Here is a 57,035-nt window from a genome sequence, read left to right as displayed (position 1 = left end):
GACAGCGTTTTCAGCTGGCCGCTGACCTGAGCGCCAACGTCAACCTTGCGCAATGCATCAAGCTTACCCGTCGCCAGGACGTTTTGCTGCAGTTCGCCGGGGCGAACGATCAGTGTCCGGTACTGCGGCACCGGTGCGTTAAGCACCTGCCATAACCAGAATCCACCGACTAAAATCACGACCGCCAGCAGCAGAAATAGCGTTCTGCGTTTTCCCTTGAGGTTCATAAATATTCCAAATAAATGTTCTGGCAATAATAAATGTTGATTCTATCTAAACGACTCCTTAACGAAACCCCTGTTCTCCGAAATCGTCCTAATTTGTTGACGAGATGTTGATATTCCTCTTGTTGAAATAGTGATATTCCAAAAGATTCAGGATTTATCATGTCTTCCATCGTCGATACGCCTTATTCCCCCCTGACGCAGCCTGCCTCCGGCTGGCAGCTTTTCAAAAACCTGGCTTTGGGTAAGCTTACCCCAGGACTGGCATGGCAGAATCCGGCTTATCGGCGCAAGTTCGTGTTACGGTCGCTTGCGGCTCCCGTCACCACCTCTCGCCTGTTGACGCGCCTGGCAAAACAGCCGCGTCTGATGCAGATATTACAAGCTCAGCCGGGGCTGCCCTGCCGGATGCACCGCCCGTGGCTGACGGTGAACATGGAACGTCAGCACGCGCTGGAGTCTCTTAACTGGCACTATCAGATCATGAGCCGCCAGCTTCCGGCGACGCTGCTGCAGGGCTATCTTTCGAAGCAGGGTGCCACGCTGCTGACCTTAACCGGTAAAGATGAACAGCACTTTACCGTTCGCCTGTGTGCTGATGCGTTTATGGATAAAGAGGGAGAAGCCACCCTCGTCTTCTGCGACGATCAAAATACAGTCCTGGCGGAGATAACCTTCACGCTCTGCCCTTTTGCCGGAAAATCGACGCTGTTCATTGGCGGTTTGCAGGGCGCAAAAGCGCATGTTCCCCATGAGCGGATCCAGAAAGCGACGAAGGCCTGCCATGGGCTGTTCCCGAAACGTCTGCTGGTTGAAACCGCCATGACGCTCGGCGCCGCTTTCCCGGTCGAACAGATTGTTGCCGTCAGTAACGACACCCATATTTATCGCAGCTGGCGCTACCGCAAGAAAAAAGAGGGAAAACTGCTGGCTGATTATGACAGCTTCTGGCTCTCCCTCGGCGGTGAAAAGCAGGATAGCGGTAACTTTATGCTGCCGCTTGTCATGCCGCGTAAACCGATGGAAGAGATCGCGAGCAAAAAACGTTCCGAATATCGCCGTCGCTACGAACTGCTGGACAGCCTGATTCAGCAGGTGAATCAGGCGACCCGAGGTTAATCCGCCCTCCCGCGTGCCAGCCACAGCACGCGGGAGAACATCTTCCTCAGCAGAGTGGGCACCGCCTCCACGCCCCGCCTTCCCGCTTCCGTCGCCACTTCAATGGCGAGATCCGGTTTTGACGAACGGTGTATCGCTTTGGCGATCACGCGGCGCATGTTCATCGGAACATCGACCGGCACCATCGCAATGCGGTGGAACACATCGTCAAACCCCTGACGATACATAAAGTGCTCCATGTCCATCGCGGGGAGCATGGTTAAATGGTCGCGCTCTTCTTCCCGTTCATTATTCAGCAGGCTACGCACGGTCGAGGCATACTTTTTACCCGCCTCGTCACCGTCCACCAGCACATGCCATTCAATACCCATCCGGCGGGCAAATTTTATCAGCGGTTTTAATCCCGACTGGGCAAATTCGATCACCTTAATGCCTTCCGCATCAAAATGGTGCCCACACTGACGCGCCAGTTCGTTGATGACCCAGGTCTCCGTTTCCCCTTCCACCAGCAGCCAACAGCGGGCAAAAAGTGACGACGCGCGATTAAAACGAATATGAAACGCGATGCGCCGCCCGTCTTCGGCATTTAAACCGCCAGGCCCGAGACGGTACGCGGAGACCCGCGAAGACTCGCGCACCAGACGGCAGATATGCTCAACCGGCGTCATGGATAATAGCTCACCAGAATTGGTGGTCGTAATACGCTGGAGCGGCAGCAAATTCAGCAGATGCCACGCCACCGAGAGCATGATGGGGTGAAGCCGCGTTTCAGGATCTTCCACCAGCAGCAACGGGCGGGCATCCCGGTCAAGACGCACGGTGCCTTTAGCCTGCAAAAGTGTTGAAAACAGCCCCAGAAGAATCACCCGATGGGTACGACCGCCGGGCCGGTCGATCATCCGGTTGATGATGTCGAGATAGCGCCAGCTGCGTTGTTCATCATGAGAGCGACGGCGCATCAGCCTGTGGCGCGACTCCGATGTCCCCTGCTCGGAAAAATAGTGCTCCAGCAGTTGTACCATCGCGGACAACCCCTGGCGAATCTGACCATCGGTCAGGTTTTGCGGACGCGACACCAGCTCACGCGCCAGAAAATCCAGCTCGCGGGCGGTGACTTCCACCTCCGGCATATTCGGTACCGTGCCGTTACGGATACGCCGCATAAAGCGCGCATCACGCAACCGCAATACCGGCGTCAGGCGGGTCAGGTGGCGAGCCAAATCGTCGATGTTGTCCAGTGGGATCGGGTTGGCTTTTTCATCAAGAAACTCGCGCAGGGTCAGGACCCCTTCGTTTTCCGCCATCTCGCCTTCCAGGCGATAGAAAATCCGGTGGAAATCATCGTCACAGGGCACCCAACAGGGTGACAGCGGGCGGAAGCGACGCACGCGGTGACGGCCTGGCTCGGATTCACGGAACGTCAGGATAATATGCAGGTGCTTCTCGCGTCCCGTCACGTCCCCGGGCGGGAACCAGAAATCGTCGTGGACAAAGTGATACAGATCGTCTTCGGGGGATAGCAGTAACGTCAGCGCATCGAGCAGGCTGGACTTACCCCACGCGTTCTCGCCGATCAGGACGTTGTTCTGCTCAAGCTGCAGCGACAGGCGGTTAATACCGCGAAACCCGACAATTTCCACACGTTCGAGAAGCATAAATCCCCCGCGAAATGAACACTTTTTCCTTTAAGTTATCAGCAGTATAGCGGGAGGAATCTTGTCACGACAGCATAACATTCACCCTGACAAGAATTGGTCTATGCTCTATTTACCGCTCATTTGAACAAGGAATGACATCACATTGCCTTAAATCAAATTTATCGAATTTATTTAAGTGGCGAAGGGATGTTGTTGGTTTCTAAAATACGGGCTCTTTGAGTCGTCATCCCTTTATGGCGATATATCCCGCCCGCGGGAAAGCGCGCGGAAATTATTTGAGGTGGTTATGTTTAGAAAATTGGCTGCAGAATGTTTTGGTACATTCTGGCTGGTATTTGGTGGCTGCGGTAGCGCCGTTCTGGCAGCAGCGTTCCCGGAATTAGGCATTGGTTTTGTCGGCGTCGCGCTGGCGTTTGGCTTAACCGTATTAACCATGGCCTTCGCCGTGGGGCATATTTCCGGTGGTCATTTTAACCCGGCTGTGACGTTAGGTTTATGGGCGGGCGGTCGTTTTCCTGCTAAAGACGTCATTGGCTACATCGTGGCGCAGGTGGTGGGCGGTATTATTGCGGCTGGCGTTCTGTACGTTATTGCCAGCGGTAAGGCCGGCTTTGACGCGGCCGCCAGCGGCTTCGCCTCAAACGGCTTTGGCGAGCACTCGCCGGGCGGTTACTCCATGCTGTCTGCCATCGTGATTGAAATTGTGCTGACCGCGGGCTTCCTGCTGGTGATCCACGGCGCCACCGACAAACACGCGCCTGCTGGCTTTGCCCCGATTGCTATTGGTCTGGCGCTGACGCTTATCCACCTGATTTCAATTCCGGTCACCAACACCTCCGTTAACCCGGCACGCAGTACCGCCGTCGCCATCTTCCAGGGCGGCTGGGCGCTTGAGCAGCTGTGGCTGTTCTGGGTGATGCCAATTATCGGCGGTATTCTGGGCGGCGTGCTGTATCGTACCCTGCTGGAAAAACGCGATTAATCTTTCCCTCCCTCTCCCCGTGGGAGAGGGCCGGGGTGAGGGCAACAGGCCGCACATACAAGCCGGGTAAGGCGTAGCCGCCACCCGGCTTTCTTTTGCCGCTTTACTGAATAGCCTTTATTGGGTAGTGTCTCTGGCGCTCAACAGACACTCAAAAGGACCGGCTGTTCATGTTTTCAGGACTCCTCATTATTCTGCTGCCCCTGATTGCGGGCTACCTTATTCCGCTGCGTCAGGAATCCGCATTACGGCTTATCAACCGTTTTCTCAGCGGGATTGTTTACCTCATTCTTTTCTTTATGGGGATCAGCCTGGCCTTCCTGGATAACCTGTCCGCGAATTTACTCTCCATTTTGCATTATTCAGCCGTCACGGTTACGGTTATTTTGCTGTGCAATATTGCCGCACTGCTGTGGCTGGAACGCACCATTCCCTGGAAAAACCATCACCTCCAGGAAAAGCTGCCCTCCCGTATTGCGATGGCACTTGAGTCATTAAAACTCTGCGGCGTCGTGGTGCTCGGTTTTCTTCTGGGTCTCACCGGATGGGCATTTTTACGGCACGCGACAGAAGCCAGTGAATATACCCTGATCTTCCTGCTGTTCCTGATTGGTATCCAGCTGCGAAATAACGGCATGACCCTGAAACAGATTGTCCTCAACCGTCGGGGAATGATTATTGCCGTAATGGTTGTCGCCAGCTCAATGGTGGCGGGTGTGATTAATGCTTTTATTCTCGATCTGCCGCTGAAAACCGGCCTGGCAATGGCCTCCGGATTTGGCTGGTACTCCCTTTCCGGTATTCTGCTGACTGAATCATTCGGTCCGGTGATCGGCAGCGCCGCCTTCTTTAACGATCTGGCGCGTGAGCTGATTGCCATTATGCTGATCCCGGGGCTGGTTCGCCGCAGTCGCTCTACCGCACTGGGTCTGTGCGGCGCGACCTCGATGGACTTTACCCTGCCGGTACTTCAGCGCTCAGGCGGGCTGGAAATGGTGCCCGCGGCCATCGTGCACGGCTTTATTTTGAGTTTACTGGTTCCCATTCTGATGGCGTTCTTCTCTGCCTGATACTTCTTTGGCGGTAGGGTGCCTGCCGCCAAAATTGCGCTAAATCAATCTCCCTCTATTTTGTAGCAGAAAGCGCTTTTCACCGTTCTGGCACAGGCATAACCTTAAACATGTATATCAAATATAACTTTAACAGGTGTGATTATGTTTTGTGTGCAATGTGAACAAACCATCCGTACCCCGGCAGGCAATGGCTGCTCTTACGCGCAGGGTATGTGCGGCAAAACCGCAGAAACATCAGACCTGCAGGACCTGCTGATTGCTGCCCTGCAAGGCCTTTCCGCATGGGCATTCAAAGCCCGCGAATACGGCATCGTCGACCACTACGTCGACAGCTTCGCGCCGCGCGCATTCTTTTCTACGCTGACCAACGTTAACTTTGATTCCCCTCGTATCGTCGGCTATGCCCGTGAAGCTATCGCCCTGCGTGAAGCGCTGAAAGCGCAGTGCCTGAACGCTGATGCTAACGCTCGCGTGGACAACCCGATGTCAGAACTCCAGCTGGCGAGTGATGACCTGGGCGACCTCCAGCGTCAGGCGGCAGACTTTACCCCGAATAAAGACAAAGCGGCGATTGGCGAGAACATTCTCGGCCTGCGCCTGCTGTGCCTGTACGGTCTGAAAGGCGCAGCGGCGTATATGGAGCACGCGCACGTTCTCGGTCAGTACGACAACGATATCTACGCGCAGTACCACAAAATCATGGCGTGGCTGGGTACCTGGCCTGCCGATATGAACGCCCTGCTTGAGTGCTCAATGGAAATCGGCCAGATGAACTTCCGCGTGATGAGCATTCTGGATGCCGGTGAAACCAGTACCTACGGCCACCCGACGCCAACGCAGGTCAACGTGAAGGCGACCGAGGGTAAATGTATCCTGATCTCCGGTCATGACCTGAAAGATCTCTACAACCTGCTGAAGCAGACTGAAGGCACTGGCGTCAACGTTTATACCCACGGCGAAATGCTGCCTGCGCACGGCTACCCGGAGCTGCGTAAATTCAAACATCTGATCGGTAACTACGGCAGCGGCTGGCAGAACCAGCAGGTGGAGTTCGCCCGCTTCCCTGGCCCTATCGTGATGACCTCTAACTGCATCATCGACCCTACCGTGGGCGCGTATGACGACCGCATCTGGACCCGCAGCATCGTCGGCTGGCCGGGCGTGAGCCACCTCGAAGGCGACGATTTCGGTCCGGTTATTGCCCAGGCGCAGCAGATGGCGGGCTTCCCGTACAGCGAAATTCCGCATCTGATCACCGTCGGCTTTGGCCGTGAAACCCTGCTCGGCGCCGCAGATTCGCTGATCGATCTCGTCAGCCGTGAAAAGCTGCGCCACATCTTCCTCGTCGGCGGCTGCGACGGCGCGCGCGGTGAGCGTAACTACTTCACCGATTTCGCCACCAGCGTACCGGACGATTGCCTGATCCTGACCCTGGCGTGCGGTAAATACCGTTTCAACAAGCTGGACTTCGGCAATATCGAAGGTCTGCCGCGCCTGATCGATGCGGGCCAGTGTAACGATGCTTACTCGGCCATTATTCTGGCGGTTACCCTGGCGGAGAAACTGGGCTGTGGCGTGAACGACCTGCCGCTGTCGCTGGTGCTTTCGTGGTTTGAGCAGAAAGCGATCGTCATCCTGCTGACCCTGCTCTCTCTGGGCGTGACCAACATCGTGACCGGCCCGACCGCGCCAGGCTTCCTGACGCCGGACCTGCTGGCCGTGCTGAACGAAAAATTCGGCCTGCGCTCCGTCACCAACGTTGAAGATGATATGAAGCAGCTGCTGAGCGCGTAAGGAGTTATTCATGACCATGCCAACCTCACAATGTCCGTGGAGGATGCAGGTTCATCACATCCACCAGGAGACGCCGGATGTGTGGACGCTCTCACTGATTTGCCACGATTACTATCCGTACCGTGCCGGTCAGTATGCGCTGGTCAGTGTCCGCCATTCGGCGGACACCCTGCGTGCCTACACGATCTCCTCAACGCCGGGCGTGAGCGAATACATCACGCTTACCATTCGCCGTATTGATGACGGTGCCGGCTCGCAGTGGCTGACCCGTGACGTGAAGCGCGGAGACTATATCTGGCTGTCAGACGCCCAGGGCGATTTCACCTGTGACGACAAGGCGGAAGATAAATTCCTGCTGCTGGCGGCGGGCTGTGGCGTCACGCCGATTATGTCCATGCGCCGCTGGCTGGCGAAAAACCGTCCGCAGGCCGACGTGCAGGTGATCTTTAGCGTTCGCTCTCCGGAAGATGTCATTTTTGCCGAGGAGTGGCGTAATTATCCGGTAACACTGGTGGCAGAACACAATGCGGTCCACGGTTTTGTGCCCGGCCGTCTGAGCCGCGAGCTGCTGCAAAGCGTGCCGGATATTGCGCACCGTACCGTGATGACCTGCGGCCCGGCGCCTTACATGGATATCGTCGAGAAAGAAGTGAAGGCGCTTGGCGTGACCCGCTTCTTCAAGGAGCAATTCTTCACGCCGGTAGCGGAGGCGGCAACCAGCGGGATTCAGTTTACTAAGCTACAGCCTGCGCAGACCTTCTTTGGCCGCGTGGGAACGACTTTGCTGGAGGCACTCGAAAGCAATAAGGTACCGGTAGTGGCCGCCTGCCGTGCGGGCGTATGCGGTTGCTGTAAGACGAAAGTGGTTTCAGGTGAGTACACTGTCACCAGTACCATGACGCTCTCCGACGCGGAAATTGCCGAAGGTTACGTGCTGGCGTGCTCATGCCATCCGCAGGGGGATCTGGTCCTCGCATAATCTGATGCGGTGCCCCCGTTTTTGCCGGGTGGCACTGCGTTTACCCGGCCTACCTTGTAGGGGCTGGATCGTCGTAGGCCCGGTAAGCGCTAGCGCCACCGGGCTTATAATCAGGCGGCACAGTGTTTGTGCCGAACTACATATGGTTGCTGCGTGTACGGCAGTGAACTATTGATAGATGGCGTCGTTGTATTCCGCGACTTTATAAGCTGCCTGTATTGCACTAAGCGCATCTGTGACAAGGTAAGGAGTTCAGATTGTTTTCTAAGCTGCCTGTACGGCAGTGAACGTACTGAACAGACGGAAACACAGTGTCGGACTTTTCTAAGCTGCCTGTACGGCAATGAAATCTGTTTTCGCGCCTCCGTGCAGGAGGTTTTCTTTCTAAGCTGCCTGTACGGCAGTGAACACAAACGATGTCCTTGAGGCTCGGATTAAAGATTTCTAAGCTGCCTGTACGGCAGTGAACTGAGAGTTTCGATACTCCGGACTATCGTGATTTTTCTAAGCTGCCTGTACGGCAGTGCACGATCGCGTTCATATTTGCAACATGCCTGAAGATTTCTAAGCTGCCTGTACGGCAGTGCACAGTTTTAACACCATCCCGTCCTCCGGGATTCTTTTCTAAGCTGCCTGTACGGCAGTGAACGTTTTTGTTGAGCCGGTGCAGCTCATAGCGACTTTCTAAGCTGCCTGTACGGCAGTGAACAGTTGAAATGGCTGATCGTAACCCGAAGTGTAGTTTCTAAGCTGCCTGTACGGCAGTGAACCCATTCGTTCTCATGGATCAGAAGGGTTTCCTTTTCTAAGCTGCCTGTACGGCAGTGAACTCACGTTTTGATATGGCCCCGTTGAAATGACTTTTCTAAGCTGCCTGTACGGCAGTGAACTACAACTACCCTCGCATCAATCAGTTAGTGCATTTCTAAGCTGCCTGTACGGCAGTGAACTCGTTCCCTTTTCTCGTGCATAACCAACCATCATTTCTAAGCTGCCTGTACGGCAGTGAACTCAGGCGTTGTGAGAGTGAACCCACTGCCAACTTTCTAAGCTGCCTGTACGGCAGTGAACGTCGAGTCTTGATTACGTGGCGGATTTTTGCATTTCTAAGCTGCCTGTACGGCAGTGAACGGCGCAGCTGACGGGTAACGCAGTGTCGGAACATTTCTAAGCTGCCTGTACGGCAGTGAACTGGAACAATCTACACCTATCACGTTGTCAGATAAAGAAATAACCTAAAAAATCGTCTCGATCCCTTTTTTCTTCACATACATTTCAGCACAATAAAATCAATAAGTTAAAAACAGCCAATAAAAAAGGGTCTATAGACCCCTTCCTTCATACCAGAGCACAAACCTCAACGCCACGCCGGTGCTTTCCCCAGCGCAAACCGCCCTGCCCCTAAAAATGCCACCGCCAGCGAGCCAATAAAGAAGTACACCAGGCTTTCAATCGCCCATGCCCCAACCTTATCGAGGGCGAGCGTTTCACCCATTCCTACCATAAGCCATGCCACAATCATCGTAAACGCCAGCATCAGCGCGGCCGGGCGCGTAAAGAGCCCGACAATAATCAACATCGGTGCCACCACTTCGCCAATCAACACGCCATAAGCGATAAACCCCGGCAACCCTTTTTCCACCAGCATGCCGCTGATAAAGCCCACGCCGCCGAATAACTTGTGCAAACCGTGAAAGAGCATCAACCCACCGACGGCAAGTCGTAACAAGAGTTTGCCAAGATCGTCGCACGATAGCTTTTCATTAACAGCAATTAACAATGATTTAACCATTTGAAATGATTCCTGTTTTCACCTGAGTCAGCACCAGATTATGCCGAATTATCGCGCAAGGAAACCCTGTTAATTGAGGGGTATTGAGCAGGCAATACAGCGACTTTCTTCTAAGCTTGTAAGCGATATCACAAAAAGGAGAAGGACACCCATGAAACAAACCGTGGCTGCATATATAGCGAAAACCCTGGAACAGGCTGGCGTGAAACGTATCTGGGGCGTAACCGGCGATTCCCTGAACGGACTGAGCGACAGCCTTAACAAAATGAAAACCATTGAATGGATGCCGACCCGCCATGAAGAGGTCGCCGCATTTGCCGCGGGAGCCGAAGCGCAGCTCACCGGTGAACTGGCCGTGTGTGCAGGCTCGTGCGGGCCAGGTAACCTGCATCTGATCAACGGTCTGTTTGACTGCCACCGTAACCACGTGCCGGTGCTGGCGATTGCCGCCCATATCCCCTCTTCCGAAATCGGTAGCGGCTATTTTCAGGAGACGCATCCGCAGGAGCTGTTCCGTGAATGCAGCCACTATTGCGAACTGGTTTCATCCCCGGAGCAGATCCCGCAGGTTCTGGCTATCGCCATGCGCAAGGCGGTGCTGAACCGCGGCGTGTCGGTGGTCGTTATCCCGGGTGATGTGGCCCTCAAGTCCGCACCAGAAGGGGCCAGCACCCACTGGTATCACGCCCCGCAGCCTGTGGTGACGCCTGCGGAAGAAGAGCTGAAAAAGCTGGCGCAGCTGCTGCGTTACTCCAGCAATATTGCCCTGATGTGCGGTAGCGGCTGCGCGGGCGCGCACAAGGAGCTACTTGAATTCGCGGGTAAGCTAAAAGCCCCCATTGTTCACGCCCTGCGCGGCAAAGAGCACGTCGAGTACGACAACCCCTACGATGTGGGAATGACCGGGCTGATCGGTTTCTCCAGCGGGTTCCACACCATGATGAACGCCGACACGCTGATTTTACTCGGTACCCAGTTCCCTTACCGCGCGTTTTACCCGACGGATGCCAAAATCATTCAGATCGATATCAATCCGGCCAGCATCGGCGCGCACAGCAAGGTGGATATGGCGCTGGTGGGCGATATCAAATCCACGCTGGCCGCCCTGCTGCCGCTGCTCGAGGAGAAAACGGATCGCGCGTTTCTTGATAAAGCCCTCAGTGACTACCGCGATGCCCGTAAGGGGCTGGACGATCTCGCCAAACCAAGCGACAAAGCCATCCACCCGCAGTACCTGGCACAGCAGATCAGTCATTTCGCTGACGACGACGCCATTTTTACCTGCGACGTCGGCACGCCAACCGTCTGGGCAGCACGCTACCTGAAGATGAACGGCAAACGCCGCCTGCTGGGTTCGTTCAACCACGGCTCGATGGCCAACGCCATGCCGCAGGCGCTGGGCGCAAAAGCGACGGCACCGGAACGTCAGGTGGTGGCCATGTGCGGCGACGGCGGGTTTAGCATGCTCATGGGCGATTTCCTCTCCGTGGTACAGATGAAGCTGCCGCTCAAAATCGTGGTCTTCAACAACAGCGTACTGGGCTTTGTGGCGATGGAGATGAAGGCCGGTGGTTATCTGACGGACGGTACCGAACTGCATGACACCAACTTCGCGCGCATTGCCGAGGCGTGCGGCATCACCGGTATTCGCGTGGAAAAAGCGTCTGACGTGGATGAAGCCCTGCAGCGCGCCTTCTCTATCGACGGGCCGGTGCTGGTGGATGTAGTAGTCGCCAAAGAAGAGCTGGCTATTCCACCGCAAATCAAGCTGGAACAGGCGAAAGGTTTTAGCCTCTATATGCTGCGCGCCATCATCAGCGGCCGCGGTGATGAAGTGATCGAACTGGCAAAAACCAACTGGCTCAGGTAAAACATTTCACGTGACCTCTTAAAATAAAGGGATGTGAAATGATTGATTTGCGTAGTGATACCGTTACCCGCCCGAGCCGTGCCATGCTCGAAGAGATGATGGCCGCCCCGGTCGGGGACGACGTCTACGGCGATGACCCGACGGTCAACGCGTTACAGCGCTATGCGGCAGAGCTGAGTGGCAAGGAGGCCGCGCTGTTCCTGCCGACCGGCACGCAGGCGAACCTCGTGGCGCTGCTCAGCCACTGCGAGCGCGGCGAAGAGTATATTGTCGGCCAGGGCGCGCATAACTATCTCTACGAAGCCGGCGGTGCGGCGGTGCTCGGCAGCATCCAGCCGCAGCCGATTGACGCCGCGCCGGACGGTACACTCCCACTCGATAAGGTCGCGGCAAAAATCAAAGCCGACGATATTCATTTCGCCCGCACGAAACTGCTCAGTCTGGAAAATACCCACAACGGAAAAGTGCTGCCGCGCGAGTACCTGAAAGCGGCGTGGGACTTCACCCGCGAGCGCAAGCTCGGCCTGCACGTTGACGGTGCGCGCATTTTTAACGCCGTAGTGGCGTACGGCTGCGAGCTGAAAGAGATTACGCAATATTGCGACTCGTTCACCATTTGCCTCTCCAAAGGGCTGGGTACGCCGGTGGGTTCCCTGCTGGTCGGCAATGCGGATTACATCAAGCGCGCCAACCGCTGGCGTAAGATGACCGGCGGCGGCATGCGCCAGGCCGGTATTCTGGCGGCAGCAGGTCTGTATGCTCTCAAAAATAACGTGGCGCGCCTGAAAGACGATCACGATAACGCCGCATGGATGGCCACACAGCTGCGCGAGATCGGTGCGGACGTGATGCGCCACGACACCAACATGCTGTTCATTCGCGTGGGCGACGAACATGCCGCTGCGCTGGGCGAATTTATGAAAGCGCGCGGCGTGCTGATCAACGCCTCTCCGGTGGTGCGTCTGGTCATGCACCTCGACGTGAACCGCGAACAGCTGGCAGAGGTGGTGAAACACTGGCAGGCGTTTTTACAGCGCTAAGGAGCCTCACGTGCCGCAACGCATTCTGGTGCTGGGCGCCAGCGGGTATATCGGTCAGCATCTCACCACGGCATTGAGCCAGCGGGGACATCAGGTGCTGGCAGCGGCACGCAACACCGACCGCCTGCAAAAGCTGGCGTTGCCGGGCGTCACCTGCCACAACGTTGACCTCAACTGGCCGAAGGCGCTTCCCGCGCTGCTGGAAGAGGTCGACACGCTTTACTACCTGGTCCACAGCATGGGCGAAGGCGGTGATTTTATCGCCCACGAGCGACAGGTGGCGTTGAACGTCCGCGATGCCCTGCTGCAAACGCCAGTGAAGCAGGTGATTTTTTTAAGTTCGCTCCAGGCGCCTGAGAGCGAGCAGTCCGATCACCTGCGCGCCCGCCAGCTGACGGCGGACACCCTCCGCGGGGCGAATATCCCCGTCACCGAACTGCGCGCAGGGATCATCGTCGGCGCGGGCTCAGCCGCTTTTGAAGTGATGCGCGATATGGTCTACAACCTGCCGGTACTGACGCCGCCGCGCTGGGTCCGCTCGCGCACCACGCCGATTGCGCTGGAGAACTTGCTCCACTATCTGGTGGCATTGCTCGATCACCCGGCGGAGCAACACCGGGTGCTTGAAGCAGCAGGCCCTGAAGTGCTGAGCTATCAGCAGCAGTTCGAACATTTCATGCGCGTCAGCGGACGCCGCCGCTGGCTGATCCCCATCCCCTTCCCGACCCGCTGGATCTCAGTCTGGTTTTTAAATGTGATCACCTCCGTGCCGCCGACCACCGCCAAAGCGCTGATTCAGGGGCTGAAACACGATCTGCTGGCGGACGATCGCGAGCTGCGCGCCTTAATCCCTCAGGATCTGATCCGGTTTGACGACGCGGTACGCAATACGCTGAAAGAAGAAGAGCAGCTGGTGAACTCCAGCGACTGGGGTTATGACGCGCAGGCCTTTGCCCGCTGGCGGCCGGAGTACGGTTATTACCCGAAACAGGCGGGCTGCACGGTAAAAACCTCTGCCAGCCTTGAGGCGCTGTGGGAAGTGGTGAACCAAATTGGCGGCAAAGAACGTTATTTCTTCGGCAATCTTCTCTGGCAAACGCGTGGGACAATGGATCTGCTGGTGGGGCACAGGCTGGCGAAAGGCCGCCCGGCGCGCCCGTTTCTTGAGGTGGGCGACGCGGTGGACAGCTGGAAAGTGATCATCGTCGAGCCGGAAAAGCAGCTGGCGTTGTTATTCGGTATGAAAGCGCCGGGGCTGGGGCGACTCTGCTTCACCCTTAAGGATAAAGGCGATCACCGGGAACTGGACGTCCGCGCCTGGTGGCACCCGCACGGGATGCCCGGCCTGTTTTACTGGCTGTTCATGATCCCCGCCCATCTTTTTATCTTCCGGGGAATGGCGAAACGAATTGCGCAACTGGCAGAACAAAAAACGAAAATAACTCATTAAAACGCTTTTTCTTTCACCTTTCCCATTGCATAGCGCCGTAATTCACGAAAGAATGCGCACGAAATTCTTTTTCAACACAGTGGATTGATATGAAGGTACTGGTTACCGGGGCGACCAGCGGCTTAGGCCGAAATGCGGTCGAATTTCTGCGCAACAAGGGCATTAGCGTCAGGGCTACCGGTCGCAACGAGGCGATGGGAAAACTGCTGCAAAAAATGGGCGCAGAGTTCGTCCATGCCGACCTGACGGAGCTGGTCTCCTCGCAGGCGAAGGTGATGCTCGCCGGAATCGATACGCTGTGGCACTGCTCCAGTTTTACCTCTCCGTGGGGGACCCAGGAAGCCTTCGATCTCGCCAACGTGCGGGCCACCCGCCGTCTGGGCGAATGGGCCGTTGCCTGGGGGGTACGTAACTTTATTCATATCTCCTCCCCATCGCTCTATTTCGACTATCACCACCATCGCGATGTGCAGGAAGATTTCCGTCCGGCACGCTTTGCCTGTGAATTTGCGCGCAGCAAGGCGGCCAGTGAAGAGGTGATCGACCTGCTGGCGCAGTCGAACCCGCACACCCGTTTTACGATACTGCGTCCGCAGAGCCTGTTCGGACCGCACGACAAAGTGTTTATTCCGCGCCTGGCGCAGATGATGCATCACTACGGCAGCGTGCTGCTGCCACGCGGTGGCGATGCGCTGGTGGATATGACCTATTACGAAAACGCCGTCCACGCCATGTGGCTGGCCAGCCAGTCGGACTGCGATAAGCTGATCTCTGGTCGCGCCTATAACATCACCAACGGCGAACCCTGTACGCTACGCAGCATTGTGCAGCGGCTGATTGATGAACTGCAGATCGACTGCCGCATCCGTTCTGTCCCCTACCCCATGCTTGACATGATTGCCCGCAGCATGGAGCGATTTGGCAGTAAAGCGGCCAAAGAACCTGCGCTGACGCATTACGGTGTCTCAAAACTCAACTTTGATTTCACGCTGGATATTTCACGCGCAGAGAACGAACTGGGGTATCGGCCGGTGGTGACGCTGGATGAAGGGATTGTGCGCACGGCGGCGTGGTTACGGGATCACGGCAAACTGCACCGCTAGCCTGTTGCCTGGTGGCGGCTTCGCCTTACCGGGCCTACAACTGCACCGTACCGCTGGAAAGGGTGCAAAAACTAAAACGGCAACCTTTCGGTTGCCGTTTGCTTTTACAGAGCTGTCCAGGCATCAGACCATGCCAGACCAGCGCCCGGTTCATAGTATGCCGGGGCGTTGTTACACCAGCCGCTGTACGGGAACGGTTTGCACTGGAACAGTTTACCGTGGTTGTTCACGATATCACCGGCCTTGTACTTGCTGTTCGCGCTCCACGCCGCGTAATCGCCAGACGTGCCTTCGTCCTGAGACGGTGCTGCTTTGGCTTTCACGTTCAGCAGATAAGAGGTCGTGCTGCTCAACTCACCGTCGCTCACGGTCAGGCTGATTTCAATCTGCTGAGCCGTTGCAGACTCTGGAGCAGTAAAGGTGACAACCGCTTTATCCTGACCGGTTACGGTCTGACCGTCCTGGGAACGCCAGGTGTAGGTCAGCGCGTTGCCGTCTGCATCGGTAGAACCTTCCGCGCTCAGAGAGACATGTGCACCCGCCTCAACGGCGCCGATTGGACCCGCGATATGCGCCACCGGCGCGTGATTCACCACAGCAGGTTCAGCCGGGGTTTCATCCGGAACTGGCGCTGGCGCCGGCGTTTCGTCTTCTGACGGCGTAGGCGTTGGCGTTACCGGGGTTTCATCCGGCGTAACGGAACCGTCGTCGTTAACGATGTTCACGTTAAAGAACTTCTGCACGCACTTGCTGTAATCACCCTCTTTGAACGCGCTGAACGGCGTCTGGTAACCAACGAGCTGGCAAGAGTAGGTTTCGCCGCTTGGCGTATCCGCGCTCCATCCCCAGTCCTGCTCCCAGTAAATCTTCAGCGCGCCAGCACCGCCTTCGTCGAACTGCTTCATGTTCGCGCAGCCCAGCACTTCGTTCGCCGGAACAGGGACCTTCAGGTAGTTCGCGAACTCTTTGTAGTACTTGATACGGTTTTCAGACTGTGCAATTTCAGTTGGACCGCCGCACTCAACGCCACCGTTGATGATCTGAGTGGTCACGCCGAAGCCAGGGACCAGACCGTTGGCTTTATCGTGATCGTTCGGCTGCCATGTACCGTCGATAACCTGCAGCATGCTTGGTTTAGGCGGCTGTGGATAGGCGAAGAAGAAGATCGCACTCGCCAGGTTCAGCCAGGTATCCGCCACCAGCTCAGGTTTGTCGAGCAACGTACGCACGTCACCGTACATCGCTTCAGAGAACGGGCCGTAGTTGTAGTTGTAGGACAACTGCTTCGCACCGCGACCGAAGTAGCTCAGGAAGTCGCCGTCTTTATCTTTACCGCACGGCCAGGTCTGACCCTGCCAGACGTCCGGGTTACATTCGCCGTTATAGCCGCCCTTCTGGCCTTCGCTCCAGCCCATTTCACGCACGTGAACCAGGGCCTGACGCCATTCGGCTTCCGGACGCCAGCTTTCGTGACCGCCCGTTTCCTGAGCAAAGTGAGCAAACATGGTTGCCAGCTCTTTACGGCAGATAGCGTCACTGTCGCGACCGTCATTGTAGGTCTTACACAGCGCCGGGAATTTACCAACCGCTTTCAGGAAGTTGCTGTAGGTGTACGCCTGCGCGCGCAGCGGGAAGAGATATTCCCAGTCGCTGGCTTTCACGATCCCTTCCACGCGTTTCACGTTCTCCGGGTTCGCCGCACGACCAGGTTCAATCAGTTCAACCTGGGCGTTGTCCAGCGTCTTAATGGTTTCCTTTACGGCATCCATCAGCGGGAAGCTGGTCAGCTCTTTCTCTTTCTTCGCCAGATCGCTGGCGTTCATGGTGTATGGTTCACTGGTGGTCGCTTGCAGCGAGGCAGCCTGCGCCATAAACGGTGCTACGCATGCGCCGGCAACGAGAACACTCAGTAACGTCCTTTTGTTCATTTCACTATTCCTGTTTATTTAAGTTAAATAATAACAATCCAGGCTTATGTATTAATCCGTTAATAAATAAACCGCAGACAGCTGTTTTCTCTTTTCGAAGAACACCCTCAGGAATTCTTCAAAAATAAAAAACTCATTCGTTTGCTGTCGCTTTCAGTTCCTGATATTTTCTCCACACTTTGTGGGCGTATATCATGCGTTGCGGATAATTCTCTTTCTTTAATCCGGCGTTATAGGCGCCGACCGCCTCCCAGTTATAGCCATACACTTTAATCATGCTGGATAAAATCGATGCGCCAACCATAATCGAGGTACAGGGTTCGGTTATTAGCCGATATTCATCTATCCCCCTGCTCTCCAGTGCCGAAAAATGTGAGCTGTTAATTTGCATCAACCCCACGTCACGCGTACCGTCATGGTTTCTGCCGACCGCATACGGGTTCATTCCCGACTCCACATTGGCAATGGCGTACAGTAAATAAGGATCGACGTGATAATAATGTGCCGCTTTATCCCAACAGTTTGCCAGCGCGCTTTGGCTGATAATCAATAATAAAAAAATTAACTTTTTCATTTTTACCTGCTGACCGTTTCGTTTATTTCTCCTTAACAACATCCTGTAAAATCATTTTTGATTTACTCCCCCCTTATACGGGGGGAGTCTTTATCAGCTCAGATTATTGGCAATCTGTCGCTGGGCCTTCTTTGACCCATACATCGCTGTTCGCTGGGTTGTCACCACGGGTCCACCATTTGGCACGGTAAACGTTGCCCTGGTAAGTAGTGGTTTCGCCGCCGTTGTACACCAGATCAGAACGCCAGTTCATCTTCACGTTGCTCGCAAGTTCCCATGCGTCCACGCCGAAGCCAGGCTGGTTGCCCTGAGTCCAGTACTTCGCTTTCCACACCAGATGGTCGAAGCTTACGGTATCGCCAGTGTTGTAGATTTTGCTGGAATCCCACGCGGCGTAGTTGCCGGCGTTGGCGTCAACCGGTGCGTCGCAGCTGCCGGTTGCAGTGCCTTCGTCAGATGGCGGAGTCACGTCATCAGCAGGTGGTGTAACGTCGTCAGACGGCGGAGTCACATCATCAGCTGGCGGCGTCACGTCGGCTGGTTTCGGATTAACCGTTACCTGGACGTTAGACTGCACGCTGGTTTTACCATCGCCTACCACCACACTCAGGGTGTAGGAAGAGGTAGAAGCCACTTCTGGCGCAGTGATGGTCACGTTCGCGGTGTCAGTACCGGTCGCGTGCATATCTGCCGGAACGCTCCAGGTATAGGTCAGGTTATCACCGTCTGGATCCGCAGCCTGTGCATGCACAACATAGGTTTCACCCGCCTGCAGCGTCACCGCTTCCATTGGGTTCACAACCGGTGCCTGGTTAGCCTTCGGCGCCTTGTTAACAACCTGCACGTCAATCGCGTTGCTCAGGCCTTTGGCGTCGGTAACCGTCAGGCGGAACACCATGGTCTGATCGCTGGTCGCAGCCGCGACGTTGAAGGTCGCTTTCGCTTTGGTGCTGTTGGTCAGGGTGACCGATGGGCCAGAAACCTGAGTCCATTTGTAGGTAATTGCATCGCCGTCTGGATCGCTGGACGCGGAACCATCGAGCGTAACGGTTGCCGGGCCAGAAACGTTCTGGTCTGCAGAAGAGGCGATTGGCGCATGGTTGGTCACAACAGGATCAACCGGCGTAGAGCCGCCACCCAGCAGGCTTTCATTCATGGCGTTCAGGATGTCGCCGGTATCGGAGTCAATAGACCATGCGAACAGACCACCCAGGTTTTTCTGAAGCACGTATTTGCCTTTTGCAGCAGTAGAACGCGCGTCTTCATAGGTGATCAGGTCACCCGTCGTTTTGTTGAACACGTATGGCGCTTCTGCATCCGCGTCGTAGCCGTATTCCCAGCCTGGTTTGCCTTTGTACTCGTTAACGATCTGACGATAGTCAACCACGCCCGGTTCCCAGGTTCCTCTCACCATACCGGTCGCGGTACCGGTGAATGGATTGTTACCGGTGTAGCCGTGTACACCCGTCCAGCCACGGCCATACATGCCCGCACCGACCACGATCTTGCCAGGCTGTACGCCTTGCTGCAGCAGGGCATCAACCCCGTTTTCCGTGGTATAGTTGGTGTCTGGTCGCCATGCTGGCGCATGCAGCGCAGCCTGGTGGCCCAGCTCGGTGTTGCTCCAGCCGCCGTAGAAGTCGTAGCTCATCAGGAAGATGTGGTCGAGGTACTGCTGAGCAGTGGTGTAGTCCACGTCTTCAATCTTATCTTTACCCGCACCGATTGCGCTGGTCAGCTCATAGGTACGGCCAGTCTGGGCAGACAGCTCGTTCAGCATCGCGCGCAGATCGTGCATCAGCGCCGTATAGGTCGCTTTATCCTGCTGCGGGTTGCCTTTCGTCTCGGTCACACCGCCGCCGCCCGGGAATTCCCAGTCGATATCCACACCGTCGAAGAATTTCCAGGTCTGCAGGAAATCTTTAACAGAGGAGACAAAGCGTGCGCGGATAGCCGGATCGCCCATGTGGAAGAACGGATCGGACAGGGTCCAGCCACCGATAGATGGCAGTACTTTCAGGTCCGGATGCGCTTTTTTCAGCGCCATCAGCTGACCAAAGTTACCTTTGTACGGGTCGTCCCAGTTGGACACGCCTGCCTGTGGTTTTTGCAGGGCAGCCCATGGATCGTGGATCGCCACGGTAAAGTCAGGACGTCCCTGGCAGTCGCGCTGCAGCACGCCGTAGCTGTTGCCGCCTTCTACGGTTTTCAGGCCGTCGTTGATGCCGTCACCGCCACAGATTGGAATGAAGCCATACAGAATGTGGTTGAGGTTCGCAGCAGGAATTTTGTCAACCGGGAAGTTACGGTCGTAAACGCCCCACTCAGGGAAGTAGGCCGCAACCACTTTATCGGTATGCTGCGCGAAGGATTTGTTGTTCTCGTGCATTGTCGTGTTCAGCGGCAGCAGGTGGCTACCGTCGGTATCCGCAACGATGATCAGCTTGCTGGCGCTTTTCGTACAGCCGCTGTTGTTACAGACTTCAACCTGCTCCTGATAACGTCCGCCTTTTTTCACTTTGAACGTTGCAGAGCCCGCCGCGCCGCCGGCACCGGTCCACACGGTTTTACCGTCCAACAGCACTTTGGCTGATGTTGGCGCATCGCCGCTCCAGACGTTCCACTCGACTTTGACATCTACGCCGTCATTATGGACTTTAACCAGACTGTTATAATCCTGAGCGGCCTGATCCACTTCAACCAGCGCAAATTTGTCATTGCCGGAACCAATGGACGGTGCGCCTGGTGCCGCTGCGAATGCGGAGCTGGTTGCCGCCGCAATAAAGAGCGCCAGATATTTAGGCTTCATAAAATTCATTTTTATTTCCTGATAAATTTATTCGTAACGTTAATACCCATGCCTTCCTTGAGAACATGGCGTGTTTCGCGTAATGCGTATTTAACTAACCTGACAACCGAGACAAAAAACGTTTTGCTGCTTTGTATTCCTCCATAAAAAGATACAAGCCCAAATTCCGTGTAGCTTATATCCTTTACGATACACTGAGCGCAAAGAGACGTCCTTCTCTTCCACCGCCGAAAAAATTTATAAAAAAGCTTGACCTGTATATTTAAAATATGAAAGCAAACTGCTGCCCAATAAACACAACTATTCCAGCAAAAGAAAGGTAAGGTCCGAAAGAAATAGTGAGGTTATTTTTATTTGAATTATTTAAAGCAAAATACCCAACGATACCGCTCAGTGCGGCTGCGAGTTCAATCGTGGGCAGAGCCTGCCAGCCGCACCAGGCACCTAATGCCGCCAGCAGCTTGAAATCACCGTATCCCAGACCTTCCCGCCCGGTAGCCAGACGAAACGCCCAGTACAGCAACCAAAGAGACATATAGCCCGCCACCGCGCCGAGCAGCGCGTCGCGTAGCGGCAGTTGGTGATCGAACGCATGAAGCAACAGTCCCGCCCAGAGCAGCGGCTGGGTCAGGCAATCCGGGAGCAATTGATGCCGCCAGTCAATCATCGTCAGCGGGAGTAAAAAGCCGGCCAGCAGCCACAGAGAAAACAGCGCCTGAACGTCGGGCATACACCACGCCGTCAGGCCAAAAAACAGGGCGGAAACCAGCTCAACCAGAAAGATTCGCAGCGGGATAGCGGTTTTGCACTGGCTGCATCGCCCGCGCAGAAGCAGCCAGCTCACCAGCGGAATATTCTCCCAGGCCGCCAGCGCGTGCTGGCACACCGGACAGTGCGAGGACGGAAAGAGCAGATTTCCGCATCCCTCCTCTTCCCTTACCATGGCCGGCACGCGTTCGGCGACAACGCCGAGAAAACTGCCCACCATGCCGCCTAACACCGCGCTCGCGATCGCGAACCCCACCGGGTAGACGTCCCGCATCAGCGCAACGCTGTTCATGCGGTTTTACCCCACGTGAGTTGCACTTCAGCCTTCACGTCGCTGAGATGATCCACCGGCGTAAGGTTCATTTTCTGCAGCCTGACGCCGGAGGTCTGATTAATTTCCCGCAGCCAGTTCTTTAATTCATAAACGTTCACGCGGCTGACCACGAACGATAACGTTTGTCCATCCTGATGCACATCCGTCAGGGGAAGATGGATCTCCTGGGCGCTATTTTCCACCAGCGCACGCGGGTTATTTGTTTTGGTTACCTGAACCTGCAAATGGTTTTTATCTATTTCACTGCGCATCCAGTTCAGGGTTTCTTTTTGTCTGGCCAGGGTCGAAGCACTATTTTGAATCATATTATCCAGCGGCATAACCCCGGCGTAATAGACCGCGGCCCCCAGCAGGGCGGCGGCACATATTTTTAAAATGACTTTTTCCCTGGCGCTGTAATTCTGGTAACGAGACTTAAGCTGCGCAATTCGCTGTTTCATTTATATTTCCCTGCGATCATGGCGGTATAAGGTGCTGACGTGGACACGGGCTGCAGGGTGAAATCAAATTTCTCACTGGCCTGGTTCACAAACGTCTGTAATGCGGTCTGGTTTTGTGCGCTGACGCTCAGCGTCAACGTATTCTGCCGCGCATCGTATTCCAGCAGGTCGATTTCCATTGCCGGAACGGCCTGTCGGGCTTTCTCCAGATCGTCAAACTGAAGAAAGATCCCTTTACCCTGCTTCTTCATGTTTTGACCAAAGTGGTACTTAATATTGGTCTTGTGACGCATGCTCGGGAAATGGTGTTCGTAGACCTGCTGGATCTCCTGCTGGATCTGATTTTCCTGCTGTACCAGCATCCAGGCCATCGCAATGCGCGGCCCCAGCAGCAGGCTAAGGGAGAGCAGCCCTACGGCGGCCATCGCCACGTTTAACCGTCTGGCGGCTTTGCCATTGCTGGCTTTGGCGCTGAACGCCCCGTGCAGAAGCGTGACGCGGCAGGCCTGCCACTGGGGCTGAATCAGCACCAGCGGATGCTGCCAGGGCAGCACAACATCGACATCCACACCGGCAGGTGCATCACCGTAGCAGCAGACCTCACCCTCTCCGGCTTTCTGCATCAGCAGCGGCAGCAGGTTGGCCTCCATTTCACCCGCGACGTGCGGGGATAACCGCAGCCACCAGGTTTCACCTTCGGCAACCAGCGTGCTGCCGCCCGCCGTCACGGGCAGCAGCCAGGCATCCGGTAGCGCCTGCACCACCGTCAGACCCGCCTCCTGACAGCGGGTTAACCACGCCTGAAGACTGTCGGCATCGATCGCCACCGCGTCGACCTCTGCGCCCTTTTTGCTAAGCACGGTCCAGTGAAGCGTGTCCACGTCACCAATCAGCGTCTCTTCGGCCATCCACGAGAACGCCGTCGCCAGAGAAGCGACCTTTTTCGGCAACGTAAAATGGCGGAAGATCATGCTGCTGGCCGGCAACATCAGACATACGCGCGTCGCCAGCGGATGATCCGCCAGTGCCTCCAGGCTAGCCACGGTTTCCACCTGCTGAGTGCCGGAGACACACCACATTATTTTCCCGCCCTCGAAGCTGTCGGGACGAACAAAAAGTACCTGTTTCATAGCGATCTACTTTTCTTATTCAATCATTCGGTAACGACGCTGCCACGTCACGATCTCACCGGCTTCGTTATTAACCTGAAGCTGGCTTACCACACGAAGCGTTAATTCATCGGTATTGCCGGTGTAGTTAACGCGGAAATACCGGCTATTTATTGAGAGAAGCTCTGCCACCTGCGGAAGGTCATCTTTCAGCTGCGGGAAGGTTTGCTCCAGCGCTTTGCTGAAGGTCTCCATATTTTCCCAGCCGCTTTCAGGACGCGATTCAATCAGGCGAAGGGCGTCATCTTCAGTTAATTTCTCCGGGAACAGGGCGGCCAGTAAGGCGGCCTGCTCCGGTTTCAGGGTATTCACATCCACCTTGCTGGCGGTGTCCGGTAACGCGCACAGCAGTTTGCTTACCTTCGGATATGCCGCCGCCGGGAACGCAGGCAGCAGTTTGATCTCCGCAATGGTGCGCATCATCTGGTTAGCCGGCTGACGGGCAGGCACGACGCCTGCCCAGGCATCACTCTCGGCGCCTTCTTTGGCCGTCGTCGTGTCGCCATCGAGGTAGTCCACCAGCTGGAGGTAAACTTCTTCCGCCGTGGACTGGCTTAGCCCGCTCTGCGTCAGGATCTGCTCAACAATTCGCTCGTTGCGTGGCTTTTCCGGCACGGTAGTCTGCGCTTGCCCCTGGGCAGGCTTTTCTGCTGCCAGCAGGTTATTAACGTTGAAGCAGTCCTGGGCATCTTCGACCTGGCTTACCACCGTGTAATCTTCCCCCTGCGTTTCCAGCGGCTGCTGCCAGTCCCCTTCCGGTGACAGCGCGTTGCTCTCGCCGCTGGCGTCACTCTGCAGACGGTCTTTGACCACTTTTTCCTGGGCCTGCATCGCCCAGCGCAGCTGCTGCTGGCTGACCTGGTAATGCGTTTTCTGCAGGTTGCGGCAGAACTGCTGGCTGATTTTGGCGGCAAGGGCCGACATCATCACTAGCAGGATCAACACCACCAGCAGCGCCACCCCTTTCTGTTTGCGTAAGGCACTCATAGTTTCGCCTCCGGTGCAGGTTGTGGCGCGGGTTGCGGCGCAGTCCCTGCCTCTGGCGCGGCGTCTGCCCCGGTGGCAGGTGCCGGTGCAGCCACAGCAGGCAGATCGCCCGGGGTCGTGAAGACCCAGCGCCAGGTATCACCGTTTTCCATCGTCAGCGTCAGCTCAACCCCGTCCGGCAGGTGCGCCGGGTCGCTCCAGCTTTTCTGCCAGCCCTGACGGTAAAAACGCCACGCCAGGGATTTCACCTCGCTGACGATCGGCACTTCGTCCGGTTTAACGTCCGCCGGGCTGTCAATGACCGGCCAGACATCGCGGTAAAGACGCCCCTCTTCCAGCCGCCAGCGCACGCGTTCGAGTTGCACCGTACCGCTCACGCCGTTGAGCGTGGTCAGTTCCAGCGCATCATCGACCTGACGGAACAGGTCCGGCTCGTTGCGCGGCGCGCGCGCCTGAAGCTGGTAAAAATCGCGCTCCATCAGGCTCCAGGCGCGCTGAAGCTGATTGAGCTTCGCCGCGCTGGCGTCGGTTGCCGAACTGGTGCGCATCGCGCCGTCCAGAATCTGCCAGGCCAGGGTGCTGATCACCGCAAAAATGGTCAGCGCAATCATGATCTCCAGCAGGGTAAATCCGCGCTGGCGTCGGGCTTTGTTCACTTGATCTCTCCCGGCGGCACAATCTGCAGCGATATCACGGGCTGGCTGTCGTCGCCTTCCGCATAAACGCTGATGGCGTTTGCCCAGCGGTTGTCCGCCGTTTTGATGCGCTGTTTACGCCACGTCCAGCCGCGCCCGCCCATGGTTTCGCTTCCCCGTTCTTCGGCATCGGGAAAGTCGCTTTTAGTCAGTTGCACTTCCGCCAGCTGGTTTTCCGCCACCCAGCTGGCCTGCAGCGTATCGGCAAGGCCGTGGGTGAAACGCACGTTCAGAGACACCGAGTTCATCAGCGCCAGCGCGGCGGTGGAGAAGATGACCAGCGCCACCATGACCTCCAGCAGCGTCATCCCCGTTTGCTTTTTCTTACCGTTAGCCATCGTTTTCTACCGATACGGGCGCCGCGCCTTGCGACACCACGCGGAAATGGTGCTCTTTGTCATAGCTTTGCAGCGTCAGCGTGAAGCGGCTGATTTCGCCGTCCGGCAAAAAAAGCACCTGCGGATCGGACGTCAGCGTCGCGGCCAGGCGCTGCGGCGAGAGCGATACGTGCATCTCCTCCGGGAAATCACCTTTGGTGGTGATACGGCCCGCGGATAACGGTACCCAGCGACGCTCGCCCTCTTTATCTTCGAGCGTCACCAGCTGATAGTTATCCGTGGTGATCACCAGCCCGACGATATTTCCGTCCATCACCGCACGGTCTGAACCATAATCAACGAGGGCTTTTAATTGCTGGCCAAATATATCCGCACCGCTGCGCGAAGGTATTGTTGACACCACCATCATGGCGCAGCTGGCAAATATCACCAGCGCCAGAATAATTTCCAGCAACGTAAAGCCGCGTTGATTTTTCATTATTTCTCTTTCTTATCCAGAGACCAGTTCGTAATATCATCGGCGGTATTGGCTTCACCGTCCGGGCCGGAAGAGAAGACGTCAACCGCACCGTGCTCACCCGGACTTACGAGGAGATAATCATTACCCCATGGGTCCTGCGGCAGACGGCGAATATAGCCATCCGCGCGGTAGCCGTTCGGGATTGGCGCGATTTCCGGCTTGGTCACCAGCGCCTGCAGGCCCTGTTCGGTTGTCGGATAACGGTGGTTATCCAGCTTATACATATCTAGCGAACCTTCGAGCGCGACAATATCGCTGGTCGCCTTTTGGGCATCCGCTTTTTCTTTATTACCCATTAAATTGGGCACCACCATACTCGCCAGTACGCCGAGAATAACAATGACCACCATTAATTCGAGCAATGTGAAGCCCGCCTGGCGAGCCAGGTTTTTACGTTTTAAAGCCATGATTTAACCTACCATATTATTAAGTTGCAGAAGCGGTTGTAATATTGACAGCACGATGAATAAAACAATCGTTGCCATGGATACCACCAGCGCCGGTTCAAATACCGACAGCGTTAACGTAATGCGATGCTGTAATCCCGATTCCTGGTTTTCCGCCGCGCGGTTCATTAAATTACCTAATTCGCCGCTCTCTTCCCCGGAGGCAATCATATACAGCATGGTCGGCGGGAAGAGTCTCGCCTGCTCCAGTGCGGCATACAGCGATGCCCCCTGGCGGACGGTATCCGCCGCCTGCTCCAGCACCTGCCGGGCGTAGAGGTTTTCGATACCGTCCATCGCGATATACATCCCCTCCAGCAGCGGCACGCTACTGGCCTGCAGAATACTCAGGGTGCGGATATAGCGGGCGCTGTTGATGGCGCACACCAGTTTTTTTATCGGCGAACCGTTCACCAGCCAGCTGTGCCAGCGAAAGCGGTTTTTGACGTTTCTGACCCAGGCTTTGAAACCGACAATCCCCCCGCCGATGCCGCCCGCGATATAAATCCCGTAAGCCTGCAGGAAATCACTCACTGCAATCAGCGTGCGGGTGGTGATCGGCAGTTGCTGCTTCATGTGGGTGAACTGTTCGATCACCTGCGGCACCACCGCGACCAGCAGAATGCTGATGACCGCAATGGCCACTACCGTCAGGGTAATCGGGTAGACCATCGCCTGCGTCAGCTTGCTTTTCATCTTCTGACGCTGCTCGTTGTATTCGGCCAGCTTTTCCAGCACGTCGCCCAGGTGACCGGTCTTTTCGCCGGCCATCACCAGCGTGCAGTAGAGTTTGTCGAAGGTGCGCGGAAACTGGCTGAAGGCGTCAAACAGCGTGTGCCCTTCCACCACCTTCTCGCGAATTTCAACCACCATCGCCGCCAGCTTTTTGTCTTCCGTCTGTTTGGAAATCGCTTTGAGCGCGCTCTCCAGCGGCAGCGCCGCGTTGACCAGCGTGGAAAGCTGGCGGGTAAACATCGACAGCACCGGCGTAGAGAGCTTTGCGCCGGTTTTCGCTTTTCCGGCAGACGCAGCCTCACGGGTTTCGTTGATGCTGACGGGCATCAGCTTTCGCTCGCGCAACATCTGGCGAACCTGCTTTTGCCCCTCAGCCTGCAGCGTGCCGCGCTGGGTTTTCCCCGCTGCATCCGTTGCCGTCCAGGCGTAGAAGGCCATTACGCATCTCCTCCACGCTCGGCGGTAACGCGCATCACCTCTTCGAGAGAGGTCACGCCGCTAATGACCTTCAGCAGGCCGTTCTCACGCAGGCTGTAGGCCTGCTTAAAGAGCTGCGTTTCAATGGACATTTCGTCTTTATCTTCATGAATGGCGCGGCGCATGGTGCTGTCCACCACCAGAAACTCATGAATACCGGCGCGCCCCTGGTAGCCGCTCTGGCGGCAGTGTTCACAGCCCACCGCGCGGTAGATGGCTTTTGGCGGCGTGTCCATAAAGCTGAACAGCGCTTTCTCATTGGCGTCCAGCGGACTGGTGGTCCGGCAATGTGTACACAGCCGACGCACCAGACGCTGGGCAATGACACCGAGCAACGATGAACCAATTAAAAAGGATTCCAGCCCCATATCCCGCAGACGGGTGATCGCCCCCGCGGCGCTGTTGGTGTGCAGCGTGGACATGACCAGGTGACCGGTGAGCGACGCCTGCACCGCAATTTGCGCGGTTTCACCGTCACGAATTTCCCCGATCATCACCACATCCGGATCCTGACGCAGAATGGCGCGCAGTCCGCGGGCAAAGGTCATGTCCACGCGCGGGTTAACCTGCGTCTGCCCCACCCCTTCCAGTTCGTATTCAATCGGGTCTTCTACGGTCAGAATGTTGCGTTCGTGACCGTTCAGCGCCGAAAGAATGGCGTACAGGGTGGTACTTTTACCGGAGCCAGTCGGCCCGGTGACCAGGATGATGCCGTGCGGGCGGTCAATCAGCCCTTTCAACTTTTCCAGCTCTTCATCAATCAGGCCAAGCTTGTTGATGTCGGGCTTAAGATTGCTTTTATCGAGCAGACGCATCACCACACGCTCGCCGTACTGCGAAGGAATGGTCGATACACGCACGTCGATTGCCTTACGGCCGATGCGCAGGGAGATACGTCCATCCTGCGGCAAACGCTTCTCGGCGATGTCGAGTTTTGACATCACCTTGATGCGCGACACCAGCAGCGGCGCGAGCTTGCGCGCTGGCTGGAGCACCGGGCGCAGCACGCCGTCGACGCGAAAACGAATGCTCAGCGTGCGCTCAAAGGTTTCGATATGAATATCCGACGCGCCATCTTTGACCGCCTCGCCAAGAATGGCGTTGATCAGGCGGATCACCGGCGAGTTTTCGTCGTTGTCGAGCAAATCCTCGTTGTCCGGGATCTCCTCAGTTAACGCCATCAGATCGATATCCGCGTCCATATCGTCCACCAGCTGCTGAGAGACGCCGCTGCTCTGCTGCCAGATTTTCGCCAGCAGCTCGTCAAAGGCCTCTGGCGTCAGAGTCACCGGGACGAACGTGCGTCCCAGCACCCGGCGCACTTCCAGCAGCGCAAATGCCGGGGTGTCTTCACGGATAAAGACGTCATTGTTGTAAAATAAAACGCCGTTATCTTTTGCATAGCTGCTGCTACACAGGGTTTTACTCAGTTCGTCCACGTTGCCCCTCCGCCTTACTCTTTAAACGGGTTGCGCGTTGCGGCTGCGCTGGTTTTCACCGGCACCGCGTCTGCAGAAGGCGCGGACGGATATGCTGGCATCACCGGGTTATTGCTGTTCGTTACGATGCCCAGCTTTTTCTCCTCCATGCGCTGCTGCTGGCGAGCACGGATCTGGTCATATTTCTCTTTCGACGCCGCACTGTAGTTGTCGTCGTCGCGCAGCACCGTGGTGTGGATGAACACCATCAGGTTACGTTTAGAGGTATCCTCAGAGGTGTAGCGGAACAGCTGGCCCACCAGCGGAATATCGCCCAGCAGCGGCACCTTGGAGACGGTCTCTTTGGTGACGTTTTCCATCAGACCGCCCAACACCACGGTCTGGCCGCTGTGTACCATCACTTCGTTGTTGATGGTACGGGTGTTGAAGGTTGGGCCGAGGCTGGCGTCTTCAGTCGCGTTAGCGTCAACGCTGGAGACTTCCTGTTCAATCTTCAGATGAATCATGTCGCCGTCGTTAATCTGCGGCACGATTTTCAGCTTGGTCCCCACCGTCTTACGCTCAACGGAGTTAAAGACGTTGTCGCCACTGGTCGTTTGCGAACCGGACAGTACCGGCACATCCTGACCGACATTGAACGACGCTTCTTTGTTATCCAGCGTGACCACGCTTGGCGTAGAAAGAATGTCGTTCTTGGACCCGGTGGAGAGCGCGGTCATCAGCGCACCAAAATCACCGTTAAAGAAGCCGGTCGCCAGACCGGTATACGACAACCCTTTCATCGTGCCATTTTTGACCTGCCCGATTGGCAGGCCGGTAGATCCGAACTGGACGCCGCCGTGCTTGCTGGTCCACTGCACGCCCAGATCCATGCCGTTACCGTCCTGTACTTCCGCAATGATGGCTTCCACCAGCACCTGCGGACGGCGGATATCGAGCTTATCGATCACCTTCTCCAGGGAGTTCATCACGTTAGGCTGCGCAGTGATCACCAGAGAGTTGGTTGACTCGTCGGCGGTAATATTCAGATCGCTGGACGCGGCGGCGGTTTTCGCCTTTGGCGCGCCCGCTTTGTCTTTCAGCTGTTCGCCAATCCCGGTCAGCACCGGCACCACCTTGGTGGCGCTGGCGTATTTGAGATAGAACACGCGGGTATTCCCTTCGTTGTTCTGCTCGCGATCCAGCTCATGAATCAGAGAGCGGGTGCGGGTGCGCGCCGCTTCCGAGCCGCTGATCACCAGGCTGTTGGTCTCGTCATCCGCAACCACTTTCGTGGCCAGCTGCGGGGCGTACTGCCCTTTCTGCTCTTCGTTGTTGAGGTTGTTCAACATGTCTGAGAGCTCTTTGGCAGAGGCAAAGCGCAGCGGCACAATTTCACGGCGCTGAACACCGTCTTTATCCACGCGCTGAACCAGATCCACCAGGCGGTTCACCACCGAGGCTTTGCCGGTTAACAGCAGCACGTTGGACGGCTCAAAGTGAACCACGTTACCGATGCCGGTTGCGTCGTTGAGCTGGCGCAACAGCGGAGCAAGCTCGCGTACTGGCACATTTTCCATGCGCACGACGCGGGTGATGATTTCATCCCCTTTGCCCGGGTTGCTGCTGTCCGCCAGCGGCGCCCCGGCGGTGCGGGCGACGCTTGAACGCACCACTTTGACCATGCCGTTGTCCATCGGGATCACCGACAGGCCGTACAGGTCCAGCACGCTCAGGAAGAACTGGTAATACTCATCTTCCGTCAGCACGTTATAGGTTCTTACGGATACCGTGCCCTGAACGGACGGATCGACAAGAATGGTTTTATTAAGATTGCGGCCTACCGTATCGATAAACTCCCGAATATCGGTATTTTTAAAGCTCGCGCTAAAGTTCGCCGCGAACAGCGAACCTGAATATAACGACAATGCGGTCAGCGCCACGCACGCCCAAGGAAATTTCTTCATGGCTGTACACTTGTTAATTGTTTAGAACATTAATCCGAATATTTTCAAGGTGAGCGTGACGTCTGACGACGACCTCCGCTTCTTTCATTTTCGACCAGTTGGCAATAATATTTTTTGCCTTTGCTTCATCGGTCATATCGACAGAGTTTACTTTTACCGCCACATCCCCCTTTTCCAGTCCTGAATGACTGAAGAAGGCGGAGGCGTTCCTTGGATTAATGTTGTAGCCTTCCAGCTGGCCTTTTTCGATCAGAGGTTTTAACACCAGATAATCATCCAGATGCACGCTTTCCGCGCCTGCATCCTTCGTCGATTTCGTCACCGGGCCGCTGTCAACGCCGCCCTTAAAATAATCCGGCTTATTTAATGCGAGTACCTGCGTAGCACCTTCATAATTAACCACCACATTATCTTTATTAATTTCCTGAACAAACGCGTCGGTAAAACCGGTCAACGGCTCGCCCTCCCGGTAGCTTCTCGCCCCTCCGGGGGTTTTAATGACGGCGAAGGAGAGCCAGGCATCATCACTGCGCACGATACCTTCGATCTCCGCTGCCAGCGGCGCTTTTGCCGCTATCTCGACGTTATCCTGGCGAACAGCAGCCGTGAAAAGCGTGAAGGATTTTTCTTCGCGACGTTTTTTCAGCGGCTGCACATCAGAATTAGCCAACTTATTTGTAACTTTTTTATAATCTTTAAACGTCAGATACCCTTGTTGGCCGCAAAATAGCAACAGCGCAAACATAATACAGGGGGTTATCCACCGTGACAGAAATGAGAACCTCATTTTTCATCTGGCCTATAGCAAAGCGAAAATAAGCAGCGTCGTGCTGCGCTAACATGTGAGAAAATAGTAATGAGCTGCTGTAAATTCGACCACTGACTTTGCCGCTAACTTTCATAAAGAAAAATATTGACCGTATAAAATCCAGATGTTAGGCATCGTCCAGTGGATATTTTTACCCTGTGTGTAAATTGACCACACCCTGGCGTTGCTTTACTTTCTCGTCCTGTTGCTATTCCCAATCAGAGACGGTAAGTCGTTATGTATCAGAAGCACTTTAATTTTAAAAATCCGCCCTTTCGGAAGATCGTCCGCTCAAACGGCGATTTTCTGGTGCCTTATCATCAGGATGTTTTCAACCTGCTGAAGGAGAAAACCCAACAGGCGGGAATTATCGGGCTCTTTTCCGACGATGCCCCTCTGCTGGGGCAGTTCAGTGACGCCCTCAAATCTGCCCACCCCGACGTGCTTGCTATTAATGCGTTTCCAAAACTGAGTGCCAGTAGCCTGCTGTACAAGCTCAGCCCGGGAACCAAAGAGAACAAGAACCGGATTCAGGCGGTGGATGCCGTACTGCACCAGTGGCAGGCGGAAAAAAACCGGGCGAAGATACTGATCGTTAGCCATTGCGAGGCGATGAAAGAGAGCTGTCACGAGGTGCTGGCGATGCTACTCACCCGTGCCCAGGAGCTGGCGTTTCGCCTGTCGGTGGTGCTGACGGGCGCGGCGGATCGGGACGTTGTTCTGATGCAGCAATCTGAACTGCGTGAATATGCGCACACCCGCCACACTTTGCGTCCCCTTACCTGCCGGGAATATCTCAGCTATGTACAGGCGCAGTGTGAAGAACACGGGTGCGAGAGCGCACCGTTATCCCCGGCACGCGTGCGTAAAATGCATGCGCTGACCAAAGGGAATATCAGCAAACTGAATGAACTGTCGCATCTGTCGATGCTGGCTGCCTGGACCGAACGTGCAGCCGAGGTCAGCCCGCGTCATTTACGGCTGGCGGCAGGTGAGATCCTCCCGGCGAAAAAACACGGTAAGCGCCTGGCAACCGTGGGGCTTTTTGCCTCAGTGCTGTTCGCCGCCTGCGGCTGGTATTTAACGTCGTCGATCGCCGGAAAACTTCCGGTTCAACTCCCGGTACCCGTCAGCTGGAAACAGCAGGCGCCAAAAGTTGAAGCACCGGTGGTGCCGGTCATCGACAACGAAATGGTTAATCAGCCGGATGCCATGCATCAGCTCTACCTGATGTGGGGGTATGACGCCTCGGCGGATGATGCCCTGTGCCAGAACGCCGCGAAGGTGAACCTGATGTGTAAACAGGGGAATGCCTCACCCGATGCGCTGGCACAGGAGGGGTATCCGTGGGTGAGCGAGCTGAAAACCGGCGATCATCTTAACTATGCCGTGGTCGCCCGCGTCGGAGATACGTCACTCGACCTGCTGATGAATAACCGTACCTGGCAGGTAAGCCGCCGCTGGTTTAACCAGCATGCGACCGGCAACTTTACCCAGTTGCACCGCCTGACGCCGGAAGGTAAAGACGCTATCAGTGCCGCCAGCGACACGAAAGACATGGGCTGGCTTGACCAGCAGTTGAGCCTGGCGCTTGGCCAGCCAGAAACCCATTCGCAGACCTGGACGGCGGAGATGATGAAACGCACACGCGAATTCCAGCAAAAAATGCATCTGCATGTGGATGGCATTCCTGGCGAAGATACGTTGATGCAGTTGATGCGTGAAACCCATACCGCGCCGAGCGTACTGCTCCAGACCACGCATGACACACCCGACGCCAACACGCAGGAGAAGCATTCCTAATGTCTACCATCTGTCTTGCGGCTCAGCGCAGTTACACCACCGGCGAGGCGGTCTGGTTTTCATACCGCCTCCCCCGTCTGAGAAACATCGTTAGCCATGCCTTTTTAGGGATGGTGGCTCTGTGCGCCATGATCATGGCAGGGCTGTACGCGCATGTTTACTGGAACCTTCGCCATCCGGCGCCGGAACCGGTCAAAGCAAGCGCCGCGAAACCGGAAACGCAGCTTTCAGATATGCACTATGTGTATGTGAGCAAGCCGTTCCCGCATCCCCATCCGCATCCGCAGCCAAAACCGGCTCCGGTGCAGGCGGATGTTCCTGCCATGCAGGATCTGCCCATCAACAGCGATGATGCCGACTGGCAGCAGGCACCTGATGGTGACGTGCCCCATGATACTTCCCGGGATACGTTACCCGGAACCGAAGCACACGAAGCCGCCTCCGCCAGCACAGGCAGTGATGACGCTTCTATAAGCGAGTTACTTAAGCAGGCGTTAAAAGAACAAGAGCAAGATTATTCGCAAGGCAAAATTCCCGCGCCGCCGGTTGACGAAACGCAGGATAATTCGCAGAGGGATGTGAATCATAAAGTGGATGCCCGGTCCCCTTTGAGTGAGAAAGGAGACCGGCTGGAGTAGTTAATATTTTTCAGGCAAGGCTGTCAGGTTAAGGAGTCTTCCCTTTTCCACAACAATATATTGACCTTTTTTCAGATCGGAAAGAATTTTAATGATGGTGCTACGAGCCAGGTTGGTGTACTCCTGAATATAATCATAAACGTTGATGTCGCGTTGCTGATGAACAATCAGGTCATTGATCTCGTATAAAAACTCACGTACGACTGAATAAGCACTGCGGGCAACCAGAACATCGTCACGTTTGCTCAACATACAAATATACCAGGAGAGAACTTTGGTCAGTTGAGGCCACAAATTTTTATCCGTCATGAGCTGCGCGAAGGTCTCTTTTTTAATTGAGCGCACCACGGTATTGGCCCGAACGAGGCCGTACATATGGGTCGCATCGTAGTACATCGAAGAGAGACCAAAAATGCACTGGCCGGTAACCGTGAACATACACAGTTCGTCGGATTCACGTCGGAATTCAACTTCGCCGCTGACGATAATATGAATATATTGTGAATCAGAGGTGGATATTTTCTGCCATTTCTTTAAGGTTTTCTCTTCAAAACCTGAGGTTGCAGAAATAATACTATTCATTTCGTCCTGTGGACGTAACTTTTTACCGTAAATACTTAACATTGTTATACCCGATTTAAGATGTTAATTTTTAGTATGCAGACCAAAGCAAAAAAAACCTTAGCCTTAGAATATTTTTCCTGATGATACACTCAAGGAGAAAAATAAAAGATGAATGAGATATATTTATTTGCTGCATTAATTAGCAAGCTATGTGTCTATCTTAAATGCGGATAATTTTAAGTCAATTAACTAAAAATGAATTGAGTTTGTACCTAAGATTAATCTCAAGTAAATCAGGAGTAATTGGCGCTTTCGGGGGTATCCGAAGGATTACCCCTGCCCGTATTTCTCTAAAAGCGCTTCAGCAATGGCCATCGTTTCGACATCTGCGACGCCGTTCCACAGGTCAGGCCTGAAGTGCATCTGGAATACCATGATGATACGTTTTTGCTGCGCTGGGGTGCTGTTGGCCGGTACGTCATAGCCATAGCGCGCAAGCAAATCGAGTAACGCTGCGGTATCCACCGCCTGAAAGCGTGGTCGTCCGTTGATATAAAATGCGACGCGCGCGGGATCGGGCCATGCGCCTATCCCCTGCTGAGCCAGCTGTCGCCACGGGAACAACGGACCGGGATCGTCTTTGCGCTGCGGCGCAATGTCCGAATGGGCCACCACGTTCTCAGGTCTGATGTTGTAGCGGGCAATGATGTCTTTGGCGAGTGGCACCAGCGCCGCAATCTGCGCGGGTTCGAAAGGTGTAAAACGCTTTACGCCAGCAGACTTTTGCCAGCCACGATTTTCAAGTTCAATGCCCACAGACGTATCATTAATTCGGTTGGTACCGCGCCAGAAGCTGATACCTGCATGCCAGGCCAGTTCGCTCTCGGGTACCAGTTGCCAGATACGCGGCTTGCCGTCCGGTGCTGGCGGCTTTGCGGGGATCAAATAATGAGAGCTGACGTTTTTATCGGTTAGGGTCGCCAGCGACGTGTCAAAATCATCGGCGGTGTAGTGGATCACCAGCACCTTTATTCGCGGGTAGGCCGCCTGCGCCTGATGGCGGGTATCCAGCTCGTACGCGCCTTTATCAACAATGCCCTTTTCCGAGGTACATCCTGCCAGCAACAGCGCCAGCAGGAGAGTGGAGAGCGAACGCTTCATCGACGGGTTTTCACCGCCGTTCCACTGACGCTCACCATCAGCATGCTGGCATCTTTCCCGACCGTTTCGTAGTCGATATCAATGCCGACTACCGCATCCGCACCCAGCGCCTTGGCCTGCTCACCCAGCTCCTTAAAAGCAATTTCTCGCGCTTTACGCAGCTCTTTTTCGTAGGCACCGGATCGTCCACCCACGATGTCACGGATGCCAGCAAAAAAGTCGCGGAAGATATTGGCACCGAGAATTGCTTCCCCGGTCACCACGCCGCAATACTCGGTTATTGTTTGCCCTTCCAGGGTTGGCGTTGTTGAAAACTGCATAGTTTCTCTCCTTCTTTAGCGTTCAATGCCTTAGGCACAGCATTATCGGTTCGTTACGCTATGATTGAAAGGATAGTTAATAAATAAGGAAATCAACATGCGCTACTCTGCTTTAACACTTTTGGTGCCCTGCGCGCTGGTGCTCAGCGCCTGTACCACCACGGTCACGCCAGCCTTTAAGGATATTGGTACCCGCAGCGGCCCCTGCATTGACGGCGGCCCGGACACCGTGGCGCAGCAGTTCTATGATTACCGCATTCAGCACCGCAGCAACGATCTCACCGGCCTGCGCCCTTACCTGAGCGACGGTCTGGCAAAACTGCTCAACGACGCCACCCGCGATCCGCAGCATAATACCCTGCTTAAATCCGATCCGTTCTCCAGCCGTACCACGCTGCCGGACAGTGCGGAAGTGGCCAGCGCTTCTACCATTCCCAACACCGATGCGCGAAACATTCCGCTGCGCGTCAAGCTGACCCAGGGGACCCAGTCCTGGCAGGATGAGGTACTGATGATCCGTGAAGGTCAGTGCTGGGCTGTCGACGACGTACGCTACATTGGCGGCAGCGTTCATGCCCCGGCAGGCACGCTGCGCCAGTCGATTGAGAACCGCTAAATCATCAGTTATAAAAATGTTACCCCCGTAAAATGTCCGGCATTTCTCGCGGAATGCCGACATTTATACTCGCCGCCTTTGCCCTTCGCTATTTTGTGCTATGTTTAAGAGGAAATACGGGTTATATTTAACTTTTAACGCAGAAATATTGCATAACTATTCTGTCAACGGTACTATCTGCGGCCTCAATTGCTATAGATTGCCTGGATGAGTAAAGACTGCCCCGATGAGTATTAAACTAAACGGCATTAACTGCTTCTACGGCGCACACCAGGCGCTGTTTGACATCACGCTGAACTGCCCGGAAGGCGAAACGCTGGTTTTGCTTGGCCCAAGCGGTGCAGGTAAAAGCTCCCTTCTGCGTGTCCTTAATCTGCTTGAAATGCCCCGTTCAGGTACGCTGGCGATTGCCGGTAACCATTTTGATTTCGCGAAAACGCCGTCTGATAAAGCGATTCGCGAGCTGCGTCAAAACGTCGGCATGGTCTTCCAGCAATACAATCTCTGGCCACATCTGACGGTGCTGCAAAACCTGATTGAAGCCCCGTGCCGCGTGCTGGGGTTAAGTAAGGATCAGGCCATCGGCCGTGCCGAAAAGCTGCTGGAGCGTCTGCGCCTTAAGCCTTACAGTGACCGTTATCCGCTGCATCTTTCGGGTGGTCAGCAGCAGCGTGTGGCGATTGCCCGTGCGTTGATGATGGAACCGGCGGTTCTGCTGTTTGATGAACCGACCGCGGCGCTGGACCCGGAAATCACCGCTCAGATCGTCAGCATTATTCGTGAGCTGGCGGAAACCAATATCACGCAAGTCATCGTCACCCACGAAGTGGAAGTGGCGCGTAAAACCGCCAGCCGTGTGGTCTACATGGAAAATGGGTATATCGTTGAGCAAGGTGATGCGAGCTGCTTCGCTAACCCGCAAACCGATGCCTTCAAAAACTATTTATCTCATTGATTGTGTCAGGGGAAATATAATGAAAAAAGTATTACTTGCCGTGCTGCTTGCTGGCGTAACCCTTTCCGCTACCGCAGCCCAGACCATTCGTTTTGCCACGGAAGCGTCTTACCCTCCGTTTGAGTCCATTGATGCAAACAATAAAATTGTTGGCTTTGACGTAGACCTGGCAAACGCCCTGTGTAAAGAGATCGATGCGACCTGCACTTTCAGCAACCAGGCGTTTGACAGCCTGATCCCAAGCCTGAAGTTCCGCCGTATCGATGCCGTCATGGCCGGTATGGACATCACCCCTGAGCGTGAAAAGCAGGTGCTGTTTACGACCCCTTACTACGACAACTCGGCGCTGTTCATTGGTCAGAAAGGGAAATTCACCTCTGTTGATCAGCTGAAAGGCAAAAAAGTGGGCGTGCAGAACGGCACCACGCACCAGAAATTCATCATGGATAAGCATCCGGAAATCACCACCGTTCCGTATGACAGCTACCAGAACGCGAAGCTGGATCTGCAAAATGGTCGTATTGACGGCGTCTTTGGCGACACCGCGGTCGTGACCGAGTGGCTGAAAGCGAACGATAAACTGGCGCCAGTAGGCGACAAAGTGACCGATAAGGACTACTTCGGTACCGGTCTGGGGATTGCCGTTCGTCAGGGCAACACTGAGCTGCAGCAGAAGTTCAACGCTGCGCTGGAAAAAGTGAAGAAAGACGGCACCTACGAAACCATCTACAAAAAATGGTTCCAGAAGTAATTCCTGATGAATGAAATTTTTCCTTTAGCAAGCGCCGCCGGGATGACCGTCGGCCTTGCCGTTTGCGCACTGATTATCGGCCTGGTGCTGGCGATGTTCTTTGCGGTGTGGGAGTCCGCGAAATGGTTCCCCGTCGCCTGGACAGGCTCCGCGCTGGTCACTGTGCTGCGTGGACTACCGGAAATTCTGGTGGTCCTGTTTATCTATTTCGGCTCCTCGCAGCTGCTGCTTACGCTGTCGGATGGCTTCACTTTCAATCTTGGCTTTGCGCAGATCCCGGTGCAAATGCAGATTGAAAACTTCGACGTCAGCCCGTTCCTGTGCGGCGTGATTGCCCTCTCCCTGCTCTACTCGGCGTACGCGTCGCAAACCCTGCGTGGTGCGCTGAAAGCCGTGCCGCAGGGGCAGTGGGAGTCGGGTCAGGCGTTGGGTATGTCGAAATCAGCGATCTTCTTCCGTCTGGTCATGCCGCAGATGTGGCGCCATGCCCTGCCGGGCCTTGGTAACCAGTGGCTGGTGCTGCTGAAAGATACCGCGCTGGTGAGCCTGATCAGCGTTAACGATTTGATGCTGCAAACCAAAAGCATCGCCACCCGTACCCAGGAGCCTTTTACCTGGTACATTGTGGCGGCGGCGATCTACCTGGTGATCACGTTGCTCAGTCAGTACATCCTCAAGCGTATTGACCTGCGGGCGACGCGCTTTGAACGGAGACCAGGCTGATGCTTGAATATTTCCCGGAGCTCATGAAAGGGCTGCATACCAGCCTGACGCTGACCGTGGCGTCCATTATCGTGGCGCTGATCCTGGCGCTCATCTTCACCATCGTCCTGACGCTGAAAACGCCGGTACTGGTATGGATTGTGCGCGGCTACATCACCCTGTTTACCGGTACGCCGCTGCTGGTGCAGATCTTCCTGATTTACTACGGCCCGGGACAGTTCCCGTCGCTGCAGGAATATCCGGTTATCTGGCATCTGCTCTCTGAGCCGTGGCTGTGCGCCCTGATAGCCCTTTCCCTGAACAGCGCGGCCTATACCACCCAGCTGTTCTACGGCGCGATTCGTGCCATCCCGGAAGGGCAATGGCAGTCCTGCGGGGCGCTCGGCATGAGCAAGAAAGACACGCTGGCGATCCTGCTGCCGTACGCCTTTAAGCGTGCGCTCTCCTCTTACTCCAACGAAGTGGTGCTGGTGTTCAAGAGTACCTCTCTGGCCTATACCATCACCCTGATGGAAGTGATGGGCCACGGACAGCTGCTGTATGGACGCACCTATGACGTGATGGTCTTCGGCGCGGCGGGCGTGGTGTATCTGGTCGTGAACGGCCTGTTGACGCTGATGATGCGCCTGATTGAGCGTAAAGCTTTAGCGTTTGAGCGCAGATCGTAGGCCAGGTAAGCGCAGCGCCACCCGGCAAGAAGTGCATAAATGTGATTAATCAATGCGGATAACTTTCTGGTTATCCGCTTTTTTTTGCCATAAAGATAATATTTAATCGTTTTTATTGCATATAAATTCATTAACTGGCATTGTACATCCAGGCCGCAGACACGGCGCATCAATAAGACAGACGGGAGCATTACCATGAAAAAGTTAGTTCTGGCCGCATTACTGGCAACGTTCGCCGCAGGCGCATCCGCAGCGGATAAAATCAATTTTGGCGTGTCCGCCACCTATCCGCCGTTTGAATCGCTGGATGCCAGCAACCAGATCGTCGGTTTCGATATCGACCTGGCGAAAGCGCTGTGCAAACAGATGCAGGCCGACTGCACCTTTACCAACCACGCCTTTGACAGCCTGATCCCGTCGCTGAAGTTCAAAAAATACGATGCGGTGATCTCCGGAATGGACATCACCCCAGAGCGCAGCAAGCAGGTAGCGTTCACCGACCCGTACTACGCCAACTCGGCGGTAGTGATTGCGAAGAAAGGGGCGTATAAGTCCTTCGACGAGCTGAAAGGCAAACGCATCGGGATGGAAAACGGCACCACGCACCAGAAATACCTGCAGGACAAACATCCTGAAGTGAAAACCGTGGCCTATGACAGCTATCAGAATGCGATTATCGACCTGAAAAATGGCCGTATTGATGGCGTCTTCGGCGATACCGCCGTGGTCAACGAGTGGCTGAAAACCAACCCGCAGCTGGGCACGGCGACCGAGAAAGTGACCGATCCACAGTACTTCGGTACCGGCCTCGGCATCGCGGTACGTCCGGATAACAAAGCCTTGCTTGCAAAACTGAACGGCGCGCTGAAAGCGATTAAAGCTGACGGTACGTACCAGAAAATCAGCGAGCAGTGGTTCCCGCAGTAAGGTGTTTTGCCGGGTGACGGCTTCGCCTTACCCGGCCTACGAGGGGGGTTTTGTAGGCCGGATAAGCGCAGCGCCACCCGGCAATTCTCACAACGGCACAAAGAACCTGAATCGTGCCCCACTCACCGACTCCATCAGCCGTATTCCACCGCCGTGCAGCTCCAGCATCCGTTTGACGATTAACAGCCCTAACCCGCCGCGGTTCTCCCGCGAGGCCTGAGTGTTCAACGCTGAAGGCCGCTGGAACAGATCGTCGCGCAGCGACGCATCCACGCCCGTACCGCTGTCAGCCACTTCGACCTGAAGCTGTTCATTCTCCTGCCAGACCGCCAGACGAATTTCCCCGCCGGTCGGCGTATGACGCATTGCGTTATCCAGCAAATTGGTCACCACGCGCTCGATCATTGATACATCGGCATTGACCAGCGGCAACGGCCCAGGCACGTCAATATGCAGATTGACCTCTCGCGTGCGGGCAGTGAGCTCAAACTTCTGCGCCACGTCGGAAATCAGCTCCCCCATCGCGAAACGCTCGCGCTGCGGTTTAATGCCGCCGTGCTCAAGACGCGCCAGCTCAAACAACTGCTGGGAAAGATGGCGTACCTTTTGCCCCTGACGCAGGGCGGTGGCGAGATATTGCTGGTGCTCCTGAGGCGTCAGCGTGGTGGATTTCAGCGACAGCGTTTCCAGATAACCCAGCAGAGAGGTCAGCGGCGTGCGGAGATCGTGCGAAATATTGGCGATAAACTCCCGGCGCTGGCGATCGCTGTCGGCCAGTTGATCCCACTGGCGGGTGATTTTGCGCGCCAGCTCGATAAAACTGTTGCGCAGGCGTGCCACTTCGTCATTGGCCGCGACGTCCGGCGGCTCTGCTGCCAGCAGCCTGATTGCGCTAATGCTGTCCTGCTCAAGCCCGGTGACCTCTTCCGTCAGGCGTTTAACCGGACGCGTCACCCAGTACCAGACCAGTAATCCCGCCAGCAGGCCGAACAGTGCAACCCACAGCAATGACCAGAGCACCGTGCTCCACAGCGCCTTATGCCAGGCCATGTCCGCCAGCGCATTCGACTCCTCGCCCTGCAAAATAATGTACAGGTAGCCCTTAAGCTCACCCTCCTGACGCAGCGGCGTGGCGCTGAAGACTTTTTTGTTCTGGCTGCGCGGATCGTCGCCCAGTACCGGGATGGCGGTGCCGCTCAGGAAGGTCTGAACCGGTGCCAGATCGATTTTTTGCCGCTGAATATGGCCCGGCGGTGCGGCATCGGCCAGGATATCGCCGTCGGGTGAGACAACATAGAGCTCCACGCTCGGATTAAAGGTCATCAGACGGTCAAAGAGCGGTTTCAGCGAACTGCGGTCAACCCTGCCCTGCGCGTCGAGAATCGGTTCCCGCTGGACGATCTGCTGCGCCAGTCCGCCCGACAACCGCTGCACCATCGCGTTGCCGTATTGCGTACTGGTGTAGAGCTGTACCGCGCAGGCGACGGTGGCGCAGAGCATCATCAGCAGAATGAACAGCAGCGTCAGGCGCTGGCTGAGGCTAAAGCGACGCATCAGGCGTTGGCTCCGCAAATTTGTATCCCTTACCCCAGACGGTGCGAACGATTTCCGGCTCGGCAGCGTCCTTCTCAATCTTGATGCGCAGGCGGTTGATATGGGTGTTGACGGTATGCTCATAGCCTTCGTGCTGATAACCCCAGACCTGCTCCAGCAGCGCCAGACGGGAAAACACTTCGCCAGGGTGGCGGGCAAAGAAGTAAAGCAGTTCGAATTCGCGCGGGGTGAGATCCACCACCTGTCCGTGGAGCAGGACGCTGCGCGCCAGCGGATCGATCGTCAAACCGTGCGCCTGAATTTGCCCGTCCGTTTGTGCCTGCCCCATCGCCTGCTGACGGCGGAACAGCGCTTTAATGCGGGCAATCAGCTCCTGCACCGAAAACGGCTTAGCCAGATAGTCATCGGCACCGGTTTCCAGCCCGGTAATGCGGTCGGTTTCGCTGCTGCGGGCGCTGATGATGATGACCGGCAGGTAGCGCGTCATCTGACGGATGCGTCGGCAAATCTCCAGCCCGTCAACGTTTGGGAGCATCAGGTCGAGGATCACCGCATCCCACGACTGTTTTTCCAGGCGCTGCAGGGCGTTGCCCCCGTCGGGCTCGTGGGTGATGGCGTAGCCTTCGTCTTCTAAATTGAGTCGCAGAAGCGCCGCGATATCGTGGTCGTCTTCCACCAGCAGGATGTGCTTCATGGGTAAGCCTTCAATCATTTCTTATTACGTAAGCTTACCTGATTTCGAGCGGGGGAAGAGTTCACATTTTGTTGAACATTGTGCCGGGTTCATGCCGGGTGGCGGCTACGCCTTACCCGGCCTACGGGTTAACAACGTCAACACTTCGTAATGCGCGGTATGCGGGAACATATCGAAAAGCTGAACGCGTTCAATGCGGTAGCCCGGCAGGCTGGCGATATCTTTCGCCATGGTCTGCGCATTGCAGCTGGAGTAGACGATGTAATCCGGTGCCATCTGGCTCAGGTAATCGCAGAGTGCGTTTCCGATGCCCCGTCGCGGCGGGTTGACCAGCACCAGTTCCGGCACATTGCCCTGGCCGGTGGCGAACTGGGTAGAGTCAAGCGCCTGGAAGTGGAGATTCGTTAACCCCAGCCCGGCGGCGGACTGTTTCGCGCAGGCAATCGCTTCAGCAGAGATCTCAATCCCGGTCAGCTGCATTTCAGGCGTGGCGCAGTGCAGGCCGAAACCGCCCACGCCGCAGAACAGATCCCACATATGATGAATGTTTAACGCCCGAACCCAGTCACGGGCGGTGGCATACAACGCACTCGCGACGGTCGGGTTGGTCTGGAAGAAGCTTTGCGGGCGGATCCACAGCGGTACGCCGTTGAAATTTTCGGCCAGCGCAGGCTGTTCGGTGAAGAAGATCTCTTTCTCCCCTTCCATAATCGCCATGTGCACCGGCTGTATGTTTGCCGTAATGACCTTAAGCTGCGGCAGTTGCGCCTGCAGCCACGGCAGCGCCGCGCGAAGCTGCGCCAGCTTCGCTTCCGAGCGCAGCACAAAACGCAGCATCATGCCGCCGTCTAGCTGGCTTTCCGTCAGCAGGAGATATTTCAGCTCGCCGCGCTTGCGGGCGACGTGGTAGGGCGTTAACCCTGCCCGCGCAATAAACGGTTTGAGTGCGGCAAAGACGGGTTCAAACGACGCGGGATACAGCGGACAGTCGGTTAAATCTTCCGGCGTGCCGTCGCGGTGCAGCATCCCCAGCAGCGGTTTTTCGACGCTGCCGCTGACCACCATTTTGGCTTTGTTGCGAAAGCCCTGCTCCGGTCCGCTGACGGGTGCGCACCACTCCCCCACCGCGTGTTCAGCCAGCAGCTGTTGCAGGTCGGCCATTTTGGCGGTGAGTTGTTGAGAGACCGGCTGTTCTATCCACTGACAGGAGCGGCAGCGTCCGGCGTCATAGAGTGCGCACTGCATATGAAAACCTTAAGAATAACGGGGGCTGCGATTATACACATTATTGCAACTGGAAGAACCGTCGACTGGACGCAGGCACGAACAGGAAGAACAGCACCAGCATATCCGGCAGTTTTTGCAAAAACAGCGCGTGCAAAATCTCGCGTTTTGATCCGCCCGCAATGCTGAACAGTTCGGGATAGCCATACCCCAGCGAGGCGGCCCACAGGTAGCTGGCGGCGGTCACCTGCGTCAGCAGATAGACCCAGCGCGCCCAGTTGCGCCCTTTGACCAGCGAAAACGCACAGTAGATCTCAATGAACACCAGCACCAGGCTGCTCAGAAAAACCAGCGTCAGATTCCACGTCTGCACGCTGCGGTGAATGAATTCACCGATACCGCGCACGCCCAGGGTATTCATAATCATCAGCACGTCCAGGCAGCGGATCATAATAATGGCGAGCGCCGCCACCTGTACCAGCGCAGGAACGTTAGGACGAGCGTGCGTAAGCCGTGATTTTTTTAATAATCCCAATGTTTTACTTCCCTGAAAAACAGTGCCGCGTGATACGCGGCACATCACTGGAAATTTTAAATGCTTCAGCCGCGTCTTGCACGCTGGATATCACGCACGCGCTGTTTTTCCGCGCGCGCCATCAAATACCAGGCGATAAATCCGACAATTCCGACCACGCCGAGGATGATAGAGGCCAGGGCGTTGATCTCCGGGTTAACCCCCATGCGCACGCTGGAGAAGACCAGCATCGGCAGCGTTGTCGCCCCCGGGCCGGAGACAAAGCTGGCGATCACCAGATCGTCGAGCGAGAGGGTAAATGCCAGCAGCCAGCCGGAGATCACCGCCGGCATGATCATCGGCAGGGTAATGATGAAAAAGACCTTTAGCGGGGTCGCGCCGAGATCCATCGCCGCCTCTTCTATCGAGCGATCCAGCTCGCGCAGACGCGAGGAGATCACCACGGCGACATAGGCGGTACAGAACGTGACGTGCGCCAGCCAGATGGTGAGCATGCCGCGATCCGCCGGCCAGCCGATGGCATGCGCCAGCGCCACGAACAGCAGCAGCAGCGCAAGGCCGGTAATCACGTCCGGCATGACCAACGGCGCGGTGATCATAAAGGCGAAGCCGTTCGAACCGCGAAAACGGCCGAAACGCACCATCACCAGCGCGGCGATGGTGCCCAGAACAGAGGCCATCGTTGCCGCCAGTGCGGCGATGGTCAGGCTCAGCCCTACCGCGCTCATCATTGCATCGTCGTGGAACAGCTCACTGTACCAGCGCGTCGACCAGCCCGCCCAGACCGTCACCAGTTTGGAACTGTTGAACGAGTAGATCACCAGCATCAGCATCGGCGCATACAGGAAGGTAAAGCCGATCGCCAGGATCGCAATTCGCCACGGGGAGCGCACTACCGGTAAGTTATTCATCCGTGGTCTCCCATCTGTTTCTGCTGATGTTTGTGGAACCACATGATCGGCACGATCAACAGCAGCAACATGATAATCGCCACCGCAGACGCTACCGGCCAGTCGCGGTTATTGAAGAACTCCTGCCACAGCACGCGGCCAATCATGATGCTGTCCGGCCCGCCGAGCAGTTCCGGGATCACAAACTCCCCTACCGCCGGAATAAAGACCAGCATCGACCCGGCGATAATCCCGCCTTTGGTCAACGGGACAATGACGCTGAAGAAGGTTTTCAGCGGACGCGCACCGAGGTCAAGCGAGGCTTCCACCAGCGAGTAATCTATCCGCGTCAGCGCCGTATAGATCGGCAGAACCATAAACGGCAGATAGGCATACACAATGCCAATATAGACCGCGAGGTTGGTGTGCAGGATCGTCAGCGGCTGATCGATAACCCCAAGCCACATCAGGAGGTTATTCAACACGCCGTTGTTTTTCAGGATCCCCATCCAGGCGTAAACGCGGATCAGGAATGAGGTCCACGACGGCAAAATCACCAGCAGCAGCAGGATATTACGCGTCGAGGGTTTACTGTGCGCCACGGCCCACGCCAGCGGGTAGCCCATCACCAGACAGCAGAGCGTCGAGATCGCCGCCACCTGCAGCGACTGCAGATAGGCTTCAATATAGAGCGGGTCCTCGGTGAGCTGCAGGTAGTTACCGAGGTTTAAGGTCAGCGTCAGCTGCCCGTCTGCCCACTCCCACAGGTCGGTATACGGCGGGATCGCCCGCGCCATCTCCGCCAGGCTGATCTTGAAAACGATCAGGAATGGCAGCAGGAACAGCAGGATCAGCCACACGTAAGGCATGGCAATCACCAGCTTGCGGCCGTGCTTCATCTTAAGGCGCGTCAGCCAGCTGGCTGCGCGGGCTGGAGGTTCAAGTGTACTCATTGGCCGCTCCTTATACCGTCAGCACGACACAACTGTCAGCATCCCAGCACAGGCGCACTTCGTCGCCCCAGGTCGGCTGACCTTTGCGGTAGCGATGTTCGTTTTGCAGCTGGGCGCTCAGCATCTGACCGCTTTTCAGACGCACGTGATAGATAGACAAATCGCCCAGGTAAGCAATGTGCACCACTTCACCCACGGCGAAGTTATAGCCATCGGCTGGCGGATCGTCACAGAGCATGATCTTCTCCGGACGCAGCGCGACGTAGACCGGCACGTTGTCCACCACGGCGCTGTCAGGATCGACCTTGAGCGGATGCTGCAGACCCGGCGATTCAATGACCAGGCCATCCTCCTGACGCTCTTTCAGTAGCCCTTCGAAGACGTTGACCGAACCGATGAACTCGGCGCTGTAGCGGGTGGTCGGATGCTCATAAATCTCCTCCGGCTCGCCAATTTGCACAAACTTCCCGCGGTTCATGATCGCAATACGTCCGGCCATGGTCATGGCTTCTTCCTGGTCGTGGGTCACCATTACGCAGGTCACGCCGACGCGCTCAAGAATATCCACCACTTCCAGCTGCATACGGTCACGCAGTTTTTTATCCAGGGCCCCCATCGGCTCGTCGAGCAGCAGCAGTTTCGGGCGTTTTGCCAGGCTTCTGGCGAGCGCCACGCGCTGGCGCTGGCCGCCTGAAAGCTGGTGCGGTTTACGCTTCGCGAACTCCTGCATGTGGACCAGACTCAGCATCTCGGCCACGCGCGCGGTGATTTCGGCTTTTGGCAATTTATCCTGCTTCAGGCCAAAGGCGATGTTCTGCTCCACCGTCATGTGCGGGAACAGTGCGTAGGACTGGAACATCATGTTAATCGGGCGCTGGTACGGCGGCACGCTGGAGAGATCCACGCCATCAAGCATGATTTGCCCGGCCGTGGGTTGTTCAAAACCGGCTAACATACGCAGCAGGGTTGATTTGCCACAGCCCGATGCGCCCAGTAGCGCGAATATTTCACCTTTATAGATAGTCAGGCTGACGTCGTCCACGGCATGCTGGCCATCGAAAGATTTGGTGAGGTTACGAATTTCAAGAAGCGGGGTCAGCGCTTTACGGACTTTCGCCTGCGGGCGGGGGATCGCGTCATTCACGGGGTGCTCTCCGGCAGAAATCAAATCATGGTGCAGGCGCACCAGAACGGTGCGCCTGTTGCCGGGGGCGCTTCGCTTGCCCGGCCTGTGACAAAGGGTTACTTACCGCTTTTCACCTTGGTCCACGCACGGGTACGTACGCGGTCAATTTTTGGATCCTGTACTTTCAGGGTGAAGAGCTTGGCGAACACGTCCGCTGGCGGATAAATTGCCGGATTACTGCGGATCGCTTCACTCACCAGCGGCACGGAAGCCTTGTTACCGTTGGCGTAATAAACGTGGTCGCTGATGTGGGCGATCACGTCCGGACGCATCAGGTAGTTAAGGAACTGATACGCTTCGTCTTTGTTTTTCGCATCAGCTGGCATCGCGAAGACGTCGAAGAAGGCCAGCGCCCCCTCTTTCGGGATGAAGTAGGACACATTCACGCCGTTTTTCGCCTCTTTCGCGCGGTTCGCCGCCTGCCACACATCCCCGGCCCAGCCAATCGCAACGCAGATGTCACCGTTCGCCAGGTCATTGATGTACTGGGAAGAGTGGAAATAGCGAATGTTTGGACGCAGCTTCAGCAGCAGATCGGTCGCCGGACCGGTGTAGTCATCCGCCTTGTTGCTGTTCGGATCTTTGCCCAGGTAGTTCAGCACGGTGGCAAAAATCTCTTCTGGCGCGTCCAGGAAAGAGACGCCGCAGCTTTTCAGCTTCTCAAGGTTTTCCGGCTTCAGCACCACGTCCCAGCTGTCCAGCTTGACGTCCGGGCCCAGCGCCGCTTTGACTTTATCCACGTTGTAGCCGATACCGGTGGTCGCCCACAGGTAAGGCATGGCGTATTTGTTATCCGGGTCATGCTTAGCCACCAGCTTCAGGACTTCTGGATCGAGGTTTTTCCAGTTCGGTAATTTGCTCTTGTCCAGTGGCTGGAAGACACCCGCGGTCAGCTGACGCTCCAGGAAGCTCGCGGAAGGCACGACCAGGTCAAACCCGGTGCTGCCTGCCATCAGTTTTCCTTCCAGCACTTCGTTGGAATCGAAAACGTCGTAGACCACTTTAATGCCGGTCTCTTTCTCAAAATTGGCCACGGTATCCGGCGCAATATAGTCAGACCAGTTATAAACGTGCAGCGTTTTTTGTTCCGCAGCGAGCGTGCCGGCAGAGACGGCCATCAGAGCACCCGCAACCAGACCCGATAACCATTTTTTATTCAAGGCGATCATAGTGTTATTCCTTCTGAAAGCTCGTTAACAAACGAACTAAAACTGTCCAATCTGGATATATGCAAAAATCATGCATAGTTTGTCGCTCTGCTCAAAATAAAAAGAAACCTCTTTACCCGGCAGGATCCGCTCGCTTTTTGAAGCATCGCAAGAATAACTGTAGCCCGTGTCTCCGGCTATAGCCCAGACGAAAAAACGCCTTTTATCAATTTTTTATGCAGGTTTAGTCTACGTGATAAGCCGAAACGGCCTTTGGGGAGGTGAAAAATTCTTTAAAGAAAGGTTAAAAGCAGCAGAAAAAATGGCCTAATGCAGCCGCCATGGCAGCGACTGCGCAAAAGTCAGGCAGCCTTAGTGAAGAAAATTGGGAGATGCATCATTATTCTCTGCATCATCTTCCGCGCTATACAGCAGATGGTGTGCATTGGCTTCCATCATGACCATGGAAATTTGCTCTTCACTCAAGCGCATAAACCAGGCGAACTGCTTAAAGGAGAGCCCTGCCCCGGAGAATAAAGACTGGCAAACGACCAGTTTTGGCAGATTATCATCCTGTATATCGAGAAATGCTTTCACCGTCAAAGAACTGGCATTGATGGCCGACAGGTCGGAGGCCAGCGCCAGTAGCGCAGACGGCTTCACTTCGGCCAGCGCGGAGAAAAGGATCACGTCGTTAATCAGATCGATTTTGGCATCAAAAATACCGTCGAAATTTTGCATATGAGGCAGATGCAGCGCCTGGCAGGAATCACATTCAAAGAACGTAATACCGGCATCATCGAGCCATTGACGTAACGTATCCAGTGTTGGTACGACCTGTAAATCCATCGCGGTGCAGCCTCTCTAATAAAAACTTCGCATAGATTACGCAAAAAGTGCGTTCAATGCCATTTAACCGCCCGTTTTCAGACAGTAGCCCGGCGTGGCATGACGCTCGATCCATGTGATCATTTTACCTGCAATATCGACCCCCGTGGTTTTTTCCACGCCTTCCAGCCCCGGTGAGGCATTCACCTCCATGACCAGCGGCCCGCGCGTCGCCCGCAGGAGGTCAACGCCCGCCACGTCCAGCCCCAACGTTTGCGCGGCTTTTACGGCAATGTCCCGCTCGCGATCGCTAATATCAGCGACTCTCGCTATGCCGCCGCGGTGAAGATTAGAGCGGAAATCGCCCTCTTTGGCCTGACGCTCAATGGCCGCCACCACTTCATTTCCGACCACGAAACAGCGAATATCACGCCCTTTCGCCTCTTCGATATACTCCTGCACCAGAATGTGCGCATTCAGTCCCCGAAAGGCGTCGACCACACTTTCTGCAGCCTGCCGCGTCTCCGCCAGCACCACGCCGATACCCTGCGTGCCTTCTACCAGCTTGATCACTAAAGGCGCGCCGCCCACCATGTCGATCAGATCGCTGGTGTCGTCCGGCGAATGGGCTATTCCGGTAACGGGGAGATCGATCCCCTGACGGGCGAGCAGCTGCAGCGAGCGCAACTTGTCGCGGGCGCGGGAAATGGCCACGGATTCATTGAGCGGATAGCTGCCCAGCATCTCAAACTGGCGCAGCGCGGCGGTGCCGTAATAGGTGATCTGGGAGCCGATACGCGGGATCACCGCATCAAAATGCGGCAGCTTGCGGCCTTTGTAGTGTATAGATGAAGCGGCGGGGTCGATGTTCATATAGCAGGACATCGGGTCAAGGATCTCAACCTGATGTCCGCGTTTTGCCGCCGCTTCTCGCAGGCGTTTACATGAATAGAGCGTTCCATCCCGGGACAATATGGCAATTTTCACCCTGCACCTCTCTGAAGACATGGAAAAAGCCTTCATATCATACAGAATGGACTATCGCGTCGCCCAGCCCTGTTTATGCAGATAATCGAGAATAAACGGGCGATTTTCTTTAATGATGGTGCGGCGAATGTGGTCGCTCCAGGTATCGCGGCGGTTATTGCTGTCACGCGTCAGATAGTAATTCGCCAGCTCTTCATCATAGTGATTCAGGACATCACGATCGACCGGCTGGTAGTGGTTCTCGTGCACCAGCATTGCCGCAGGAATACGCGGTTTCAGGTCCGGATTATCCGCCGGCCAGCCGAGGCAGAGGCCAAACAGCGGCAGTACATGTTTTGGCAGCTTCAGCAGTTCGGTGACGCTTTCAATGTTGTTACGCAACCCGCCGATATAGACCCCGCCTAGTCCCAACGATTCCGCCGCCGTAAAGGCGTTTTGCGCCATCAGCGCGGTATCCACGACGCCCAGCAGCAGCTGTTCGGCGAGCCCCAGTTGCGCTTCAGGGCAAATCTGCAGATGGCGGTTAAAGTCGGCACAAAATACCCAGAACTCGGCGGCCTGGGCCACATGCTTCTGCCCGCCGGTCAGCGTCACCAGCTGTTCACGCATCGCCGGGTCGGTAATGCGAATAATGGAGCTGCACTGCAGGAAACTGGAGCTGGAGGTCGCCCTTGCGCTGTTAATAATGGCGGTACGCTGCGCCTCGGTGATCGGCTCATCGGTGAAGTGGCGAATGGAACGATGGGAAAGGAGCAGGTCAATCGTGGGTGTCATCTTCTCTCTCTTTGCTTGCTTAAAACGTATGGCAGCCAGTATAGGCAATGATCTGCACGGTGTAATTGGCGAAACATAGCTCATAGGTATTATAACGACAGGCGAAACCTTCTTTAATGACGACAGGTTATGGGGCACTATACGTGTCATTCGCCGTCAGGCTTGTTTTTTGAGGAGAGAGAAATGTTTGCAGTAATTTTTGGTCGTCCAGGGTGCCCTTACTGTGTGCGCGCAAAAGAGCTGGCAGAGAAACTGACCGCAGAACGCGATGACTTCAATTTCCGCTATGTGGACATCCACGCGGAAGGCATCACCAAAGCCGATCTGGAAAAAACAGTCGGTAAGCCGGTTGAAACCGTCCCACAGATCTTCCTCGATCAGAAACACATCGGCGGTTGCACCGACTTTGAAGCCTACGCCAAAGAACATCTTGGCCTGTTTGCCGAGCAGTAATGAAAGGACGCCCTCACCCTGAGGGCGTTTTTATTTGTGGTGCCGTCGGTGCTGAATCAGGCTGCGCACAAATAAGTAGCAGAGCGCGCCAAGGGCACACCAGAATATGGCACTTAGCAACCACGCCAGCTCCTGCCAGAAACTTCGCGTTGAAACATACAGCAGTCGCATTAGCAGCAGACATAATGGCGCTGCAAGTATCGCCCCCAGTAACGGTTTCACCACTTCACCTTTACGGGAGAGAAAACTGGCAGCAGCCCCCGGCAGCGTAAAAAAGAGCAGCCCCAGCTCCGGATGACCCGACGCCCTGAATGCCCCTTTCACGTTAAAAGCAAGCGACATGCATACGACCGTGAACAGCAAAAAGCAGCTGATCACCCCCGCCCAGTTTCGTTTCATATTCAAACAATCCTCCTGACTTATCTCTATCAAATACACTTTCGTCGGGTAGACGCCCAGTCAGATAAAGCAATGCGGCAATCCTTGCCAAAGTACGCACAGGGTGATGCGATAATCAGTAGCTGTCAGTAGCTAATGCGATTAAACTACACGCCAGCTAATGTTTTAGGGAATAAAGCAGGAAACAGGGAGCGTTAACGCCTTTCCCTGACCCAGAAAACAGTAGCCCAAAAAGTCCTTTCATTCAACAACTTACTGGTAAACAAGAAGTTAGCCTCCGTGAATATAAACGTCGCAGACTTGTTAAATGGGAATTACATCCTGTTATTATTTGTGGTACTGGCGCTGGGTCTTTGCCTGGGTAAATTGCGCCTGGGATCGGTTCAACTTGGTAATTCCATTGGCGTTTTAGTCGTCTCCTTATTATTAGGCCAGCAGCACTTCAGCATTAACACGGACGCGCTCAACTTAGGTTTTATGTTGTTTATTTTTTGTGTTGGCGTGGAAGCAGGACCGAACTTTTTTTCGATTTTCTTCCGCGACGGCAAAAATTATCTGATGCTGGCGCTGGTGATGGTCGGCAGCGCACTGCTGATCGCCTTAGGACTGGGTAAGCTGTTTGGCTGGGATATCGGGTTAACGGCCGGTATGCTGGCAGGCTCCATGACCTCTACGCCAGTGCTGGTGGGTGCAGGCGATACCCTGCGCCATTCGGGCATGGCTGGCGCACAGCTTTCGACCGCGCTCGACCACCTGAGCCTGGGCTATGCCCTGACCTATCTGATTGGTCTGGTGAGCCTGATTGTCGGCGCGCGCTATCTGCCAAAACTGCAGCATCAGGATCTGCAGACCAGTGCCCAGCAAATCGCCCGTGAGCGCGGGCTGGATACCGACAGCAAACGTAAAGTCTACCTCCCGGTGATCCGCGCCTACCGCGTCGGACCTGAGCTGGTGGCATGGGCAGACGGGAAAAATCTTCGCGAGCTGGGGATTTACCGCCAGACCGGGTGCTACATCGAACGTATCCGCCGTAACGGCATTCTGGCGAACCCGGACGGTGACGCGGTGCTGCAGATGGGCGACGACATCGCGCTGGTGGGTTACCCGGACGCGCACGCCCGTCTCGACCCAAGCTTCCGAAACGGCAAAGAGGTGTTCGACCGCGATCTGCTCGACATGCGCATCGTCACCGAAGAGATCGTGGTGAAAAACCATAACGCCGTTGGCCGTCGTCTGGCGCAGCTCAAGCTGACCGACCACGGCTGCTTCCTTAACCGCGTAATCCGCAGCCAGATTGAGATGCCCATCGACGACAACGTCGTGCTCAACAAAGGCGACGTTTTGCAGGTCAGCGGCGACGCGCGACGCGTAAAAACCGTTGCCGACCGCATCGGCTTTATCTCCATTCACAGCCAGGTCACTGATCTGCTGGCTTTCTGCGCCTTCTTTATTGTGGGCCTGATGATCGGGATGATCACCTTCCAGTTCAGCAACTTCAGTTTCGGCATCGGTAACGCCGCCGGTCTGCTGTTTGCCGGGATCATGCTGGGCTTCCTGCGAGCGAACCATCCGACGTTCGGTTACATTCCGCAGGGCGCATTGAACATGGTGAAAGAGTTCGGTCTGATGGTGTTTATGGCGGGTGTCGGCTTAAGCGCCGGCAGCGGCATTGGACACAGCCTTGGTGCCGTCGGCTGGCAGATGCTGGTTTCCGGCCTTATCGTCAGCCTGGTGCCGGTGGTGATCTGCTTCCTGTTTGGTGCCTACGTGCTGCGCATGAACCGCGCCCTGCTCTTCGGAGCAATGATGGGGGCGCGTACCTGTGCGCCGGCCATGGAAATTATCAGCGACACCGCGCGCAGCAACATTCCGGCGCTGGGCTATGCAGGCACCTACGCTATCGCCAACGTACTGCTGACGCTGGCAGGTACGCTGATCATCATCATCTGGCCAGGACTCGGATAACTCTGAAGTTTGCGCGTAATGAAAAAATTTTTGTTACGCGCAGAACTTTTTTATCAGGGGGCAGTCATAACTAGTGCCACTGCTTTTCTTTGATGTCCCCAATTTGTGGAGCCCATCAACCCCGCCGTTTTGGTTCAAGGTTGATGGGTTTTTTGTTGCCTTAAATAAACCCCAACAAAGAATAACCAAAGCCCGTTATCCAGCTTTTCTAAACGTGAGAATACGTAATGTCAGGCTTAACGAGCGATGTCTAAGTGTTTCCCTCCCCCGCAATCCTCCCCACCATCGCCCGAATCTCGTCCCGGGTTAACGGCGCCCGGTCGGTCACATAGTGCAGCGTCATCCCTTCGATAAACGCATCCAGCGCGCGGGTGGTAACCGGATCGAACCACTGCTCCAGCGTAGTCTGGCTCATCTTCATCCAGTCCTGCATCACCGTTTTGAGCGCCGCGCTGCGGTGCATAAAGGCGTAAAGCTGGTACATCAGCGCCATGTTGTGCGGCGTCGTCACCTGCGAACTGTGGATCAGAGTGGTGATGGACTCGCACGCCATTTCAGGCCCGGTGACGCCCGCAAAGAAATCCCGATACTGCTGCGACATCTGTTGCGTAAACCATGTGAACGCTTCCTCCAGCAGTGGCTCCATACCGTCGAAATAGTAGGTCATCGACCCCAGCGGCACGCCCGCGCAGGCGGCGATTTTACGGTGCGTGACGGCGTGAATACCGTGCTCGGCAATGGTATCGAGTGTTGCCTGCAGGATCTTCTCCCGGCGATGCGGATCGTTCGGTGGTCTGCTCATAAATTCCTCACGTGGTTTGTGTACAAATGTACACAAACTTGCTAGTGTTGTCGCTATTGTTGTACTTCTGGTGCTACCCCAATGACGCTGACCTCTCCCCGTAAAACCCTGCAGCTCCGCATGTGGGCGCTGTTTATGTTCTTCTTTATTCCCGGTCTGCTGATGGCCTCCTGGGCCACGCGCACGCCCGCCATTCGCGATATTTTGTCTGTCTCTACGGCTGAGATGGGCATCGTGCTGTTCGGCCTGTCGATCGGTTCCATGAGCGGCATTCTCTGTTCCGCATGGCTGGTGAAGCGCTTTGGTACGCGAGCTGTGATCCGCACCACCATGTGCTGCGCGGTGTTCGGGATGGTGGTATTGAGCATCGCGCTGTGGTTTGCCTCGCCGGTGTTGTTCGCGCTGGGGCTGACGGTATTTGGCGGCAGCTTCGGTTCTGCGGAGGTAGCCATCAACGTTGAAGGCGCGGCGGTCGAACGTGAGATGAACAAAACCGTGCTGCCCATGATGCATGGCTTCTATAGCCTCGGTACGCTGGCCGGTGCGGGCGTAGGGATGGCGCTGACGGCCACGGGTGTGACCGCCAATCTGCATATCCTGCTGGCGGCGCTGGTGTGCATCATTCCGATCCTCACCGGCATCCGGGCCATCCCGGACGGCACCGGTAAAAACTCTGCTGACGAACGCTCGTCAGCCGAAAAAGGACTCCCCTTCTACCGCGATTTCCAGCTGATGCTGATCGGCGTGGTGGTACTGGCGATGGCGTTTGCAGAAGGCTCCGCCAACGACTGGCTGCCGCTGCTGATGGTGGACGGTCACGGCTTTAGCCCGACCTCCGGCTCGCTGATTTACGCCGGGTTTACGCTGGGGATGACCGTCGGGCGCTTCACCGGCGGCTGGTTTATCGACCGCTACAGCCGCGTGGCGGTGGTGCGCGCCAGCGCCCTGCTGGGCGGCCTGGGGATTGCGATGATTATCTTTGTGGACGTGGACTGGATTGCCGGCGTCTCGGTGATCCTCTGGGGACTGGGGGCGTCACTCGGCTTCCCGCTGACCATTTCCGCCGCCAGCGACACCGGGCCGGATGCCCCGACGCGCGTCAGCGTGGTGGCGACAACGGGCTACCTCGCCTTCCTGGTGGGGCCGCCGCTGCTCGGCTTCCTGGGTGAACACTACGGGCTGCGCAGCGCCATGCTGGTGGTGTTAGGGTTGGTGATCATCGCCGCGCTGGTGGCGCGCGCGGTGGCAAAGCCGGAAACGAAACAAACGACACTGGAGAAGGGATATGAGCGTTAAACTGATCGCCGTCGACATGGATGGCACATTCCTGAGCGATGCCAAGACCTATAACCGCCCGCGCTTTCTGGCGCAGTACGCCCGCATGAAGGCGCAAGGCATTCGCTTCGTGGTCGCCAGCGGCAACCAGTACTACCAGCTGATCTCCTTTTTCCCGGAGATTGCGCATGAAATTGCGTTCGTCGCTGAGAACGGCGGCTGGGTCGTGAGCGCCGGAGAGGATGTCTTTAACGGTGAATTGTCGAAAGCCCATTTCGAGACCGTCGCAAATGTATTAAACGACGTTCCGGGCATTGAGATTATCGCCTGCGGAAAAAACAGCGCCTATACGCTGAAATGCTATGACGATAGCTTTAAGGATATCGCCGCGAAGTACTATCACCGGCTCGAAATGGTGAGTGATTTCGACAACCTGAACGACATTTTCTTCAAGTTTGGGCTGAACGTGTCAGACCATGAAATTCCGCGCATCCAGGCGATGCTGCATGAAAAGCTTAACGACATTATGGTGCCCGTGACAACCGGCCACGGCAGTATCGACCTGATTATCCCCGGCGTGCACAAAGCCAACGGCCTGCGGATCCTGCAACAGCGCTGGGGCATAGAGGACAGTGAAGTGGTGGCCTTCGGTGACAGCGGCAACGATGTGGAGATGTTGCGTCAGTCCGGGTTCAGCTTCGCGATGGCGAATGCCAGACCGCATATTAAAGCGGTGGCGCGGTTT

The 57,035-nt window shown here is 55.8% G+C and carries 55 protein-coding genes and 1 CRISPR repeat array (2 of these 56 running past the window's edge); of the genes, 21 read left to right on the top strand and 34 right to left on the bottom strand.

The features are described from left to right. Positions 1-227, bottom strand: the beginning of a protein-coding gene (gene macA / locus ACMGGM_RS20650) for a macrolide transporter subunit MacA (protein WP_014883196.1). Its footprint begins 889 nt before the window's first position; only the first 227 of its 1,116 coding nucleotides appear in the window; the start codon lies at positions 225-227; the stop codon falls past the left edge of the window. Between the two features lie 159 nt (positions 228-386). Here macA and ACMGGM_RS20645 point away from each other — a divergent pair, with 159 nt between their 5' ends. Next, positions 387-1,343 carry a VirK/YbjX family protein gene (locus ACMGGM_RS20645; RefSeq protein WP_023332528.1) on the top strand — a complete coding sequence of 319 codons (957 nt, stop codon included), beginning with the start codon at positions 387-389 and terminating at the stop codon, positions 1,341-1,343. Here the strand turns inward: ACMGGM_RS20645 and ACMGGM_RS20640 are convergent. Beyond that, entirely contained in the window at positions 1,340-2,998 is a 1,659-nt protein-coding gene (locus ACMGGM_RS20640) for an ATP-dependent endonuclease (RefSeq protein WP_014883194.1), read from the bottom strand. The genes ACMGGM_RS20645 and ACMGGM_RS20640 overlap by 4 nt on opposite strands. A 289-nt stretch (positions 2,999-3,287) precedes the next feature. Here ACMGGM_RS20640 and aqpZ point away from each other — a divergent pair, with 289 nt between their 5' ends. The 4 genes from aqpZ to hcr all read left to right on the top strand — a co-directional run bounded on the left by aqpZ (position 3,288) and on the right by hcr (position 7,829). Then, a complete protein-coding gene (aqpZ, locus tag ACMGGM_RS20635) occupies positions 3,288-3,983 on the top strand; it encodes an aquaporin Z (protein WP_014883193.1) in 696 nt (231 codons plus the stop codon). Positions 3,984-4,153: 170 nt separating this feature from the next. Further along, positions 4,154-5,053, top strand: coding sequence for a lysine exporter LysO family protein (locus ACMGGM_RS20630; RefSeq protein WP_023332526.1), 900 nt, complete (start codon positions 4,154-4,156; stop codon positions 5,051-5,053). A 144-nt stretch (positions 5,054-5,197) separates the two neighbouring features. Continuing rightward, positions 5,198-6,850: a hydroxylamine reductase gene (hcp, locus tag ACMGGM_RS20625; RefSeq protein ID WP_014883191.1), complete on the top strand. Its 1,653-nt coding sequence runs from the start codon at positions 5,198-5,200 to the stop codon at positions 6,848-6,850. 10 nt (positions 6,851-6,860) lie between these two features. Next, complete coding sequence (hcr, locus tag ACMGGM_RS20620; protein ID WP_023337002.1) at positions 6,861-7,829, top strand: NADH oxidoreductase; 969 nt, start codon at positions 6,861-6,863, stop codon at positions 7,827-7,829. A 261-nt stretch (positions 7,830-8,090) separates the two neighbouring features. Next, positions 8,091-9,021: a CRISPR direct-repeat array (repeat unit 28 nt; unit sequence TTTCTAAGCTGCCTGTACGGCAGTGAAC). 165 nt (positions 9,022-9,186) lie between these two features. Here hcr and ACMGGM_RS20615 read toward each other — a convergent pair. Then, positions 9,187-9,621 carry a DoxX family protein gene (locus ACMGGM_RS20615; RefSeq protein WP_023332524.1) on the bottom strand — a complete coding sequence of 145 codons (435 nt, stop codon included), beginning with the start codon at positions 9,619-9,621 and terminating at the stop codon, positions 9,187-9,189. A gap of 151 nt (positions 9,622-9,772) precedes the next feature. Here ACMGGM_RS20615 and poxB point away from each other — a divergent pair, with 151 nt between their 5' ends. The 4 genes from poxB (at position 9,773) to ACMGGM_RS20595 (ending at position 15,084) form a co-directional block, all read left to right on the top strand. Next, on the top strand, positions 9,773-11,491 hold the full coding sequence (gene poxB / locus ACMGGM_RS20610) for a ubiquinone-dependent pyruvate dehydrogenase (RefSeq protein WP_023332523.1): 1,719 nt from the start codon (positions 9,773-9,775) through the stop codon (positions 11,489-11,491). A 38-nt stretch (positions 11,492-11,529) separates the two neighbouring features. Beyond that, positions 11,530-12,531 carry a low-specificity L-threonine aldolase gene (gene ltaE, locus ACMGGM_RS20605; protein ID WP_045268543.1) on the top strand — a complete coding sequence of 334 codons (1,002 nt, stop codon included), beginning with the start codon at positions 11,530-11,532 and terminating at the stop codon, positions 12,529-12,531. Positions 12,532-12,541: 10 nt separating this feature from the next. Beyond that, on the top strand, positions 12,542-13,981 hold the full coding sequence (locus tag ACMGGM_RS20600; protein ID WP_045134880.1) for an SDR family oxidoreductase: 1,440 nt from the start codon (positions 12,542-12,544) through the stop codon (positions 13,979-13,981). Between the two features lie 89 nt (positions 13,982-14,070). Then, positions 14,071-15,084, top strand: coding sequence for an NAD-dependent epimerase/dehydratase family protein (locus ACMGGM_RS20595; protein WP_045134881.1), 1,014 nt, complete (start codon positions 14,071-14,073; stop codon positions 15,082-15,084). A 104-nt stretch (positions 15,085-15,188) separates the two neighbouring features. On the opposite strand, the gene ACMGGM_RS20590 is transcribed toward ACMGGM_RS20595, so the two are convergent. The 15 genes from ACMGGM_RS20590 to gspC form a co-directional block, all read right to left on the bottom strand. Then, positions 15,189-17,012, bottom strand: a complete 1,824-nt coding sequence (locus ACMGGM_RS20590) for a glycoside hydrolase family 19 protein (protein WP_023336996.1) — start codon at positions 17,010-17,012, stop codon at positions 15,189-15,191. Between the two features lie 133 nt (positions 17,013-17,145). Then, positions 17,146-17,586, bottom strand: a complete 441-nt coding sequence (iagB, locus tag ACMGGM_RS20585) for a type III secretion system invasion protein IagB (RefSeq protein WP_045134882.1) — start codon at positions 17,584-17,586, stop codon at positions 17,146-17,148. 103 nt (positions 17,587-17,689) lie between these two features. After that, the gene (locus ACMGGM_RS20580) at positions 17,690-20,404 is read right to left on the bottom strand and encodes a glycosyl hydrolase family 18 protein (RefSeq protein WP_045134883.1); all 2,715 of its coding nucleotides are present in this window, start codon (positions 20,402-20,404) and stop codon (positions 17,690-17,692) included. A 253-nt stretch (positions 20,405-20,657) separates the two neighbouring features. After that, positions 20,658-21,455 carry a prepilin peptidase gene (locus ACMGGM_RS20575; protein WP_023336994.1) on the bottom strand — a complete coding sequence of 266 codons (798 nt, stop codon included), beginning with the start codon at positions 21,453-21,455 and terminating at the stop codon, positions 20,658-20,660. Then, the gene (gene gspM, locus ACMGGM_RS20570) at positions 21,452-21,937 is read right to left on the bottom strand and encodes a type II secretion system protein GspM (protein ID WP_014883180.1); all 486 of its coding nucleotides are present in this window, start codon (positions 21,935-21,937) and stop codon (positions 21,452-21,454) included. Before gspM ends, ACMGGM_RS20575 begins: the two co-directional genes overlap by 4 nt. Then, positions 21,934-23,067: a type II secretion system protein GspL gene (gene gspL / locus ACMGGM_RS20565; protein WP_023336993.1), complete on the bottom strand. Its 1,134-nt coding sequence runs from the start codon at positions 23,065-23,067 to the stop codon at positions 21,934-21,936. Before gspL ends, gspM begins: the two co-directional genes overlap by 4 nt. Positions 23,068-23,082: 15 nt before the next feature. Further along, positions 23,083-24,093, bottom strand: coding sequence for a type II secretion system minor pseudopilin GspK (gspK, locus tag ACMGGM_RS20560; RefSeq protein ID WP_023332516.1), 1,011 nt, complete (start codon positions 24,091-24,093; stop codon positions 23,083-23,085). Continuing rightward, on the bottom strand, positions 24,090-24,749 hold the full coding sequence (gene gspJ, locus ACMGGM_RS20555) for a type II secretion system minor pseudopilin GspJ (RefSeq protein ID WP_050861597.1): 660 nt from the start codon (positions 24,747-24,749) through the stop codon (positions 24,090-24,092). Before gspJ ends, gspK begins: the two co-directional genes overlap by 4 nt. Then, positions 24,746-25,126 (bottom strand): type II secretion system minor pseudopilin GspI, encoded by a 381-nt coding sequence (gene gspI / locus ACMGGM_RS20550; protein WP_023332514.1) that lies wholly within the window; start codon positions 25,124-25,126, stop codon positions 24,746-24,748. The genes gspJ and gspI overlap by 4 nt, the downstream gene beginning before the upstream one ends. Next, positions 25,119-25,604, bottom strand: coding sequence for a type II secretion system minor pseudopilin GspH (gene gspH / locus ACMGGM_RS20545; protein WP_014883175.1), 486 nt, complete (start codon positions 25,602-25,604; stop codon positions 25,119-25,121). Before gspH ends, gspI begins: the two co-directional genes overlap by 8 nt. Beyond that, entirely contained in the window at positions 25,604-26,053 is a 450-nt protein-coding gene (gspG, locus tag ACMGGM_RS20540; RefSeq protein WP_014883174.1) for a type II secretion system major pseudopilin GspG, read from the bottom strand. Before gspG ends, gspH begins: the two co-directional genes overlap by 1 nt. Before the next feature lie 3 nt (positions 26,054-26,056). Continuing rightward, positions 26,057-27,265 carry a type II secretion system inner membrane protein GspF gene (gspF, locus tag ACMGGM_RS20535; protein ID WP_414149070.1) on the bottom strand — a complete coding sequence of 403 codons (1,209 nt, stop codon included), beginning with the start codon at positions 27,263-27,265 and terminating at the stop codon, positions 26,057-26,059. After that, positions 27,265-28,743: a type II secretion system ATPase GspE gene (gene gspE, locus ACMGGM_RS20530; protein ID WP_014883172.1), complete on the bottom strand. Its 1,479-nt coding sequence runs from the start codon at positions 28,741-28,743 to the stop codon at positions 27,265-27,267. The genes gspF and gspE overlap by 1 nt, the downstream gene beginning before the upstream one ends. A gap of 14 nt (positions 28,744-28,757) precedes the next feature. After that, the gene (gene gspD / locus ACMGGM_RS20525) at positions 28,758-30,689 is read right to left on the bottom strand and encodes a type II secretion system secretin GspD (RefSeq protein ID WP_414149069.1); all 1,932 of its coding nucleotides are present in this window, start codon (positions 30,687-30,689) and stop codon (positions 28,758-28,760) included. A 13-nt stretch (positions 30,690-30,702) separates the two neighbouring features. Next, a complete protein-coding gene (gspC, locus tag ACMGGM_RS20520) occupies positions 30,703-31,434 on the bottom strand; it encodes a type II secretion system protein GspC (RefSeq protein ID WP_014883170.1) in 732 nt (243 codons plus the stop codon). Positions 31,435-31,734: 300 nt separating this feature from the next. On the opposite strand from gspC, the gene ACMGGM_RS20515 reads away from it, so the two are divergent. Further along, a complete protein-coding gene (locus ACMGGM_RS20515; RefSeq protein WP_200925058.1) occupies positions 31,735-33,300 on the top strand; it encodes an ExeA family protein in 1,566 nt (521 codons plus the stop codon). Then, entirely contained in the window at positions 33,300-33,938 is a 639-nt protein-coding gene (locus ACMGGM_RS20510; RefSeq protein ID WP_045268550.1) for a hypothetical protein, read from the top strand. Before ACMGGM_RS20515 ends, ACMGGM_RS20510 begins: the two co-directional genes overlap by 1 nt. Here the strand turns inward: ACMGGM_RS20510 and ACMGGM_RS20505 are convergent, their stop codons facing one another. From ACMGGM_RS20505 to ACMGGM_RS20495, 3 genes are all read right to left on the bottom strand, one after another. Further along, the gene (locus ACMGGM_RS20505; RefSeq protein WP_047343468.1) at positions 33,939-34,562 is read right to left on the bottom strand and encodes a helix-turn-helix domain-containing protein; all 624 of its coding nucleotides are present in this window, start codon (positions 34,560-34,562) and stop codon (positions 33,939-33,941) included. It lies immediately after the preceding gene. A gap of 270 nt (positions 34,563-34,832) precedes the next feature. Continuing rightward, a complete protein-coding gene (locus ACMGGM_RS20500; protein ID WP_045268551.1) occupies positions 34,833-35,663 on the bottom strand; it encodes an N-acetylmuramoyl-L-alanine amidase in 831 nt (276 codons plus the stop codon). Then, positions 35,660-35,983 (bottom strand): heavy metal-binding domain-containing protein, encoded by a 324-nt coding sequence (locus tag ACMGGM_RS20495; protein ID WP_023332507.1) that lies wholly within the window; start codon positions 35,981-35,983, stop codon positions 35,660-35,662. Before ACMGGM_RS20495 ends, ACMGGM_RS20500 begins: the two co-directional genes overlap by 4 nt. Before the next feature lie 97 nt (positions 35,984-36,080). Here ACMGGM_RS20495 and ACMGGM_RS20490 point away from each other — a divergent pair, with 97 nt between their 5' ends. The 6 genes from ACMGGM_RS20490 to artJ all read left to right on the top strand — a co-directional run bounded on the left by ACMGGM_RS20490 (position 36,081) and on the right by artJ (position 40,623). Further along, positions 36,081-36,599 carry a lipoprotein gene (locus ACMGGM_RS20490; RefSeq protein WP_014883164.1) on the top strand — a complete coding sequence of 173 codons (519 nt, stop codon included), beginning with the start codon at positions 36,081-36,083 and terminating at the stop codon, positions 36,597-36,599. A gap of 226 nt (positions 36,600-36,825) precedes the next feature. Beyond that, entirely contained in the window at positions 36,826-37,554 is a 729-nt protein-coding gene (artP, locus tag ACMGGM_RS20485) for an arginine ABC transporter ATP-binding protein ArtP (protein WP_014883163.1), read from the top strand. Between the two features lie 19 nt (positions 37,555-37,573). Then, a complete protein-coding gene (artI, locus tag ACMGGM_RS20480) occupies positions 37,574-38,305 on the top strand; it encodes an arginine ABC transporter substrate-binding protein ArtI (RefSeq protein WP_008500032.1) in 732 nt (243 codons plus the stop codon). 6 nt (positions 38,306-38,311) lie between these two features. Further along, positions 38,312-39,028, top strand: coding sequence for an arginine ABC transporter permease ArtQ (gene artQ / locus ACMGGM_RS20475; RefSeq protein WP_063614065.1), 717 nt, complete (start codon positions 38,312-38,314; stop codon positions 39,026-39,028). Further along, the gene (gene artM / locus ACMGGM_RS20470; protein WP_014883161.1) at positions 39,028-39,696 is read left to right on the top strand and encodes an arginine ABC transporter permease ArtM; all 669 of its coding nucleotides are present in this window, start codon (positions 39,028-39,030) and stop codon (positions 39,694-39,696) included. The genes artQ and artM overlap by 1 nt, the downstream gene beginning before the upstream one ends. Before the next feature lie 195 nt (positions 39,697-39,891). Then, positions 39,892-40,623: an arginine ABC transporter substrate-binding protein ArtJ gene (gene artJ / locus ACMGGM_RS20465; protein ID WP_014883160.1), complete on the top strand. Its 732-nt coding sequence runs from the start codon at positions 39,892-39,894 to the stop codon at positions 40,621-40,623. An 87-nt stretch (positions 40,624-40,710) separates the two neighbouring features. Here the strand turns inward: artJ and ACMGGM_RS20460 are convergent, their stop codons facing one another. The 11 genes from ACMGGM_RS20460 to nfsA all read right to left on the bottom strand — a co-directional run bounded on the left by ACMGGM_RS20460 (position 40,711) and on the right by nfsA (position 51,396). Further along, positions 40,711-42,180: an ATP-binding protein gene (locus ACMGGM_RS20460; RefSeq protein ID WP_063614094.1), complete on the bottom strand. Its 1,470-nt coding sequence runs from the start codon at positions 42,178-42,180 to the stop codon at positions 40,711-40,713. Further along, positions 42,164-42,871 (bottom strand): response regulator transcription factor, encoded by a 708-nt coding sequence (locus ACMGGM_RS20455; protein WP_045134201.1) that lies wholly within the window; start codon positions 42,869-42,871, stop codon positions 42,164-42,166. Before ACMGGM_RS20455 ends, ACMGGM_RS20460 begins: the two co-directional genes overlap by 17 nt. Before the next feature lie 105 nt (positions 42,872-42,976). After that, a complete protein-coding gene (rlmC, locus tag ACMGGM_RS20450) occupies positions 42,977-44,116 on the bottom strand; it encodes a 23S rRNA (uracil(747)-C(5))-methyltransferase RlmC (protein WP_047026684.1) in 1,140 nt (379 codons plus the stop codon). A gap of 40 nt (positions 44,117-44,156) precedes the next feature. Beyond that, entirely contained in the window at positions 44,157-44,675 is a 519-nt protein-coding gene (locus ACMGGM_RS20445) for a YbjO family protein (RefSeq protein ID WP_058690435.1), read from the bottom strand. Between the two features lie 20 nt (positions 44,676-44,695). After that, the gene (gene potI / locus ACMGGM_RS20440) at positions 44,696-45,541 is read right to left on the bottom strand and encodes a putrescine ABC transporter permease PotI (protein ID WP_014883155.1); all 846 of its coding nucleotides are present in this window, start codon (positions 45,539-45,541) and stop codon (positions 44,696-44,698) included. After that, entirely contained in the window at positions 45,538-46,473 is a 936-nt protein-coding gene (gene potH, locus ACMGGM_RS20435; protein ID WP_248235128.1) for a putrescine ABC transporter permease PotH, read from the bottom strand. Before potH ends, potI begins: the two co-directional genes overlap by 4 nt. 10 nt (positions 46,474-46,483) lie before the next feature. Further along, positions 46,484-47,617 (bottom strand): putrescine ABC transporter ATP-binding subunit PotG, encoded by a 1,134-nt coding sequence (gene potG / locus ACMGGM_RS20430; RefSeq protein ID WP_023336982.1) that lies wholly within the window; start codon positions 47,615-47,617, stop codon positions 46,484-46,486. 98 nt (positions 47,618-47,715) lie between these two features. Then, the gene (gene potF, locus ACMGGM_RS20425; RefSeq protein WP_014883152.1) at positions 47,716-48,828 is read right to left on the bottom strand and encodes a spermidine/putrescine ABC transporter substrate-binding protein PotF; all 1,113 of its coding nucleotides are present in this window, start codon (positions 48,826-48,828) and stop codon (positions 47,716-47,718) included. A gap of 351 nt (positions 48,829-49,179) precedes the next feature. Next, a complete protein-coding gene (locus ACMGGM_RS20420) occupies positions 49,180-49,656 on the bottom strand; it encodes a YbjN domain-containing protein (RefSeq protein ID WP_003858385.1) in 477 nt (158 codons plus the stop codon). Between the two features lie 63 nt (positions 49,657-49,719). Continuing rightward, positions 49,720-50,622 (bottom strand): 30S ribosomal protein S6--L-glutamate ligase, encoded by a 903-nt coding sequence (rimK, locus tag ACMGGM_RS20415; RefSeq protein WP_032628797.1) that lies wholly within the window; start codon positions 50,620-50,622, stop codon positions 49,720-49,722. 51 nt (positions 50,623-50,673) lie between these two features. Continuing rightward, a complete protein-coding gene (gene nfsA / locus ACMGGM_RS20410) occupies positions 50,674-51,396 on the bottom strand; it encodes a nitroreductase NfsA (RefSeq protein WP_014883150.1) in 723 nt (240 codons plus the stop codon). Positions 51,397-51,579: 183 nt separating this feature from the next. On the opposite strand from nfsA, the gene ACMGGM_RS20405 reads away from it, so the two are divergent. Further along, the gene (locus tag ACMGGM_RS20405) at positions 51,580-51,849 is read left to right on the top strand and encodes a GrxA family glutaredoxin (protein ID WP_014883149.1); all 270 of its coding nucleotides are present in this window, start codon (positions 51,580-51,582) and stop codon (positions 51,847-51,849) included. 30 nt (positions 51,850-51,879) lie between these two features. On the opposite strand, the gene ACMGGM_RS20400 is transcribed toward ACMGGM_RS20405, so the two are convergent. Then, entirely contained in the window at positions 51,880-52,248 is a 369-nt protein-coding gene (locus ACMGGM_RS20400; protein WP_014883148.1) for an inner membrane protein YbjM, read from the bottom strand. A 279-nt stretch (positions 52,249-52,527) separates the two neighbouring features. Between ACMGGM_RS20400 and ACMGGM_RS20395 the strand changes: the two genes are divergently transcribed. Beyond that, the gene (locus ACMGGM_RS20395; RefSeq protein WP_014169303.1) at positions 52,528-54,213 is read left to right on the top strand and encodes an aspartate:alanine antiporter; all 1,686 of its coding nucleotides are present in this window, start codon (positions 52,528-52,530) and stop codon (positions 54,211-54,213) included. Between the two features lie 250 nt (positions 54,214-54,463). Here ACMGGM_RS20395 and ACMGGM_RS20390 read toward each other — a convergent pair whose 3' ends face one another. Continuing rightward, positions 54,464-55,015 carry a TetR/AcrR family transcriptional regulator gene (locus ACMGGM_RS20390; RefSeq protein WP_023332500.1) on the bottom strand — a complete coding sequence of 184 codons (552 nt, stop codon included), beginning with the start codon at positions 55,013-55,015 and terminating at the stop codon, positions 54,464-54,466. 81 nt (positions 55,016-55,096) lie between these two features. Between ACMGGM_RS20390 and ACMGGM_RS20385 the strand changes: the two genes are divergently transcribed. Then, the gene (locus ACMGGM_RS20385; protein ID WP_014883146.1) at positions 55,097-56,311 is read left to right on the top strand and encodes an MFS transporter; all 1,215 of its coding nucleotides are present in this window, start codon (positions 55,097-55,099) and stop codon (positions 56,309-56,311) included. Next, on the top strand, positions 56,301-57,035 hold the 5' portion of the coding sequence (locus ACMGGM_RS20380; protein WP_045134207.1) for a Cof-type HAD-IIB family hydrolase. The gene runs 78 nt beyond the window's last position; only the first 735 of its 813 coding nucleotides appear in the window; its start codon is at positions 56,301-56,303; its stop codon lies off the right edge, out of view. Before ACMGGM_RS20385 ends, ACMGGM_RS20380 begins: the two co-directional genes overlap by 11 nt.

It is taken from the genome of Enterobacter sp. BNK-14, assembly GCF_047456095.1.
Taxonomy (GTDB): domain Bacteria; phylum Pseudomonadota; class Gammaproteobacteria; order Enterobacterales; family Enterobacteriaceae; genus Enterobacter; species Enterobacter kobei.
This window is presented reverse-complemented; position numbering and strand designations above follow the sequence as displayed.

What these genes read in the sequence shown, in the direction of transcription:
- hcp (WP_014883191.1), top strand. Translation starts at nt 5,198, where the DNA reads ATGTTTTGTGTGCAATGTGAACAAACCATCCGTACCCCGGCAGGCAAT.
- ACMGGM_RS20515 (WP_200925058.1), top strand. Translation starts at nt 31,735, where the DNA reads ATGTATCAGAAGCACTTTAATTTTAAAAATCCGCCCTTTCGGAAGATC.
- gspG (WP_014883174.1), bottom strand. Translation starts at nt 26,053, where the DNA reads ATGGCTTTAAAACGTAAAAACCTGGCTCGCCAGGCGGGCTTCACATTG.
- ACMGGM_RS20420 (WP_003858385.1), bottom strand. Translation starts at nt 49,656, where the DNA reads ATGGATTTACAGGTCGTACCAACACTGGATACGTTACGTCAATGGCTC.
- ACMGGM_RS20505 (WP_047343468.1), bottom strand. Translation starts at nt 34,562, where the DNA reads ATGTTAAGTATTTACGGTAAAAAGTTACGTCCACAGGACGAAATGAAT.
- rlmC (WP_047026684.1), bottom strand. Translation starts at nt 44,116, where the DNA reads ATGCAGTGCGCACTCTATGACGCCGGACGCTGCCGCTCCTGTCAGTGG.
- ltaE (WP_045268543.1), top strand. Translation starts at nt 11,530, where the DNA reads ATGATTGATTTGCGTAGTGATACCGTTACCCGCCCGAGCCGTGCCATG.
- ACMGGM_RS20580 (WP_045134883.1), bottom strand. Translation starts at nt 20,404, where the DNA reads ATGAATTTTATGAAGCCTAAATATCTGGCGCTCTTTATTGCGGCGGCA.
- poxB (WP_023332523.1), top strand. Translation starts at nt 9,773, where the DNA reads ATGAAACAAACCGTGGCTGCATATATAGCGAAAACCCTGGAACAGGCT.
- ACMGGM_RS20390 (WP_023332500.1), bottom strand. Translation starts at nt 55,015, where the DNA reads ATGAGCAGACCACCGAACGATCCGCATCGCCGGGAGAAGATCCTGCAG.
- ACMGGM_RS20405 (WP_014883149.1), top strand. Translation starts at nt 51,580, where the DNA reads ATGTTTGCAGTAATTTTTGGTCGTCCAGGGTGCCCTTACTGTGTGCGC.
- potF (WP_014883152.1), bottom strand. Translation starts at nt 48,828, where the DNA reads ATGATCGCCTTGAATAAAAAATGGTTATCGGGTCTGGTTGCGGGTGCT.
- ACMGGM_RS20590 (WP_023336996.1), bottom strand. Translation starts at nt 17,012, where the DNA reads ATGAACAAAAGGACGTTACTGAGTGTTCTCGTTGCCGGCGCATGCGTA.
- artI (WP_008500032.1), top strand. Translation starts at nt 37,574, where the DNA reads ATGAAAAAAGTATTACTTGCCGTGCTGCTTGCTGGCGTAACCCTTTCC.
- ACMGGM_RS20495 (WP_023332507.1), bottom strand. Translation starts at nt 35,983, where the DNA reads ATGCAGTTTTCAACAACGCCAACCCTGGAAGGGCAAACAATAACCGAG.
- nfsA (WP_014883150.1), bottom strand. Translation starts at nt 51,396, where the DNA reads ATGACACCCACGATTGACCTGCTCCTTTCCCATCGTTCCATTCGCCAC.
- ACMGGM_RS20595 (WP_045134881.1), top strand. Translation starts at nt 14,071, where the DNA reads ATGAAGGTACTGGTTACCGGGGCGACCAGCGGCTTAGGCCGAAATGCG.
- ACMGGM_RS20455 (WP_045134201.1), bottom strand. Translation starts at nt 42,871, where the DNA reads ATGAAGCACATCCTGCTGGTGGAAGACGACCACGATATCGCGGCGCTT.
- aqpZ (WP_014883193.1), top strand. Translation starts at nt 3,288, where the DNA reads ATGTTTAGAAAATTGGCTGCAGAATGTTTTGGTACATTCTGGCTGGTA.
- potH (WP_248235128.1), bottom strand. Translation starts at nt 46,473, where the DNA reads ATGAGTACACTTGAACCTCCAGCCCGCGCAGCCAGCTGGCTGACGCGC.
- ACMGGM_RS20445 (WP_058690435.1), bottom strand. Translation starts at nt 44,675, where the DNA reads ATGTGCCGCGTATCACGCGGCACTGTTTTTCAGGGAAGTAAAACATTG.
- hcr (WP_023337002.1), top strand. Translation starts at nt 6,861, where the DNA reads ATGACCATGCCAACCTCACAATGTCCGTGGAGGATGCAGGTTCATCAC.
- gspC (WP_014883170.1), bottom strand. Translation starts at nt 31,434, where the DNA reads ATGTTTGCGCTGTTGCTATTTTGCGGCCAACAAGGGTATCTGACGTTT.
- artJ (WP_014883160.1), top strand. Translation starts at nt 39,892, where the DNA reads ATGAAAAAGTTAGTTCTGGCCGCATTACTGGCAACGTTCGCCGCAGGC.
- ACMGGM_RS20645 (WP_023332528.1), top strand. Translation starts at nt 387, where the DNA reads ATGTCTTCCATCGTCGATACGCCTTATTCCCCCCTGACGCAGCCTGCC.
- artM (WP_014883161.1), top strand. Translation starts at nt 39,028, where the DNA reads ATGCTTGAATATTTCCCGGAGCTCATGAAAGGGCTGCATACCAGCCTG.
- potI (WP_014883155.1), bottom strand. Translation starts at nt 45,541, where the DNA reads ATGAATAACTTACCGGTAGTGCGCTCCCCGTGGCGAATTGCGATCCTG.
- ACMGGM_RS20500 (WP_045268551.1), bottom strand. Translation starts at nt 35,663, where the DNA reads ATGAAGCGTTCGCTCTCCACTCTCCTGCTGGCGCTGTTGCTGGCAGGA.
- artQ (WP_063614065.1), top strand. Translation starts at nt 38,312, where the DNA reads ATGAATGAAATTTTTCCTTTAGCAAGCGCCGCCGGGATGACCGTCGGC.
- gspK (WP_023332516.1), bottom strand. Translation starts at nt 24,093, where the DNA reads ATGAGTGCCTTACGCAAACAGAAAGGGGTGGCGCTGCTGGTGGTGTTG.
- gspI (WP_023332514.1), bottom strand. Translation starts at nt 25,126, where the DNA reads ATGGCTAACGGTAAGAAAAAGCAAACGGGGATGACGCTGCTGGAGGTC.
- ACMGGM_RS20400 (WP_014883148.1), bottom strand. Translation starts at nt 52,248, where the DNA reads ATGAAACGAAACTGGGCGGGGGTGATCAGCTGCTTTTTGCTGTTCACG.
- gspF (WP_414149070.1), bottom strand. Translation starts at nt 27,265, where the DNA reads ATGGCCTTCTACGCCTGGACGGCAACGGATGCAGCGGGGAAAACCCAG.
- ACMGGM_RS20575 (WP_023336994.1), bottom strand. Translation starts at nt 21,455, where the DNA reads ATGAACAGCGTTGCGCTGATGCGGGACGTCTACCCGGTGGGGTTCGCG.
- ACMGGM_RS20640 (WP_014883194.1), bottom strand. Translation starts at nt 2,998, where the DNA reads ATGCTTCTCGAACGTGTGGAAATTGTCGGGTTTCGCGGTATTAACCGC.
- gspH (WP_014883175.1), bottom strand. Translation starts at nt 25,604, where the DNA reads ATGAAAAATCAACGCGGCTTTACGTTGCTGGAAATTATTCTGGCGCTG.
- ACMGGM_RS20385 (WP_014883146.1), top strand. Translation starts at nt 55,097, where the DNA reads ATGACGCTGACCTCTCCCCGTAAAACCCTGCAGCTCCGCATGTGGGCG.
- ACMGGM_RS20510 (WP_045268550.1), top strand. Translation starts at nt 33,300, where the DNA reads ATGTCTACCATCTGTCTTGCGGCTCAGCGCAGTTACACCACCGGCGAG.
- gspM (WP_014883180.1), bottom strand. Translation starts at nt 21,937, where the DNA reads ATGAAACAGCGAATTGCGCAGCTTAAGTCTCGTTACCAGAATTACAGC.
- gspL (WP_023336993.1), bottom strand. Translation starts at nt 23,067, where the DNA reads ATGAAACAGGTACTTTTTGTTCGTCCCGACAGCTTCGAGGGCGGGAAA.
- gspD (WP_414149069.1), bottom strand. Translation starts at nt 30,689, where the DNA reads ATGAAGAAATTTCCTTGGGCGTGCGTGGCGCTGACCGCATTGTCGTTA.
- ACMGGM_RS20630 (WP_023332526.1), top strand. Translation starts at nt 4,154, where the DNA reads ATGTTTTCAGGACTCCTCATTATTCTGCTGCCCCTGATTGCGGGCTAC.
- artP (WP_014883163.1), top strand. Translation starts at nt 36,826, where the DNA reads ATGAGTATTAAACTAAACGGCATTAACTGCTTCTACGGCGCACACCAG.
- ACMGGM_RS20615 (WP_023332524.1), bottom strand. Translation starts at nt 9,621, where the DNA reads ATGGTTAAATCATTGTTAATTGCTGTTAATGAAAAGCTATCGTGCGAC.
- iagB (WP_045134882.1), bottom strand. Translation starts at nt 17,586, where the DNA reads ATGAAAAAGTTAATTTTTTTATTATTGATTATCAGCCAAAGCGCGCTG.
- ACMGGM_RS20490 (WP_014883164.1), top strand. Translation starts at nt 36,081, where the DNA reads ATGCGCTACTCTGCTTTAACACTTTTGGTGCCCTGCGCGCTGGTGCTC.